The sequence below is a fragment of the Nocardia sp. NPDC056952 genome, from assembly GCF_042674185.1.
Taxonomy (GTDB): Bacteria; Actinomycetota; Actinomycetes; order Mycobacteriales; family Mycobacteriaceae; genus Nocardia.
In genome coordinates, this window is sequence record NZ_JBHURA010000004.1 from 394,042 (window position 1) to 451,712 (window position 57,671).

At 69.4% G+C, this 57,671-nt stretch carries 27 protein-coding genes and 1 pseudogene (2 of these 28 only partly in view); 22 read left to right on the forward strand and 6 right to left on the reverse strand.

Translation table 11 applies throughout. From position 1 onward, the window contains the following. The 6 genes and pseudogenes from ACFTS5_RS18005 to ACFTS5_RS18030 all read left to right on the forward strand — a co-directional run. A protein-coding gene (locus tag ACFTS5_RS18005; RefSeq protein ID WP_378632131.1) for an amino acid adenylation domain-containing protein crosses the window boundary here: on the forward strand, positions 1-7,236 show its 3' portion. Its footprint begins 57 nt before the window's first position; the window shows 7,236 of its 7,293 coding nt (coding positions 58-7,293); the start codon falls outside the window, past its left edge; its stop codon occupies positions 7,234-7,236. Between the two features lie 80 nt (positions 7,237-7,316). After that, a pseudogene (locus ACFTS5_RS18010) lies at positions 7,317-13,148 on the forward strand (amino acid adenylation domain-containing protein); the annotation flags it as partial. A 141-nt stretch (positions 13,149-13,289) separates the two neighbouring features. Further along, the gene (locus ACFTS5_RS18015; RefSeq protein ID WP_378632134.1) at positions 13,290-20,804 is read left to right on the forward strand and encodes an amino acid adenylation domain-containing protein; all 7,515 of its coding nucleotides are present in this window, start codon (positions 13,290-13,292) and stop codon (positions 20,802-20,804) included. A 122-nt stretch (positions 20,805-20,926) separates the two neighbouring features. Beyond that, on the forward strand, positions 20,927-37,879 hold the full coding sequence (locus ACFTS5_RS18020) for an amino acid adenylation domain-containing protein (RefSeq protein ID WP_378632137.1): 16,953 nt from the start codon (positions 20,927-20,929) through the stop codon (positions 37,877-37,879). A gap of 268 nt (positions 37,880-38,147) precedes the next feature. Further along, positions 38,148-39,170: an alpha/beta hydrolase gene (locus tag ACFTS5_RS18025; RefSeq protein WP_378632461.1), complete on the forward strand. Its 1,023-nt coding sequence runs from the start codon at positions 38,148-38,150 to the stop codon at positions 39,168-39,170. A 145-nt stretch (positions 39,171-39,315) separates the two neighbouring features. After that, positions 39,316-40,554, forward strand: coding sequence for a TetR/AcrR family transcriptional regulator (locus ACFTS5_RS18030; protein WP_378632139.1), 1,239 nt, complete (start codon positions 39,316-39,318; stop codon positions 40,552-40,554). A gap of 4 nt (positions 40,555-40,558) precedes the next feature. Here the strand turns inward: ACFTS5_RS18030 and ACFTS5_RS18035 are convergent, their stop codons facing one another. Continuing rightward, the gene (locus ACFTS5_RS18035; RefSeq protein ID WP_378632142.1) at positions 40,559-42,070 is read right to left on the reverse strand and encodes an aldehyde dehydrogenase family protein; all 1,512 of its coding nucleotides are present in this window, start codon (positions 42,068-42,070) and stop codon (positions 40,559-40,561) included. Between the two features lie 311 nt (positions 42,071-42,381). Between ACFTS5_RS18035 and ACFTS5_RS18040 the strand changes: the two genes are divergently transcribed. The 3 genes from ACFTS5_RS18040 to ACFTS5_RS18050 are packed head-to-tail and all read left to right on the forward strand — an operon-like array spanning position 42,382 to position 45,034. Further along, complete coding sequence (locus ACFTS5_RS18040; RefSeq protein ID WP_378632144.1) at positions 42,382-43,383, forward strand: ATP-binding cassette domain-containing protein; 1,002 nt, start codon at positions 42,382-42,384, stop codon at positions 43,381-43,383. Further along, on the forward strand, positions 43,383-44,192 hold the full coding sequence (locus tag ACFTS5_RS18045; protein ID WP_378632147.1) for an ABC transporter permease: 810 nt from the start codon (positions 43,383-43,385) through the stop codon (positions 44,190-44,192). Before ACFTS5_RS18040 ends, ACFTS5_RS18045 begins: the two co-directional genes overlap by 1 nt. Continuing rightward, positions 44,189-45,034, forward strand: coding sequence for an ABC transporter permease (locus tag ACFTS5_RS18050; RefSeq protein ID WP_378632149.1), 846 nt, complete (start codon positions 44,189-44,191; stop codon positions 45,032-45,034). The genes ACFTS5_RS18045 and ACFTS5_RS18050 overlap by 4 nt, the downstream gene beginning before the upstream one ends. A gap of 58 nt (positions 45,035-45,092) precedes the next feature. Here ACFTS5_RS18050 and ACFTS5_RS18055 read toward each other — a convergent pair whose 3' ends face one another. The 4 genes from ACFTS5_RS18055 to ACFTS5_RS18070 form a co-directional block, all read right to left on the reverse strand. Further along, positions 45,093-46,277, reverse strand: coding sequence for a lycopene cyclase family protein (locus ACFTS5_RS18055; RefSeq protein WP_378632151.1), 1,185 nt, complete (start codon positions 46,275-46,277; stop codon positions 45,093-45,095). A gap of 79 nt (positions 46,278-46,356) precedes the next feature. Further along, complete coding sequence (locus ACFTS5_RS18060; protein ID WP_378632153.1) at positions 46,357-47,526, reverse strand: ABC transporter permease; 1,170 nt, start codon at positions 47,524-47,526, stop codon at positions 46,357-46,359. Between the two features lie 70 nt (positions 47,527-47,596). Then, complete coding sequence (locus ACFTS5_RS18065; RefSeq protein WP_378632155.1) at positions 47,597-48,478, reverse strand: ABC transporter ATP-binding protein; 882 nt, start codon at positions 48,476-48,478, stop codon at positions 47,597-47,599. Between the two features lie 65 nt (positions 48,479-48,543). Beyond that, positions 48,544-49,020, reverse strand: coding sequence for a hotdog fold domain-containing protein (locus tag ACFTS5_RS18070; RefSeq protein ID WP_378632157.1), 477 nt, complete (start codon positions 49,018-49,020; stop codon positions 48,544-48,546). Positions 49,021-49,578: 558 nt separating this feature from the next. Here ACFTS5_RS18070 and rpsJ point away from each other — a divergent pair. The 13 genes from rpsJ to ACFTS5_RS18135 all read left to right on the forward strand — a co-directional run bounded on the left by rpsJ (position 49,579) and on the right by ACFTS5_RS18135 (position 55,612). Next, entirely contained in the window at positions 49,579-49,884 is a 306-nt protein-coding gene (rpsJ, locus tag ACFTS5_RS18075) for a 30S ribosomal protein S10 (RefSeq protein WP_040804197.1), read from the forward strand. Positions 49,885-49,898: 14 nt separating this feature from the next. Continuing rightward, a complete protein-coding gene (rplC, locus tag ACFTS5_RS18080) occupies positions 49,899-50,564 on the forward strand; it encodes a 50S ribosomal protein L3 (RefSeq protein ID WP_071926407.1) in 666 nt (221 codons plus the stop codon). After that, a complete protein-coding gene (gene rplD, locus ACFTS5_RS18085) occupies positions 50,561-51,250 on the forward strand; it encodes a 50S ribosomal protein L4 (protein ID WP_378632159.1) in 690 nt (229 codons plus the stop codon). Before rplC ends, rplD begins: the two co-directional genes overlap by 4 nt. Then, on the forward strand, positions 51,247-51,552 hold the full coding sequence (gene rplW, locus ACFTS5_RS18090) for a 50S ribosomal protein L23 (protein ID WP_056818486.1): 306 nt from the start codon (positions 51,247-51,249) through the stop codon (positions 51,550-51,552). The genes rplD and rplW overlap by 4 nt, the downstream gene beginning before the upstream one ends. Positions 51,553-51,584: 32 nt before the next feature. Next, a complete protein-coding gene (gene rplB / locus ACFTS5_RS18095; RefSeq protein ID WP_056818484.1) occupies positions 51,585-52,421 on the forward strand; it encodes a 50S ribosomal protein L2 in 837 nt (278 codons plus the stop codon). 14 nt (positions 52,422-52,435) lie between these two features. Then, a complete protein-coding gene (rpsS, locus tag ACFTS5_RS18100; RefSeq protein ID WP_056818481.1) occupies positions 52,436-52,717 on the forward strand; it encodes a 30S ribosomal protein S19 in 282 nt (93 codons plus the stop codon). Beyond that, the gene (rplV, locus tag ACFTS5_RS18105; RefSeq protein WP_067448312.1) at positions 52,714-53,115 is read left to right on the forward strand and encodes a 50S ribosomal protein L22; all 402 of its coding nucleotides are present in this window, start codon (positions 52,714-52,716) and stop codon (positions 53,113-53,115) included. The genes rpsS and rplV overlap by 4 nt, the downstream gene beginning before the upstream one ends. Then, on the forward strand, positions 53,116-53,910 hold the full coding sequence (rpsC, locus tag ACFTS5_RS18110; protein ID WP_378632162.1) for a 30S ribosomal protein S3: 795 nt from the start codon (positions 53,116-53,118) through the stop codon (positions 53,908-53,910). A gap of 3 nt (positions 53,911-53,913) precedes the next feature. Further along, entirely contained in the window at positions 53,914-54,330 is a 417-nt protein-coding gene (gene rplP / locus ACFTS5_RS18115; RefSeq protein ID WP_056818475.1) for a 50S ribosomal protein L16, read from the forward strand. Next, positions 54,330-54,569 carry a 50S ribosomal protein L29 gene (gene rpmC / locus ACFTS5_RS18120; protein WP_056818473.1) on the forward strand — a complete coding sequence of 80 codons (240 nt, stop codon included), beginning with the start codon at positions 54,330-54,332 and terminating at the stop codon, positions 54,567-54,569. The genes rplP and rpmC overlap by 1 nt, the downstream gene beginning before the upstream one ends. Then, on the forward strand, positions 54,566-54,835 hold the full coding sequence (rpsQ, locus tag ACFTS5_RS18125; protein WP_056818470.1) for a 30S ribosomal protein S17: 270 nt from the start codon (positions 54,566-54,568) through the stop codon (positions 54,833-54,835). Before rpmC ends, rpsQ begins: the two co-directional genes overlap by 4 nt. A gap of 130 nt (positions 54,836-54,965) precedes the next feature. Beyond that, positions 54,966-55,178, forward strand: a complete 213-nt coding sequence (locus tag ACFTS5_RS18130; protein ID WP_378632166.1) for a ribbon-helix-helix protein, CopG family — start codon at positions 54,966-54,968, stop codon at positions 55,176-55,178. Beyond that, complete coding sequence (locus ACFTS5_RS18135) at positions 55,175-55,612, forward strand: PIN domain-containing protein (protein ID WP_378632168.1); 438 nt, start codon at positions 55,175-55,177, stop codon at positions 55,610-55,612. Before ACFTS5_RS18130 ends, ACFTS5_RS18135 begins: the two co-directional genes overlap by 4 nt. A gap of 27 nt (positions 55,613-55,639) precedes the next feature. Here the strand turns inward: ACFTS5_RS18135 and ACFTS5_RS18140 are convergent, their stop codons facing one another. Then, a protein-coding gene (locus tag ACFTS5_RS18140) for a hypothetical protein (RefSeq protein WP_378632170.1) crosses the window boundary here: on the reverse strand, positions 55,640-57,671 show its 3' portion. Its footprint extends 8 nt past the window's final position; 2,032 of the gene's 2,040 nt are visible here — the last part of the coding sequence; its start codon lies off the right edge, out of view — the gene reads right to left on this strand; it ends in the stop codon at positions 55,640-55,642.

Consider the following 57,671-nt stretch of genomic DNA (forward strand, 5'->3'; position numbering starts at 1 on the left):
ACATTCGGGCAGTTGCTGACGGGAGCGGTCGAATCGGCCGCCGATCGGGTCGCGGTCCGGTTCAACCCGTCCGGTGACCCGGCCGACCAGCGTCAGCTCACCTACTCCGAGTTCGATCAGCGGTCCTCGCAGCTGGCTCGCACGCTCATCGCTCGTGGCATCGGCCCCGGCGACGTCGTCGCCATCGGCATCGCCCGGTCGATCGACTCCGTGCTCGCGGTGTGGGCGATCGCCAAGACCGGCGCCGCCTACGTCCCGGTGGACCCCAACTACCCGGCCGACCGCATCGCGCACATCGTGTCCGACTCCGGCGCGGTGCTCGGACTCACCACCGCCGCGCACCGCGACGTCCTCGGTACGGCGCTGACCTGGCTCGAGCTCGACGACGCCGAGACGGCCACCACGATCGCGGCTCAGCCCGCGCACCCGATCTCCTACACCGACCGGATCCGCACCCTCGACGAGCGGCACCCGGCCTACGTGATCTACACCTCGGGCTCCACCGGCAAGCCCAAGGGCGTCGTGGTGACCCACACCGGTCTGGCCGGTCTGGTCGCCGCCGAGCGCGCGCACTACCGCGTCGCCGTCGACTCGCGCGTGCTGCACGTGTGTTCGCCGAACTTCGACGTGTCGGTGCTCGAACTGCTGCTCACCTTCTCCGCGGGCGCCACCCTGGTGATCGCGCCGCCCGGTGTGTTCGGTGGTTTCGAGCTCGCGGAACTGCTGCGTCGCGAACAGGTTTCGCACATGCTCATCACCCCGGGCGCGCTGGAATCGGTGGATTCGGCGGACCTGGACGACCTGCGCGTAGTGGTCGTCGCCGGTGACAAGTTCGGTCCGGAACTGGTCGGCCGCTGGGCCGTGGGCGAGCGTGAGTTCTACAACGGCTACGGCCCCACCGAGGCCACCATCCTGGCCACCAGCACCGCGCCGATGGATCCGGCCGCGCCGGTGACGATCGGTGCCGCGATCGCCGGTGTCGGTGCGTTCGTGCTGGATTCGCGGCTGCGGCCGGTGCCCGCGGGTGTGATCGGCGAGCTGTATCTGTCGGGTCCCGCGCTGGCACAGGGTTACCTGAACCGCCCCGCGCTGACCGCGGAACGTTTCGTCGCCAGCCCGTTCGGCGCCGAATCCGGTGACGCGAACGCCCGCCTGTACCGCACCGGAGACCTGGTGCGGCGCAGCGAATCCGGTGACGGCGTCATCGAATACATGGGGCGCTCGGACTTCCAGGTGAAGATCCGCGGTTTCCGGATCGAGCTCGGTGAGATCGACAACGCGCTTACCGCGCACCCCGACATCGACTTCGCGGCCACGCTCGGCAAGACGCTGCCTTCCGGTGTGACAGCTTTGGTTTCGTATGTGATGCCCCGCTCCGGCGCCACGGTCGAGGTGACCGCGCTCGACGCGTTCCTCGCGGAATCGTTGCCCGGCTACATGATTCCGGCCGCGATCATGGTGCTGGACCGGATCCCGCTGACGCCGGTGGGCAAGCTGGACCGAAAGGCGTTGCCCGAGCCCGTTTTCGCGGTGCGTGAGTTCCGCGCGCCGGTGACTCCGGTGCAGCAGGTGGTGGCCGACATCTTCGCCGAACTGCTCACCGCCGGTGCGCCGGACGAGATCCGGGTCGGTGCCGACGACGACTTCTTCGAGCTTGGCGGCAACTCGCTGCTGGCCGCGCAGGCCGCCACGCGCATCGGCGCCGCGCTCGACACCAGGATTCCGGTGCAGGTGCTGTTCGAGGTCAGCACGGTCTCGGGGCTGGCCGAACGCGTCGAACGTCATATCGGCACCGGTTCCGGCCAGGAGCTGGTCGCGCAGCAGCGCCCCGACTCGATCCCGCTGTCGTTCGCCCAGCAGCGGATGTGGTTCCTCAACCAGTTCGATCCGGCCAGCGCTGTGAACAACATGCCGATCGCGGTGCGCCTGTCGGGCGCGCTCGATGTCGACGCGTTGCGTGTCGCGGTCGCCGACCTGGTGGCCCGCCACGAGGTGCTGCGCACGATGTATCCGCCGGTCGACGGGGTCGGCACGCAGCTGGTGCTGCCGCTGTCGGACCCGCGCGCCGTGCCCGCTCTGGCGGCCGACGAGGCAGGCGAGGACGCGATCGCGGCCCTGGTCACCGAGACCGTCAGCGCGGGATTCGATGTCACCGTGGCTCCGCCGCTGCGCCTGCGGCTGCTGCGACTGAGCGCGACCGAGCACGTACTGGTCTGCGTGATGCACCACATCGCCGGTGACGGTGTGTCGATGGGCCCGCTCACCCGCGACCTGATGACCGCCTACGTTCAGCGCAGCGCGGGTAACGCGCCGGGCTGGCCCGAATTGGCCGTCCAGTACGCCGATTTCACGCTCTGGCAGCGGGCCGTGCTCGGGACCGAGGACGACCCGGAGTCGATCCTGACCCAGCAGATCGACTTCTGGCGCACCCAGCTCGCCGGTGTGCCCGACCAGCTCGAATTGCCCACCGACCGGCCGCGGCCCGCCACCGCCTCCTACCGGGGTGCGAGCCTGGACTTCCGCATCCCGGCCGAGGTCCACGCCGGGCTGGATCAGATTGCGCGCGCACACAATTCGACGTTGTTCATGGTGGTGCACGCCGCGCTGTCGGCGCTGCTGGCCCGGCTGTCGGGCAGCAGCGACATCGCCATCGGCACCCCCGTCGCGGGTCGTGGCGACGCCGCCCTCGACGACCTGATCGGCATGTTCGTCAACACCCTGGTGCTGCGCACCGAGGTCGACCCGGCGGACAGCTTCGAAGAACTGCTCGCCTCGACCCGTGCGGTCGACGTCGCGGCCTTCGGTCACGCCGATGTGCCGTTCGAGCGATTGGTCGAGCTGCTCGACCCGGCTCGTTCGACCGCGCGGCACCCGCTGTTCCAGGTGATGCTCGCCTTCCAGAACATGGCGCGCACGGCACTGGAGCTGCCCGGTCTGACCGTCGCGGGCGTCGAGATGACCATTCCGTTCGCCAAGTTCGACCTGCAGTTCGAGATGGTGGAGGACACCGATCGCCACGGTGCGCCGCACGGCATCGCGGTCGGGCTCACCTACGCCACCGATCTGTTCGACGCCGAGACCGTCGCCGGGTTCGCCGATCGGTTCCAGCGATTGCTGGCCGCGATCGTCGCCGCGCCCGCCGGGCCGCTCGGTGCGATCGAGCTCATGGAGCCCGCCGAGCTGGACCGGATCCTGGTGCAGTGGAACGACACTCGCCATGACCTCGCGCCGGAATTGTTGCTCGACGGCTATCGACGTGCGGTGGCCGCGCACCCCGATGCTGTCGCTGTCGCGTACGAGGGCGCCGAGCTGACCTATCGGGAGTTCGACGAACGGGTCAACCGCCTCGCCCGGCTGCTGGTGACGCACGGTGTCGGTCCCGAATCCCTGGTCGGCCTCGCCGTTCGGCGCTCGCTCGATCTGGTGGTCGGGATGTACGCGATCGTGACCGCCGGCGGTGCGTATGTGCCGATCGACCCGGACCATCCGGCCGATCGCATCGCCCACATTCTCGACACCGCCGCGCCCGCCGCGGTGCTGAGCACCACCGCGGATGCGATCGAGGTGCCCGCGGGTGTGCCGGTGATCCTGGTGGATTCTGTTGCGCTCGAGGAGTTCTCGGCTGCCCCCGTCGAGCTGGCTCGGCCGGTCCGGCCCGAGAACCCGGCCTATGTCATCTTCACCTCCGGTTCCACCGGGCGCCCCAAGGGGGTGGCGGTGTCGCACGCGGCGATCGTCAACCAGATGGTCTACATGGGCGCCGAGTACGGGATCGGCCCGTCGGATGTGTATCTGCAGAAGACGCCCGCCACGTTCGATGTGTCGCTGTGGGGCTACTTCCTGCCGCTGCGGACCGGCGCGAAGATGGTCGTGTCGACCCACGACGGACATCGCGACCCGCTGTATCTCGCCGAAACGATCGCGGCACAGGGCGTGACGCTCACCGACTTCGTGCCGTCGATGCTGTCGGTCTTCGCCGCGCACACCACCGCCGGTGCGATTCCCAGTCTGCGGGCGGTGTTCGCCGCCGGGGAGGCGCTGCCCACCGAGACCGTGGCCGACGTGGCCCGCGTGTCCACGGCGGCGGTGCACAACCTGTACGGGCCCACCGAGGCTGCTGTCACCGTGACGCGATGGCCCGCGAGCGATTCCGACCGCGGTTCGGTGCCGATGGGCGTGCCGGAGTGGAACACCCGTGTCTACGTGCTGGATTCACGCCTGCGCGCGGTGCCTGCCGGAGTGGTCGGCGAGCTGTACCTCGCCGGCGACCAGCTCGCGCGCGGCTATGTCGCCCGTCCCGGTCTGACCGCGGATCGGTTCGTGGCCAACCCCTTCGAGCCCGGCGCGCGGATGTATCGCTCCGGCGACCTCGTCCGCTGGGGTGGATCCTCGGCCGAGCCCGCGCTGGAATACCTGGGCCGCACCGACTTCCAGGTGAAGTTCCGCGGTCAGCGCATCGAGCTCGGTGAGATCGAGACCGCCCTGCTCGCACAGGAGGCGATCAGCCAGGCCGTGGCCCTGGTACTCGACACCGCGTCCGGCCAGCACCTGGTGGCGTATGTGGTGGCGCGGCCCGGCGAGGAGCCCGACCCCGCAGCGCTGCGTACGGCCGTGGCGGACTCGCTGCCTACCTACATGGTTCCGACCGTCGTCACGGTGCTGGACGGCTTCCCGCTGAATCCGAGCGGCAAGCTCGACCGCAAGGCGCTGCCCGCCCCCGCGTTCACCGCGGGCGAATTCCGCGCTCCCACCAGCCCCGCCGAGGAGATCGTCGCCGGGGTCTTCGCGGAACTGCTCGGCATGGCCCGCGTCGGCGCCGACGACGACTACTTCGCGCTCGGCGGCAACTCGCTGCTCGCCACCCGGGCGATCGCCCGCATCAACGAGGCGCTCGACGCCCACCTGGCCATTCGCGACCTGTTCGAGACGCCCACCGTGTCGGCTCTGGCCGCGCGCGTCGGTGGTGCGAGCGGTGCCGCCGCCCGCCCGCCGCTGGTCGCCGCCGAACGGCCGCAGCGCATTCCGCTGTCGCTGGCTCAGCAGCGCATGTGGGTGGTCAACCAGGTCGACCCCGCCTCGGGCTCCTACAACATCCCCTTCGCGATCCGCCTCACCGGCGAGCTCGACATCGCCGCGCTCGGCGCCGCTGTCACCGACGTGCTCGGCAGACACGAATCGCTGCGCACCTTCTTCCCGGTGTCCGACGGCAGTCCCTTCCAGGAGATCCTCTCCGTGGCCGATGTGCTGCCCGAGGGGCTCCAGGTCGAGACGACCACCGATATCCTCACTCGTGCAGGCGAATTGGCCGGCGCCGGCTTCGATGTGACGCGGGAGGTTCCGCTGCGTGCGCGGTTGCTCACCGACGGGACTTCGGCCGAGTGGCTGCTTGTTGTCGTGGTGCACCATATTTCGGCCGACGGCGCGTCCTTGGCCCCGCTCGCTCGCGATCTGATGACCGCTTACGTGGCGCGTGCCGCGCACCAGAGCCCGGCGTGGACGCCGCTGGAAGTGCAGTACGCGGACTTCGCGCTGTGGCAGCGGGCGGTCGTCGGCGACGACGAGCAGCCGGAATCCCTGGCCGCCGCCCAGCTCGACTACTGGCGCACCCAGCTGGCCGACGTGCCACCGCTGCTGGAGCTGCCGCAGGACCGCCCGCGGCCCTCGGTACCGACCCTGCGCGGCGCCACGTCCGAGCTGCGGTTGCCGGCCGAGGTGCACGCCGCCCTCAATCACTTGGCGCGCGAGCACAAGTCGTCGCTGTTCATGGTCGTGCACGCGGCGCTGGCCGTGCTGCTCGGCCGCTTGTCGGGCACCTCCGACATCGCCATCGGCACCGCTGTCGCCGGGCGCGGTGAGCGGGCGCTCGACGAGCTGGTCGGCATGTTCGTCAACACCTTGACCCTGCGCACCGTTCTCGATCCGGCCGGTTCCTTCGACGAGGCCGTGGACGTGGCGCGGGAGACCGACCTCGGCGCGTTCGCCAATGCCGACCTGCCGTTCGAGCGGGTCGCCGAGGTCGTCGCACCGGGCCGGGGCAGTGCGCAGAGCCCGCTGTTCCAGGTGGCGCTCACCTTCAGCAACAACGAGGCGGCCGCGCTCGAACTGCCCGGCCTCACCGTGAACGCGCTGGACACCGCGATCGCCGCCAAGTTCGACCTGCAGGTGGACGTCGAACCGCGCTTCACCGCCGCCGGTGACCCCGACGAGCTGGTCACGCTGTTCAACTACGCCACCGACCTGTTCGACGAGGCCACCGTGCGCAGCATCGGCGCCCGCTTCGCCCGCATCCTGACCGCCGTCGCCGCCGACCCGCAGATCCGTATCGGCGACATCGACATCCTCGACGAGTCCGAACGCACCCGGCTGCTCGCCGGCGCGGCCAAGGCGCCCGCGCCGAGCACCCCGTCGGGCGGCACCACTCTGGCGCAGGCTTTCACCGCCGCCGCCGAGGACGACCCCGACGGCCCCGCGCTGGTCTGGGGCGACGACGCGCTGACCTTCGAGCAGCTCGACGCCCGCTCCGCCCGCCTGGCCCGCCTGCTGATCGGGCGCGGCTTCGGGCCAGGAGACGGTGTGGCCGTTGATCTTCCGCGTGGCGTCGACTGGGCCGTCGCGGTCTGGGCGATCCTCAAGGCAGGCGCGGCCGTGGTCCCGGTGACCGGCACCGAGTCGCCCGCCGAACCCGCCGCGAAACTGAGTATCACCGTCGGCGAACCTCGCGGTGTCGACTGGATCTCGCTCGACGACCCGGCGATCAAGACCGAACTGTCCACTCAGTCGGCGCGTCCGGTCACATACGCCGACCGGACCCGAGCCCTGCGCGGCGGTGACCCGGCCTTCGTCGGCGCCGACGGCACCCGCAGTTACGACGAACTCGCCACGGCGGGTGCGCAGGTACGCGCCGGCACCGACCTGACCTTCGAAGCCCGCACCTTCGGCTACGGCTCGGCCGACAGCTTCACTGCTCTGGTCGAGCCGGTGGCCGCGGGCGTTGCGGGCGCATCGATGGTGCTGGTGCCCGGCGTCGCGGACACCGGGGTAGCCAACGGATTGTCGGCGTCACTGGCCGAGGAGTGGGTGACCCACTTGTTCGGTGACCGGGTGGGGATCGAGGCGCTCGATACCGCCGAGCTCGGTGATCTGCGGGCGCTGATCGCCGACGATGCCGCACCCGGCAATCCGGGAGCGGCCGAGGCAGTGCTGGTACTCGGAGATCTGCGCGCCCCGGTGGCGTGAGCGGCGCTCGCGGCGCGGGGCTCCGCTGCGGGACAACAAGTTTCGGTGATGGGTGAGGTGGAACAGCTATGACACGACCGGCAAGAACCCGACCGGTTCGTACGCGTCGCCCGCGCGTCACCGCGTTGGCACAGCTGCTGGCCACCGCGGTCGAGACCAACCCCGACGGTCTCGCGGTCGTCCTCGCCGACGCCGCCCGCACCCTCGGCAGCCTCACCTACGCCGAACTCGACGAGCGTTCGAACCGCATCGCCCGCTTTCTGATCGGTCGTGGCATCGGCGCGGGCGACTTGGTCGCCATCGGAATCCCGCGCTCCATCGAATCGGTCCTCGCCGTGTGGGCCGTCACCAAGACCGGAGCGGGCTTCGTCCCCGTCGACCCGAACTACCCACCGGACCGGGTGGCGCACATGGTCACCGACTCCGGCGCGGTCTTCGGGCTGACCGTCGCGGCTGTGGCTGCCGGACTTCCCGCGCAGGTGCAATGGCTCCCACTCGACGGCGGCGACCAGGCGAACCCCTTCGACGACCTCTCCGGCGAGGCGATCACCTCCGCCGACCGGCTTCGTCCGGTGCGGGCCGAGGATCTCGCGTACCTCATCTACACCTCCGGCTCCACCGGCCTGCCGAAGGGCGTCGCGGTGACGCAGGCCGGGCTCGCGGGGTTCAGCGAGGAGCAGCGTCGCCATTACGGTGTCGAATCCACCTCGCGCACGCTGCATTTCGCGTCGCCGTCCTTCGATGCCTCGCTGCTGGAGCTGCTGCTGGCGATCGGCGCGGGCGCCACGATGGTGATCGTCGACCCGAGTGTGTACGGCGGCGACGATCTGGCCGCGCTGCTGCGGCGGGAACGGGCGAGCCACGCGTTCATCACTCCGGCCGCGCTGGCCTCGATCGACCCGGACGGGCTCGACGACTTCCGGGTGGTGGCGGTGGGTGGCGAGGCTGTTGCACCGGATCTGCTGCGGCGCTGGGCGATTCCGCTCGCCGACGGCACCCTGCGCGAATTCCACAACGTGTACGGGCCCACCGAGACGACCATCGTCACCAACATCAGTGTGCCGCTGAAACCGGGCGACCCGATGACCATCGGCGGCCCGATCAACGGGGTCGCCGAATACGTCCTCGACGACCGGCTCGGCCCCGTTCCGCCCGGCGTCACCGGCGAGCTCTACATCACCGGCGCCCAGCTGACCCGCGGCTACCACGCCCGCCCGGGCCTGACCGCCTCGCGCTATGTCGCGAATCCGTTCGACCCGGCCGGTTCTCGCCTCTACCGCACCGGTGATCTGGTCCGCTGGACCGCCGATGGCGCGTTGGATTATGTGGGCCGCAACGACTTCCAGGTCAAGATCCGTGGTTTCCGCATCGAGCTCGGTGAGATCGACGCGGTGCTCTCGGCCCACGAGAGCCTCGACTTCGCCGCCACCATCGGTCACGAACTCGACAGCGGCGCCACCATTCTGGTGTCCTACGTGCACGCGGCTCCGGGTGCGACCGTCGACACCGCCGCGCTCACCGCCTTCGCCGAGCGCAGTCTGCCCGCGCACATGGTGCCGACCGTGCTGATGGAGCTCGACACCATCCCGCTCACCCCGGTCGGCAAACTCGATCGAAGGGCGCTGCCCGCACCGATCCTCGAACACGCCGAATTCCGTGCTCCCACCACGGCGGTCGAGGAGATCGTGGCAGGCACCTTCGTTCAGGTGCTCGATCTCGGCGACACGCAGCTCGGCCTCGACGACGACTTCTTCGCCCTCGGCGGCAACTCACTGATGGCCACCCAGGTCGCCGCCCGCCTCGGCGCCGCGCTGGACACCGCGTTTCCGGTCCGGCTGCTGTTCGAGGCGTCGACGGTGGAAACGCTGGCCCGGCGACTCGCCGAATCCGCCGGTGCGGGTGCACGTCCCGCGCTGACCGCGGGGGAGCGGCCCGCACGGATTCCGCTGTCGCTGGCCCAGCAGCGGATGTGGTTCCTCAATCAGTTCGACCCGGGATCGGTCGCCTACAACATTCCGATGGCGGTGCGGCTGCACGGGGCCATCGATGTCGAAGCCCTGCGCGCCGCCGTCGCCGACCTCGTCGCCCGGCACGAGACCTTGCGCACGATCTACCCCGAGACCGACGACGGGCCGATCCAGCAGATCCTGACCGGGACCGAGGCGACGCCGAGGCTCGAGGTGCGCTCGATCGCGCCCGAGCAGCTCACCGCCGCCATGCGCGAGTTCGGTTCGTCGGGGTTCGATGTGCGCGGCCAGGTGCCGTTGCGGGTCGCGTTGTTCGAGCTCGGCGGCGACGAAGCGGTGCTCGCGGTGGTCGTGCACCACATCGCCGGCGACGGGTCCTCACTCGCCCCGCTCACCAGGGATCTCATGCTCGCCTACGCGGCCCGCTCGGCGGGTGACGCGCCGGAGTGGGCGCCGCTGGCCGTGCAGTACGCCGACTACGCCTTGTGGCAGCGGGCCCTGCTCGGCAGTGAGGACGACCCGCGGTCGCTGGCCTCGGCCCAGCTCGCCTACTGGCGTGACGCGCTGGCCGGGCTGCCCGACCAGCTCGACCTGCCCGCCGACCGGCCGCGTCCCGCCGTGCAGTCCTTCGCCGGTGGTCGCGTCCCGATCGAGGTCGACGCCGAAACCCATCGTGCCCTGCTGGCTGTGGCGCGCGATCAGGGCGCGACGCTGTTCATGGTCGTGCACACCGCCCTCGCGGTGACGCTGGCCAGGCTCGCGGGCACCGACGATCTGGCGGTCGGTACCCCCGTCGCGGGTCGTGGCGAGGCCGCGCTCGACGACCTGATCGGCATGTTCGTCAACACCTTGGTCTTTCGCACCACGCTGCGAACCGGTGAGTCGTTCACCGAACTGCTCGCCCGCCAGCGCGATACCGACCTCCAGGTCTTCGCGAACGCGGACCTGCCGTTCGAGCGGCTGGTCGAGGCGATCAACCCCGCCCGCTCCACTGCCCGCCACCCGCTGTTCCAGGTCGGCCTGTCCTTCCAGAACCTCAGCCGCTCCGGCCTGGAACTCGGCGAGACCGCGGTCGAGGGCGTCGACGTGGACCTCGCGGTGTCCCAGTTCGATCTGCACGCCATCGTCGCCGACGGCTACGACAGTGACGGCGTGGCGCAGGGGATCAGCGGCGTGTTCACCTACGCCACGGACCTTTTCGACGAGTCGACCGCACAGTCCTACGCGGATCGCTTCGCGCGAGTGCTCACCGCGATCGCCGCCGCGCCGGGCAGCGCCGTCGACGAGATCGACCTGCTCTCCGATGCCGAGCGTGCGCGAATCCTGCACGACTGGAACGCGACCGGCCACACCACCCCGGCCACGACGCTCGCCGCCCTGTTCGCCGACACCGCGGCCGCGAACCCGGACGGTGTGGCGCTCGTCGACGCCGACGGCGCCACGCTCACCTATCGCGGCTTCGCGGCGCGCGTGAATCAGCTGGCGCGACACCTCATCGCGCAGGGTGTCGGCGTCGAGGACCGGGTCGCCTTGGCGATGCGACGCTCGACCGAGCTGGTCGTCGCCATGTACGCGGTGACGCAGGCGGGCGCCGCCTACGTTCCCGTCGATCCCGGCCAGCCCGCCGATCGGGTATCGCATGTGCTCGCGACCGCTGCCCCGACCTGCGTACTGAGCACCACGCGCGACGGTTTCACCGCCGGCGTCGACGCGACACGGGGTGCGCCGGTGATCGCCGTCGACACCCTGGACCTGTCGGCGGTATCAGCCGACCCGATCGCGGCGAGCGAGCGCATCGGTGTGTTGCGGTCCGGGAACACCGCCTACGTCATCTTCACCTCCGGCTCGACCGGCAAGCCGAAGGGCGTCGCCGTCTCGCACGCCGCCATCGTCAACCAGCTGCGGTGGAAGACAGAAGCGTTCGGCCTCGGCCGCGACGACTCGGTCCTGTTGAAGACCGCCGCCACCTTCGACCTGTCGGTCTGGGAATTCTGGTCGGCCGCGATCTGCGGTGGGCGCCTGGTGATCACCGCTCCAGAAGGCTATCGCGACCCCGCCTACCTGCTCCGCGTGCTCGCCGCGCACTCGGTGACCACCCTGCACGCGGTGCCGTCGATGCTCGATGCGCTGCTCACCGAATCCGCCGGTGCCCTGCCGAAGTCGCTGCGGCGCGTGCTCGCCATCGGCGAGGCGCTGCCCGCCGCCACCGCCCAGCGGTTCCTGGCGACGAACCCGGCGGCGCTGCACAACCTGTACGGCCCGACCGAGGCCGCGGTCTCCATCACCGACCACCGCGTCACCACCGCCGATCGCACCACGGTCCCGATCGGCCGGCCCGAACGGAACAGCCGGGTCTACGTCCTCGACGCCCGTCTGCGTCCGGTCCCGGTAGGTGTCGCGGGAGAGCTGTATCTGGCGGGCGCGCAGCTCGCCCGCGGGTATTTCGGCCGACCCGACCTCACCGCGGACCGCTTCGTCGCCGACCCGTTCTCCGAGCTCGGCGCCCGCATGTATCGCACCGGTGATCTCGTCGCCTGGACCGCTGACGGCGAACTCGACTACCGCGGTCGCACCGACTTCCAGGTCAAGATCCGCGGATTCCGCATCGAACTCGGTGAGATCGAAGCAGCCCTGCTCGCCGCACCGCGGATCGCCCAGGCAGCGGTCGTCGCCACGACCGACCCCCAACTCGGTGACCGGCTGGTTGCCTATGTCGTCCCCGCGCCCGGCGGGGCGCTCACCACCGCGCAGGCCAAAGCCGCGGTGGCGCAGGTACTCCCGTCCTACATGGTCCCCTCGGCCTTCGTCGTGCTCGACCGCCTCCCGCTGAACGCGAACGGCAAGCTCGACCGGCCCGCCCTTCCGGCGCCGGTGCTCGAACCCCGCCGCTACCGCGCCCCCGGGACCGAGCACGAGATCGCCGTAGCCGCCGTCTTCACCGAGGTCCTCGGCGCGCGGAACCCCGGCCTCGACGACGACTTCTTCGCTCTCGGCGGCAACTCACTGCTGGCCACCCGCGTCGTGCACCACCTGCGCGAACACACCGGCGTGGAGCTCACCGTCGCCGCGTTCTTCGCCGACCCGACCGTCGCCGGCCTCGCTACCAGAATCAGCGACGGCCCCGCGGACGCGGCCGACCTCGAAGCAGCACTCGCGGTCGTGCTGCCGATCGCCCGCCGTGGCACCCGCCCGCCGCTGATCTGTGTGCACCCCGTCTCGGGTCTGGCCTGGGCCTACGCGAGCCTGGTGCCGCACCTGCCCGAGGATCAGCCCGTGGTCGGCATCCAGTCGCCGGCACTGAGCGATCCGGAATTCCGGCCCGCCTCAGCCGAGGAGCTGGTCGACCGCTACCTGGCCGAAATCCGCGGCGTCCAGCCCCATGGCCCCTATCAGCTGCTCGGCTGGTCCCTCGGCGGCGTGCTGGCGCAGGCCGTGGCGACCCGCTTGCAAGCCGAGGGCGAGACGGTGGCGTCGTTGACGATGCTCGACAGCCTCCCCGGCGCCGCACTCGCCGACTTCGCCACCGAATTGCGGCACGTGCTCACCGAACTCGGCATACCCGAGCGGCAACTGCCCAGCCAACTCACCGAACTCGGCGACGAGGCACTGGAATCACTGCACACAACACTCGCCGCGGACACGCCGATCTCGCGCGCGCAGTTCGTGGGCATGTACCGCGGCGCACTGCGCTCGGTGGCGCTTCTCACCGAACTCGAACCCGCACGATTCGACGGAGATCTGACCTATTTCACCGCCCTGCGGACCCCCCCAAAGTTGGGGGACGGGGCCTCGCGATGGCGCCCGTACGTCAGCGGGATCATTGCTGACCACCCGGTCGAGGCCACCCACCAGGAGATGCTCTCCGCTGTGGCGGTAGCCACGTCCGGACCGGCAATTGCGCAGGTCGTCGCGGGTGCGGACAGATCCGGCGATACACGTCCGTAACGGACTACATGGGCATTACGATTCCGTTGCGATAGAGTTGGTGTGTCGTGGCGCACACCTCGGCGACGGTCGGCAGCGGCTATGTAGGTGTGGCTATGCTGTGTCCGACTCGGCCGCCGGACGCGAGAGGTGTATTGGTCTGTGGAAACCCCCCGCCGCACGGGCCGTGCCGGTCGCCGACGTGCTACCGGCGCACCGTTGTTCGGTCAGCTGCTCACGGCCGCCGTTGAATCCGCGGCCGATTCGATCGCGCTGCGCTACAACCCCACCGGGATGCCCGGCGCGGAACAGCACCTCACATATCGTGAGCTGGACGAGCGATCCTCGCGCCTGGCGCGCGAACTCGTCGACCGGGGGATGGGCGCGGGCGATGTCGTCGCCATCGCGATCGCCCGCTCGATCGAGTCCGTGCTCGCGGTGTGGGCCATCGCCAAGACCGGCGCCGCGTACGTGCCGGTCGACCCGGCCTACCCGGCCGATCGGATCGCCCACATCGTCGCCGACTCCGGCGCGACCATCGGCCTGACCACCGCGGCCCATCGCGCCTGCCTCGGCACCACCGCGTACTGGATCGAACTCGATGACCCGGTGGTCGCCGAGCGCATCGCCGTGCGGCCGGGCCACGCGGTGAGTTACGCCGACCGGGTCCGCCCGATCGACGAAGGCCACCCCGCCTACGTCATCTACACCTCCGGCTCCACCGGTAAGCCGAAGGGCGTCGTGGTGACGCACACCGGGCTCGCCACCCTGGTCGCCGCCGAGCGCGAACACTTCGGCGTACAACCGGATTCGCGGGTGCTGCATGTTTGCTCGCCGAACTTCGACGTGTCGGTACTCGAGTTGCTGCTTGCCTTCAGCACCGGTGCGACCCTGGTGGTTTCGCCGCCGCGGGTGTTCGGCGGTTTCGAACTGTCGGACCTGCTGCGCCGCGAACGCATCACCCACCTGCTGATCACCCCCGGCGCGCTCGAGTCCGTCGACCCGGCCGGGCTGCCGGACCTGTCGACCGTGATCGTCGCGGGCGACCGGTTCGGCCCGGAACTGGTCGGCCGCTGGGCAACCGGTGGGCGCGCGTTCTACAACGGGTACGGCCCCACCGAGGCGACCATCCTCGCCACCAGCACCGCGCCACTGCGGGCGCACGCGCCGATCACCATCGGCCACGCGGTGCCCGGCATGGGCTTGTACGTGCTCGACGCGCGGCTGCGGCCGGTGCCCGCCGGAGTCGTCGGCGAGCTGTACCTCTCCGGCCCCGCGCTCGCGCAGGGGTATCTGGGCAGGCCGGGGCTCACCGCGGAACGTTTCGTCGCCTCGCCGTTCGGGCCGGGCAGGCTGTACCGCACCGGTGATCTGGTGCGCCGGTTCGAACACGACGGCACGCTGGAATACCTGGGCCGCACCGACTTCCAGGTGAAGGTGCGCGGCTTCCGGATCGAACTCGGCGAGATCGACAACGCGCTCACCGCGCACCCCGACCTCGACTACGCCGTGACGCTGGGTAAGACGATGCCCTCGGGCGCGACCGCGCTGGTCGCCTACGTGCTGCCGCGCGCCGGGTGCACGGTCGACACCGGGGCGCTGGCGGAATTCCTCGCGGAATCGTTGCCCGCGTACATGATTCCGTCGGTCATCATGGTCCTCGACGAGCTGCCGCTGACCTCGGTCGGCAAGCTCGACCGCGCCGCGCTGCCGACGCCGGTGTTCACCGCGCGCGGCTTCCGCGCGCCCGCCACCCCGGCCGAACAGGTGGTGGCCGACGTATTCGCCGCGCTGTTGCTGCGAGACGGCGCGGGCCGGGTCGGCGCCGACGACGACTTCTTCGAACTGGGTGGCGACTCGCTGCTCGCCGCGCAGGCGGTGGCCCGCATCGGCGCCGCGCTGGACGTGCGGGTGCCGGTGCAGGCGGTGTTCGAGGCTCCGACCGTCGCCGCCCTCGCCAATCGAGCCGAGCAGCACCGTGTTACGGCACACGCGCTTCCGCTCACGCCGCGTCCGCGCCCCGAGCGGGTCCCGCTGTCCTACGCCCAGCAGCGGATGTGGTTCCTCAACCGCTTCGACCCCGCGTCGGCCGTGGACAACATCCCGGTCGCGGTCCGCCTTTCCGGCCGCCTCGACCTGCCCGCCCTGCGCGCCGCCATCGCCGACCTGATCGCGCGCCACGAAGTTCTGCGCACGGTCTACCCGGTGTCCGACGGTATCGGCGCCGAGGGCCACGGCGCGGTCCTCGACGGCGAAGGTCACCAGCTGGTGCTGGCGGCGGGCGACCCTGCCGCGGTGCCCGAGTTCGAGATCGTCGAGGTGGCGGAGGAAGACCTGACCGAGGCGATCGGCGCTGCCGCGCTGACCGGCTTCGACGTCACCGCCGGGCCGCCGGTGCGGGTGCGGGTGCTCGCGATCTCGGACAACGAGCACGTCGTCGTCTGCGTGGTGCACCACATCGCCGCCGACGGCTTCTCGTTCGCGCCGCTGACCAGGGATCTGCTCACCGCCTACGCCGAACGGCGCGGTGGCGGCGCGCCGCAATGGCCGCCGCTGCCGGTGCAGTACGTCGACTACACGCTGTGGCAGCGTGAACTGCTCGGCGCCGAGCACGACCCGGATTCGCTGCTCGCCGCGCAACTGGCCTTCTGGCGAAAGACACTGTCCGGCTTGCCCGAACAGCTCGAACTGCCCACCGACCGGCCGCGTCCCGCCGTGTCGAGCCGGGCGGGCGGGTCGCTGAGCGTCCAGGTCCCCGCCTCGGTGCACGCCGGCCTGTCCGCGCTGGCCCGCGAGCACAACGCCACGCTGTTCATGGTGGTGCACACCGCGCTGGCCATGCTGCTGGCCCGGCTCTCCGGCACCCGCGACATCGCGATCGGCACCCCGGTGGCCGGTCGTGGCGAGCAGGCGCTCGACGAGCTGATCGGCATGTTCGTCAACACCCTGGTCCTGCGCACCGAGGTGAATCCGGCGACGGACTTCGGCGGGCTGCTCGCCGAGGTCAGAGCACGCGATCTGGCCGCCTTCGGGCATGCCGACGTGCCGTTCGAGCGGCTCGTCGAGCTGCTGGAGCCGGTGCGTTCGACCGCGCGGCACCCGCTGTTCCAGGTGATGCTGACCTTCCAGAACCTGGCGCGCACCGACCTCGCGCTGCCCGGCCTCGCCGTCTCCGCCGCCGACTTCACGGTGCCGCTGGCGAAGTTCGATCTGCAGGTGGAGCTCGCCGAACACATCGGCGTCGACGGCGCGCCGCAGGGCATGGCGGCCACCTTCGTCTATGCCACCGACCTCTTCGACCGCGCCACGGTCGCCGACTTCGCCGACCGCTGGACGCGGGTGCTCGCCGCGGTGGTGGCCGACCCGGCCAAGCCGGTCGGCGATATCGACGTGCTCGCCCCTGGTGAGCGTGAACTCGTCCTGCGCGAAGGCTATTCGCCCGGCATCACCGTTCCCGAGGTCACTCTCACCGACCTGATCACCGCCCAGGCGCAACAGCGTCCCGAGGCGATCGCGATCAGGGCGGGGGAGCGGTCCCTCACCTTCGACGGCCTCCTCGGTAGGGCATCGGCGCTCGCGCGCGCGCTCATCGTGCAGGGCGCGGGCCCGGAAACCCTGGTGGCCGTGGCCGTTCCGCGCACCGAGGAGCTGCCGATCGCCCTGCTCGCGGTGCTGCTGTCGGGCGCGGGTTACCTGCCGATCGACTCCGGATACCCCGCGCAGCGGCTGGCCTACATCGTCGGCGACGCGAAACCCGCTGTCCTGCTGACCACCTCGGCCGAGCGCGGACTGCTGACGGCGCTCGCGGATCTGCCCGTGGTGTTGCTCGACGAGCCGCCCGTCTACAGCGACGCTCCCCTGCATCCCGATGAACGCCGTGCCCCGCTGCGCCCGGATCATCTCGCGTACGTCATCTACACCTCGGGTTCCACCGGCCTGCCCAAGGGCGTCGGTGTCACCCACCGCAATGTGCTCGAGCTGTTCGCCAACACCCAGCTGCTGTTCGCCTTCGACGAGGACGACGTGTGGACGGTGTTCCACTCCTTCGCCTTCGACTTCTCCGTGTGGGAACTGTGGTGCGCGCTGGCAGGCGGCTCGTCGGTGGTCGTCGTCGACCACCTGACCTCCCGGTCGCCGATCGAATTCCGCGAACTGCTGGCCCGTGAACACGTGACGGTGCTGAGCCAGACGCCCACCGCCTTCGCCCAGCTCGACGAAGCCGACCGGGCCGCGCAGGCCGCGGGCGCCATCGCGCTGCCGTTGCGGTACGTGGTCTTCGGTGGTGAGGCGTTGGATCCCCGCAAGCTCAGCCGCTGGTACGACCGCTACGGAAACGGGCCGGGCGCACCGGAACTCGTCAACATGTACGGCATCACCGAGACCACCGTCCATGTCTCGCACCAGGTCCTGACCGCGCGGACCGCGGACATCGTTGCCGACCGGGCGCCGGCCGACGCCGACCACATCGGCGGATCCGCCGTCGACCTGCCCGGCAGCCTCATCGGCCGTGCGCTGCCCGGACTGTCGGTGGTCGTCCTCGACGACCGTCTGCGCCCGGTGCCGTTCGGTGTGGCGGGCGAGCTCTACATCGCGGGCCACCAGCTCTCGCGCGGCTACCTCGGCAAGCCGGGTCTCACCGCCACCCGCTTCGTCGCCGACCCGTTCGGTGAACCGGGCGCCCGGCGCTACCGCTCCGGTGACCTCGGCCGCTGGATCGGATTCCGTGGCACCCCCACCCTCGAATACGGCGGCCGCGGCGACCAGCAGGTGCAGTTGCGTGGTTTCCGTATCGAACCGGGCGAGATCGAGGCAGCCCTGCTGCGGGTGCCCGGTGTCGGGCAGTCCGCGGTCATCGTGCGCGCCGACGAGCACGCCGGAGACCGGCTGATCGCCTACGTCGTCCCGGCGACAGATGTCCTCGATCCGAACGACGCGCCCACGACCGTACTTCCGAAGCCGCCGGTGGGCGCGCGCTTCGGACGTGGCGACAGCGGCGCGGGGCCCGACGACTACGCCGATCCCGGCGTGGTCGCGGGTCTCGACCCGGTGGAAGTGCGGGCCGCCGTAGCCGACTTCCTCACCGGATACATGGTGCCCGACGCTGTCGTGGTGGTCGCGGAACTGCCGATGACCACCAACGGCAAACTCGACCGGGCGGCACTGCCCGCACCGGAGTTCACCGCCGCCACCACCTTCCGCGCGCCGACCACTCCGATCGAACTCAGCGTCGCCGAGGTATTCGCGACCCTGCTCGGCGTGCCCGAGATCGGCCTGGACGACAACTTCTTCGACCGCGGTGGCAACTCGCTGCTGGCCACCAGGGCCATCGCCCGCATCGACCAGGCACTGAGCACCGACCTGGTGGTGCGTGACCTGTTCGAGGCGCCGACCGTCGGCTCGCTCGCGGCCCGCGTGCGTCCCGGTTCGGTGGCCGCGCCACGACCACCGCTGATTCCGGCGCAGGACCGTGGCGTCGTTCCGCTCTCGCCCGCGCAGCAGCGGATGTGGTTGCTCAACCGCATCGACCCCGACTCCCCGGCGTACAACATCCCGCTGGTCCTGCGGTTGCGCGGGGCGCTCGATACCTCCGCGCTGCGCTACGCCGTCGCCGATGTACTCGAACGGCACGAGGCGTTGCGCACCCGTTTCCCGGCCGATGACGCCGACGCTGTTCCGTATCAGGAGATCCTGCCCGTCAGCGCGGTTCTGCCGACCGGCCTCGCGCTGGAGGAATGCGACGATCCACGTGACCGGGTGATGCGTTTGCTCGCGAGCGGTTTCGATGTCGCCGAGCGAGTTCCGCTGCGCGCCGGGCTGTTCACCTCGCCCGCCGACGACCCGCTGGCGGAGGAAGAGTACGTGCTCGCCGTGGTGGTGCAGCACATCATCGCCGACGGTGCCTCGCTCGCGCCGCTGGCCCGTGACCTCGTGATCGCCTATCGGGCCCGCGTCGAGGGACGCTCACCCGCCTGGTCGCCACTGCCCGTGCAGTACGCCGACTACGCGCTGTGGCAGCGCGAGGTGCTCGGCTCGGAATCCGACGAGAATTCCACCGCCGCGCGGCAGCTGGAGTTCTGGCGGCGCACACTGTCGGGGCAGGCGGGCACGGTCGAGCTGCCGCACGACCATCCGCGCCCCTCGCACGCCTCGCTGCGCGGCGCCGATGTGAGCACCACCCTGACCGCCGACGTTCATGTCCGCCTCGCCGAGATCGCCCGCAGGCACAACGCGTCGCTGTTCATGGTCGTGCACGCGGCACTGGCCGTGCTGCTCGCCCGGATCTCCGGCAGCACCGATATCGCGATCGGCACCCCGATCGCCGGCCGGGGTGAACCCGAGCTCGACGACCTGGTCGGCATGTTCGTCAACACCCTCACCCTGCGCACCGAGGTCGACCCGAGCCGCGGGTTCGACGAATTGGTGAGCACCGCACGCGAAGTCGGTCTCGCCGCCTTCGCCAACGCCGACCTGCCGTTCGAGCGCGTGGTCGAGGAGGTGGCCCCGACCGGCACCGTGTCGCACAACCCGCTGTTCCAGGTGGTGCTCTCCTTCCACAACAACGAGACCCCCGTGCTGCGCCTGCCCGGCCTCACCATCGAGGCGATGGACCTCGCGGCCCGGCCCGCCAAGTTCGACCTGCAGGTCAACATCGAACCGCGCCTGTCGGCGACCGGCGAACCCGATGAGATCGGCGTCGTCTTCACCTATGCCACCGACCTTTTCGACGAACACACCGTCGCCGCCTTCGCACGCGGGCTCACCGAGATCGTCACCGCGGTCGCCGCCGATCCCACGGTGCGAGTCGGCGACATCGACCTGCGTGACGCCGGCGAACGCGAACGCGAACTGACGGCCGCGGCCTATGCCCCCGTGCCGTCGGCCAACGGTGCCGCGCTGGCGCAGGAACTGGCCTCGGCCGTGGAGGAAGACCCGGACGCGCCTGCGCTCGAACTGGGCGAAGCGGCGATCGCCTACGCCGAATTCGATGCCCGCTCATCCCAATTGGCGCGTTCGCTGATCGCCCGCGGCGCCGGTCCGGGTACGGGAGTCGCGGTGCGGCTCGACCGAGGGGTGGACGCGGCGATCGCGACCTGGGCGGTGCTCAAGGCAGGTGCGGCGGTGGTGCCGCTGATGACGATGGACGCGCGCCCGCCGGGCAGCAACCTCGAGGTGAAACTCGGCCTGACCATCGACATCCTCGACGCCCCCGACGGGCTGGACTGGTACGACCTGGCCGACCCCGCGCTGCGCGCCGAACTGGCCGCGGAATCACCTCGCCCGATCGGCTACGCGCACCGCACCCGCGCCCTGCGCGGCGACGACGTGGCCTTCGTCGGCGGCGGTCGCACGCTGAGCTACGACGAGCTGGCGACCGCGGCCGAGCAGGTGGCCGAGCGCGCCGGGCTCAACTTCGAATCACGCACGCGAGCGGCGGGCCGACCTGATTCGGTGGCGGGCGTGCTCGAGATCGTCGCGGCCGCGATCGCGGGCGCGACGCTGGTGATGGGGGCAGACCAGGGGGGTGCGGACGAGGTGAGCCATGTGTTCACCGAGTCCGCGGTGGCCGTTGCCGAACCCGGCGACGGGACAGGTGCGAGGATTGTCGCGCTCAGTGAGATGATCGGCAACACCGGGCAGCCGCACGAGCGGCGCGCGGTGGTCGGGATGGATGGATAGGTGGAACGAACACTGGCTGGTCCGCTCGCGGTGCGGATGAGTGGCAGTGCGCGTCTGTATCGGTACGAGGTGTGCATGACCGGGCAACGGCAAGTCGACTCCGTCGATCGGACGGAACTGTCGTGACCCGGGCGAACCGGGCGTCCGGCGCCCGCGCCCGGCAGCGCGGGAAGTCGCTGCCGCAACTGCTGTCCGTGGCGGTGGAATCCAACCCCGGTGGGCTCGCGCTGTCGTGGGACGACGGCGTGTCCGCGCCGGTGCGCTGGACCTACGCCGAGCTCGACGAACGGTCCAACCGGCTGGCCCGGCTGCTGATCGCCCGCGGCGTCGGCCCCGAGGACGTGGTGGCCGTCGGTATTCCGCGTTCACCGGAATCGGTGCTGGCGATGTGGGCGGTGACCAAGACGGGCGCGTCGTTCCTGCCCGTCGACCCGAACTATCCACCTGCTCGGGTGAGTCACATGCTGGGCGATTCCGGTGCGGTGCTCGGGGTCGCGGTCGGCACGGCGATGGACCGGCTGCCCGGTGCGCTCGAGTGGTTGTGCCTCGATGACCAGGCCGTCCGGCGCGCTACCGACGACCAGCCCGGTGATCCGGTGACCTTCGCCGACCGGGTCCGTCCGCTGCGGCTCCAGCACCCCGCCTACATCGTGTACACCTCCGGTTCCACGGGTCTGCCCAAGGGCGTGGTGGTGACGCACGCCGGGCTGGCCGGGTACTGCGCCGAACAGCGCGCGCACTACGCGATCGAGCCGACCTCGCGCACGCTGCACTTCGCGTCGCCCTCGTTCGACGCGGCCGTGCTCGAACTGCTGATGGCGGTGGGCGCCGGAGCCGCCATGGTGCTCGTGCCCGCGGGCATTCTCGGCGGCGCCGAGCTGGCCGACGTGCTGCGTCGCGAAGCCGTCACGCACATGTTCATCACCACCGCCGCGCTGGCATCGCTGGATCCCGCCGGGCTCGACGCGCTGGCCGTGGTCACCACCGGTGGCGAGGCGTGCCCGCCGGACCTGATCCGGCGCTGGGCCACCGATACCCGCCGGTTCCACGACTGTTACGGGCCGACCGAGACCACCATCGTGACCAATATCAGCGCGCCGCTGGTGGTCGGCGACACGATGAACATCGGGGCGCCGCTGCGTGGGGTGACCGAGTACGTGCTCGACGAGCGCCTGGTCCGGGTGCCCGACGGGATGATCGGCGAGCTCTACATCGCCGGTCACGGGTTGGCGCGTGGCTATCACCGTCAGCCGGGTCTCACGGCGTCGCGCTTCGTCGCCGATCCCTTCGCCGGGGCCGAGGATCGGATGTACCGCACCGGCGACCTGGTGCGCCGCCGGGTGGACGGTGCGATCGAGTTCGTGGGACGCAACGACTTCCAGGTGAAGGTGCGTGGGTTCCGGATCGAACTGGGTGAGATCGACACCGTGCTCACCGCGCACGACACCGTCGACTTCGCGGTGACCGTGGGTCATGAACTCGACAACGGCACCACGATTCTCGCCGCGTACGTCCACGCCGCGCCCGGCGCGCGCATCGAGACCGACCAGCTGTTCGAGCACGCCAAGGCCGGGCTGCCCGCGCACATGGTGCCGACCGCGCTGACCGTGCTCGACACCATTCCCCTGACTCCGGTCGGCAAACTCGATCGCACCGCCCTGCCCGCGCCCACCCTGCGTGCCGAGGAGTTCCGGGCGCCCTCGGGTGCGATGGAAGAGCTGGTGGCGCATGTCTTCACCGAATTGCTCGCACCCGAGAACCCGGTGGGCGCCGATGACGACTTCTTCGCCCTCGGCGGCAATTCGCTGCTCGCCACGCGAGCCGCCGCGCGCCTCGGCGCGGAGCTCTCGGCTCGGGTGCCCGCCGGTCACGTCTTCGACAGTCCCACTGTCGCCGGTCTCGCCGCGCTGCTCGAACCGCTGAAGGGTGCGGGCGGCCACGCGCCCCTGGCACCGCGCGAACGCCCCGAGCTGATCCCGCTCTCGCCCGCGCAACAGCGGATGTGGTTCCTCAACCAGTTCGATCCGGGTTCGACCGCCGAGACGATCCCGTTCGCGCTGCGCCTGTCCGGACCGTTCGACGCGCGCGCCCTGCACGCGGCGCTGTCGGACCTGGTCGCCCGGCACGAATCCCTGCGCACCCTGTACCCGGTCCACACCGCCGAGGGGTACGAGCGAGGTGCCGACGGTGCGGTGGTGGACGGCGTCGGCCACCAGGTGGTGTTGCCGATGGCAGAAGCCGTACCCGATGTGCTGGTCGACTCGCTCACCGAGGACGAATTGCCGCTGTGGCTGGGCGAATTCGCCGCCACCGGGTTCGATGTCGCCGCCGGTGTGCCGTTCCGGGTGGCGCTGGCCGAACTCGGGCCGCACGATCACGTGCTCGCCGTGGCCTTGCACCACATCACCGCCGACGGCGCCTCGGTCGCACCGCTGCTGCGTGACCTGCTCGGCGCCTACCTCGCCCGCCGCAACCGATCGCGACCCCGATGGCAGCCGCTGCCGGTGCAGTACGTCGATTACACGCTGTGGCACCGCGAGCTCCTCGGCGCCGAAGACGACCCGGATTCGGTTGCCGCCGCCCAGATCTCGCACTGGCGCACGGCGCTGGCGGGACTGCCCGACCGACTCGACCTGCCGACCGATCGCCCACGCCCGCCCGTCTTCACCGGTCGCGGCGCCGAATTCGGGTTCCAGATCCCGGCGTCGGTGCACACGGCACTCGCCGCGCTCGCCCAGCGCAGCGGTGCCTCCGAATTCATGGTCGTTCACGCGGCCTTCGCGGTGCTGCTGGGCCGGCTCGCGCACACCGACGACATCGCCATCGGTACCCCGGTGGCCGGTCGCGGCGCCAGGGAACTCGACGACCTGATCGGCATGTTCGTCAACACGCTCGTCCTGCGCACGCACCTCGACCCGCGCGCGAGCTTCGCGGAGCTGCTGCGCGCGACCAAGCGCGCCGACCTCGCCGCTTTCGCCCATGCCGACCTGCCGTTCGAGCGCCTGGTAGAACTGCTCGATCCAGTTCGCTCGCAAGCCCATCACCCGCTGTTCCAGGTTGCCCTGTTCTTCCAGAATCTGGACCTGCCGAACCTGCGCCTGCCCGGCCTCGACGCCACCCCCGTCGAATTCGGCGGTGCGGTAGCGCGTTTCGACCTACAGCTCACGATCGTGCCGGGTGCGGATCCGACCGAGCCGATGGCCGCGTCGTTCAACTACGCCACCGATCTGTTCGATGCGGCCACCATCGAAATCCTGGCGGCCCGGTTCACCCGCCTGCTCGACGCGGTCGCCACCGACGCTGATCTCGCGATCGCCGAGATCGACCTGCTCACCGAGGTCGAGCGGGAGCAGAGCCTGGTGAGCTGGAACGAAACCCGGCATCCGGTGCCGCCGGAGCCGATGCTCGACGCGTATCGCCGTGCGGTGCAGACGCATCCGGACGCCACCGCGCTGGTCTACGAGGACACCGAGCTGACCTACCGGCAGTTCGACGAGCGCGTGAATGCCCTCGCCCGGCTGCTGATCGACCAGGGCGTCGGTCCCGAAAGCCTGGTCGGCCTGGCCATCCGGCGATCGCCCGACCTGGTGATCGGGATGTACGCGGTGCTCACCGCGGGTGGCGCCTACGTGCCGCTGGATCCCGGCCATCCGGCCGATCGCATCGCCTACATCCTCGACACCGCCCGCCCGGCCTGCGTGCTGAGCACCCGTGCCGACGCCGTCGAAGTCCCGCCCGGCACCTCGCTGCTGTTGCTCGACGAGCTCGATGTCGCCGGCGTACCGGGTGATCCCGTCCTTCCGCCGGAGTTGCGCGCACCGCTGCACCCCGACCACCCGGCCTACGTCATCTTCACCTCGGGTTCCACGGGCAAGCCCAAGGGTGTCGCGATCTCGCACGCCGCCATCCACAACCAGCTCGTCTGGATGCTGGCGAAATACCCACTCGCACTGGGCGATGTGTACCTGCAGAAGACCGCGACCACCTTCGACGTGTCGCTGTGGGGCTACTTCATGCCGCTGCGGGTCGGCGCGAAACTGGTGCTGGCCACCCCGGACGGCCACCGCGACCCTGCCTATCTGATCGACCTGATCGGCAAGCACAAGGTCACCGTCACCGACTTCGTCCCGTCGATGCTCACGATGTTTGCCACCCAGGCGGCAGCTGTCGGTACGGACTCCGCGCCCGAAGGCAATGCCGACCTGGAGTCGCTGCGCGAGATCTTCGTCATCGGTGAGGCGCTGCCCGCGGAGACCGTCGACGCCATGGCCGCGGTCAGCTCGGCCAGGTTGCACAATCTGTACGGGCCGACCGAAGCCGCTGTTTCGGTGACGTACTGGCCGGCCCGCCCGGGTGAGCGCTCGGTGCCGATCGGCTTGCCGCAGTGGAACTCCCGCGTGTACGTCCTCGACGATCGGTTGCGGCCGGTGCCACCCGGTATCGCGGGCGAGCTCTATCTCGCCGGCGATCAGCTCGCGCGCGGGTATGTCGCGCGACCCGGTCTCACCGCCGATCGATTCGTCGCCGACCCCTTCGCCCCGGCATCCGGCATCGCCGCGGCGGGCGCTCGCATGTACCGCACCGGTGACCTGGTGGTGTGGCGTCGGCCCACGGCGAATGCCCCGCACCGGCTGGACTACCTGGGGCGCATCGACTTCCAGGTGAAATTCCGCGGACAGCGGATCGAACTCGGCGAGATCGAGACCGCGCTGCTCGCGCACGACTCCGTCAGCCAGGCAGTGGCATTGGTCGCGGCGACCGAGCTCGGTGACCAGTTGGTCGCCTACGTGGTGCCCGCGCCCGGCCACGCCGCCGAGCCCGACCGGCTCCAAGCCGCTGTCTCGAAGTCCTTGCCGGTCTACATGGTTCCGGCGTCGATCACCGTGCTCGACGAACTGCCGCTCAATCCCAGCGGCAAGCTCGACCGCAAGGCGCTGCCCGCGCCGAGCTTCACCGCCCGGGCGTTCCGCGCGCCGAGCACCACGCAGGAGCGGCTCGTCGCCGATCTGTTCGGGGAAGTGCTCGGCCGCACCGACATCGGCGCCGACGACGACTTCTTCGCACTCGGTGGCAACTCGCTGATCGCCACCCGGCTGGTCGCCCGCCTCGGCGCCGCCACCGGTGGCCGCATCGCGGTGCGCACCCTCTTCGAAACCCCGACCGTCGCCGGGCTCGCGGCGGTGCTCGACCCCGGCGCGGCGGCGGAGCCGACCAGTGGCCTCGGCACCCTGCCCCGCCCCGCCGAGCTGCCGCTGTCGCCCGCCCAGCGCCGGATGTGGTTCCTCAACCGCTTCGACCAGGGCGTCGACGACGGAGCCGCCGCCTACAACCTGCCCTTCGCACTACGGCTGACCGGCGCCCTCGACGTCGCGGCTCTCACCACCGCGCTGCGCGACGTACTGGCCCGCCACGAGGTCCTGCGCACGGTCTACCCCGACACCGCCGACGGCCCGATTCAGCTGGTTCTCCCCGCTGACCAGGTCGACCTCGACGTCACTGCGCACCGGATCGGCGCCGGGCAGCCGACGGCAGGTGCGGCCGGATCCCCTGACTCCGCGAGCGCGCTGATCGCCGAGGTGACCGCGCTCGCGTCGACCGCGTTCGACGTGACCACCGAGGTTCCGTTGCGGGTCCGGCTGCTCGACATCACGGGGAGCGAACCCGACGCGCCCACGGAGTACGTGCTGGCCGTGGTGGTGCACCACATCGCCGCCGACGCCTCCTCGATGGCGCCGCTGGTGCGCGATGTGACCACCGCCTACCTCGCACGGGCCGCCGGGCATGCCCCGGAGTGGGCAGCGCTGCCGGTGCAGTACGCCGACTATGCGCTGTGGCAGCTGGATCGGCTGGGTGCCGAGGACGAGACGGATTCGGCGGCTGCCCGGCAGCTCTCGTTCTGGCGCTCCGAACTCGCCGACCTGCCGGATCTGCTCGAACTGCCCGCCGACTACCCGCGTCCCGCCGTCGCCTCCCTCGCGGGTGGACGGGTGCCGGTGCGCATCGACGCCGAGACGCACGCCGCCCTCGCGGCGCTCGCGCGCGACAGCGGCGCCACGGTGTTCATGGTGTTGCACACCGCTTTCGCCGTCCTGCTAGCCCGGCTGTCCGGTGCCGCGGACGTGGCGGTGGGCACTCCCGTCGCCGGACGCGGAGAGCGCGAACTCGACGATCTGATCGGCATGTTCGTCAACACGGTCGTTCTGCGCACCCGCTACGACGGTGGCGCCACGTTCACCGAGCTGCTCGCCGCCCAGCGCACGAGCGATCTGGCCGCCTTCGCCGCGGCTGATGTTCCGTTCGAGCGACTGGTCGAGGTGCTCGATCCGCCGCGTTCCACCGCACGTCATCCGCTGTTCCAGGTCGGTCTGTCCTTCCAGAACATCGACCGTGCCGCACTGGAACTGCCCGGCCTGCGGATCGCGCCGGTGTCGGCGGAACTCGCTGTGTCGCAATTCGATCTGCATCTGATCGTCGGCGACGGTTACGACGCGAACGGGGCGCCCGCCGGCATCGAGGGTTTCTTCACCTACGCCACCGATCTCTTCGACGCCGCGACGGTGGCGGCCTTCGCCGACCGGCTGATGTTGCTGCTCGACGCGGTGGTGCGCGAGCCCGCCGTGGTGGTCGGTGATGTCGATCTGCGTACCGCCGAGGAACGCGCGACCGAAATCGTCAGTGGTGCCGCCGATCTCGCTGTGCCCGGCGGCACGCTCGCCGATCTGCCGTCGGTCGCCAGGCCCGAAGCTGTCGCACTCGTGGCCGATCTGCCCGAGGGTCGACTCGAACTCACCTACGCCGAGTTCGAATCACGGGTGAACAGGCTCGCGCGGCATCTGATCTCGATCGGGGTCGGCCCGGAGTCGCTGGTCGCGCTCGCGCTGCCACGGTCGATCGATCTCGTCGTCGCCATGTACGCGGTGACCAGGTCGGGCGGCGCCTACGTGCCGATCGACCCCGATCAGCCCGCCGACCGCACCGACTACATCCTGCACACCGCCGCGCCGATCTGCGTGCTCACCAACGGTTTCCGTACCGACGCCGCGCCGGTGGTGCGGGTAGACCACCCGGTGATCGCCTCCGCTGATCCCAGCCCGGTCACCGACGCCGACCGCCGCGCGCCGCTGCGGCCGGACAACACCGCCTACGTCATCTTCACCTCCGGCTCCACCGGCCGCCCCAAGGGCGTGGCGGTGCCACACGCGGCGGTGATCAACCAGTTGCAGTGGCTACGCGGTGAATTCGGCACGGACGCCGCCGATGTGTTCCTGCTGAAGACTCCCGCCACGTTCGACCTGTCCGTCTGGGAATTCTGGTCCGCCGCCGTCTGCGGTGGCCGCCTGGTGATTGCCGCCCCCGACGGGCACCGCGACCCCGCCTACCTGGACGCCCTGATCACCGACGCGGGCGTCACCACCCTGACGGCGGTGCCGTCGCTGCTCGACGCGCTGTCCGGGTACTGGGAGTCGACCGCGCACGACGAGAACGACGGGCCGAGCAGGGTCGTGCCGTTGACCCGCATCCTCGCGATCGGCGAATCCCTGCCCGCCGCGCTGGCCCAGCGTCTGCTGAAGACGTTGCCCGACACCAGGATCGACAACCTGTACGGACCCACCGAGGCCGCCGTGTCGATCACCGACCACCGTGTCGGCCCCGCCGACGTGCTGACCGTGCCGATCGGCGCGCCCGAATGGAACAGCCGCGTCTACGTTCTCGACGAGCGCTTGCGGCCCGTCGCCCCCGGCATCAGAGGCGAGCTGTACCTCGGCGGCGTCCAGCTGGCTCGCGGTTATCTGCGCAAAGCGGCCCAGACCGCTGATCGCTTCGTCGCCGATCCTTTCGAGCCCGGCGCTCGCATGTACCGCACCGGTGACCTGGTCGCGCGCACCCCGCTGACCGAGGTACCGGACAGCCTGATCCCAGCCGGTCGCGCCACTGCGGGACGCGGTGCGGGCGGTGACCTGATCTACCTGGGCCGCAGCGACTTCCAGGTGAAGATCCGCGGATTCCGGGTGGAGCCCGGCGAGGTGGAGGCTGTGCTGCTCGGGCTGCCCGCGGTGACCCAGGCCGCGGTGCTCGCCCGGACCGACGCCCATTTCGGTGATCGACTGGTCGCCTATGTGGTCGGCGCGGATATCGATGTCGCACAGCTGAAGTCCGCGCTGGGGGACAAGCTGCCGATCTATCTGGTGCCCGACGCTTTCGTCGTCCTCGGGGAACTGCCGTACACCGTCAACGGCAAGCTGGATCGAAAGGCGTTGCCCGCGCCGGTCTTCGAAGCCGCCACCTTCCGCGCCCCGGCGACCCCGACCGAACAGGTGGTCGCGGAGGTCTACGGCGAGATCCTCGGCGTCGCCTCCGTCGGCGCCGACGACGACTTCTTCGCCCTCGGCGGCAACTCGCTGCTCGCCACCAGGGCGGCGGCCCGGATCGGGACGGCGCTCGATCGCGCGGTCGGCGTCCGATTGCTGTTCGAAGCGCCGACGGTGGCCGATCTCGCCCTGCGCGTGCACCGGTCGGACGAGGCCACCGCACCACGGCTGCTCGCCGGACCGCGCCCGCAGCGGGTGCCGCTGTCGCTGGCACAGCAGCGGATGTGGCTGCTCAACCGGCTCGACCCCGACGCGACCGTCTACAACATCCCGGCCGCGATCCGACTCACCGGCGCCCTCGACCTGGCGGCCCTCGGCCTTGCCGTCGCCGATCTGTTCGCCCGGCACGAGGTGCTGCGCACCCGCTACCCGGCGCGCGGGGACGCGGCGGTCCAGGATGTGCTCGCGCCCGACGCGGTGCGCGTCGACCTGACCCCGGTCGAGGTCGCCCCCGACCATCTCACCGACGAGGTGCGCCGGATCGTCGCCACCGGGTTCGACGTCACCGCCGAGCCGCCGGTCCGCGTGCGGCTGCTGCGCCTCGGCGCCGACGATCACGTCCTGGTGTTCGTCGCCCACCACATCAGCGCCGACGGTTTCTCGATGGGGCCGCTCACCCGCGACCTGGTCCTCGCCTATACCGCGCGCACGGCAGGCTCGCCGCCCGCGTGGTCGCCGCTGCCCCTGCAATACGCCGATTACGCGGTGTGGCAACGCGACTCACTCGGCGACGAAGCCGACCCCACCTCCACGGCCGCCGCCCAGCTGGCCTACTGGCACGACGAGCTCGCCGGCCTGCCCGAGGAGATCGCGCTCCCCGCCGACCGTCCGCGCCCGGCGGTGCAGTCCTTCGCGGGCGCCACCAGCACCTTCGAGATCGACGCCGCACTGCACGCCGAGCTCGCCGGACTGGCCCGCGCGCAGGGCGTCACGGTGTTCATGGTCGTGCAGGCCGCGCTCGCGGTGCTGCTCGCCCGGCTCAGCGGCACCGGCGACGTCGCCATCGGGACCCCGATCGCGGGCCGTGGCGCACGTGAGCTCGACGATCTGGTCGGCATGTTCGTCAACACCCTGGTGCTGCGCAGCCGGATCACCGAGAGCGATCCGTTCACCGCGCTGCTCGCGCGGACTCGCGACACCGACCTGCGCGCCTTCGCCCACGCCGACGTCCCGTTCGAGCGGGTGGTCGATGCGCTCCAACCCGCGCGGTCGGCGGGCAGACACCCGATGTTCCAGGTGGCGCTGTCGTTCGAGAACCTCGCCCCGGTCGCCTTCGAACTGCCGGGAATCACGGTGGGCGCGCTCGACGCCCGCACCGCCGAGGCCAAGTTCGACCTGTTGCTCACCGTGCGTGAGCAGCAGGACAACGGCGGCATGCACGCCGAATTCGCCTACGCGACAGACCTGTTCGATGCCGAGACCGTGCGGAGCTTCGGTGCGCGCTTCGTCCGTCTGCTCGCCGCCGTGGCCGCCGACCCCGATCTCGCCGTCGGTGATATCGACCTGCTCGACCCCGCCGAATTCCTCGCGAACATCACCTTCGCCGGCCCGGCGGCCGAGCCGGAACGCACCCTCGCCCAGCTGATGGACGAGGCGGTGCGCGCCGATCCGACCGGCATCGCCCTGCGCGGTGACGGGCGCGGATTCACCTACACCGAGCTCGATGCCGCCGCCAACCAGCTGGCGCGTGGTCTGATCGCCCGTGGCGCCGGACCGGAAGTCGCTGTCGCCGTGGCGATTCGGCGCTCGGTCGAATCTGTGCTCGCGGTCTGGGCGATCGCGCGCACCGGTGCGGTGATCGTGCCGATCGACCCCGGCTACCCGGCCGAGCGGATCAGGCACATGGTCACCGACTCGGGCGCGGTCTTCGGCATCACCCTCGCCGCCGAACTCGCCGGGTTGCCCACGCTGCCCGGCGACGGCGGCTGGGTGGCGCTCGACGATCGGGCGTTCACCGCCGAGATCGCCGGCTGTGCCACCGTGGGCCTGCGCGAGATCGAACTGCTCACCCCGCCGAGCACCGGCAACGCCGCGTACATGATCTACACCTCCGGTTCGACCGGACTGCCCAAGGGCGTCGTTGTCACCCATGCCGGACTCGCCAACTTCTGCGCCGAGCAGAGACAGCGCTACCGCCTCGACTCCGGCACGCGCGCACTGGCTTTCGCCTCCCCGTCGTTCGACGCGTCGGTGCTGGAGCTGCTGCTCGCCATCGGCGGCGCGGGCACCCTGGTGGTCGCTCCCGCCGGATCCGTCGGCGGCACCGAACTCGCCGAGCTGATCCGCACGGAGGGCGTCACCCACACCTTCCTGACCCCCTCGGTGCTGGCCACCCTCGACCCCGACGGCGTTCCCGGTCTGCGCGTCCTGATCGTCGGTGGCGAGCACGTACCCGCCGACCTGGCAGCCCGCTGGAACACGCTGCCCCAGCGGCACTTCCACAACGGGTACGGTCCCACCGAGGCCACCGTCATGACCGCCATCAGCGACCCGCTGCAGCCGGGCGAACCCGTTCACATGGGCGGCCCGATCCGCGGCATCCGCGCCCAGGTCCTCGACGAACGCCTTCGTCCGGTCCCCGAAGGCGTCACCGGCGAGCTCTACCTCGGCGGCATCCAACTCGCCCGCGGCTACCACCAGCGCCCCGCTCTCACGGCAGCGCGCTTCATCGCCGACCCGTTCGGCCCCGAGGGCGCCCGCCTCTACCGCACCGGCGACCTCGTTCGTCGACGTGGCGATGTCCTGGAGTTCCAGGGCCGCAACGACTTCCAGGTCAAGATCCGCGGACTGCGCATCGAGCTCGGCGAGATCGACGCCGTGCTGGCCGCCGCACCCGGAGTCTCCTGGGTCGCCACGCTCGGCCGCGACAACGGCGCCGGCTCGACGATGCTGGTGTCCTACGTCCTGGCCGACGAGGGCCGAGCGCTCGATACCGCCGAACTCACCGCGCTCGCCGCGCAGGTGCTGCCCGACTACATGGTGCCCGCCGCGATCATCGTCCTCGACGAGATTCCGCTGACCCCCGTGGGCAAGCTGGATCGGCGCGCGCTGCCGGACCCGCTCGCCGCTCGCGGCGAATACCGCCCGCCCCGTACCGCCGCCGAGAAGACCATCGCCCGGGTCGTCGCCGATGTCCTCGGCCACGACCGGGTCGGTCTCGACGACGACTTCTTCGCTCTCGGCGGCGACAGCATCACCGCCATCCAGGTCGTGTCGCGGGCCTCGGCCGCCGGAGTGGTCCTGCGCCCGCGCGACCTGTTCGACGCGCGCACCGTCGCCGCGCTCGCCGGACGCGCCGACGTCGCCGTCGCACCGAGTGCACCGTCGGCCACGCTCCCGCTCACCGCCACCGCCGCCCAGCTCACCGAAGCGGGCGAGGCCGCGGTCGAACCCCGCGCGGTACTGCTCGAAGTACCGGCGGACTGCCCGGACGAGGCCGTCGCGGCCGCCGCGGCCGCGGTGATGAACCAGCACCCGATGCTGTGGGCGCTGCTCGACCGCACCGGCGACACCCCGGTGCTGCGCATCCCGCCGCCCGACGAACGCATCGGCGGCGCCTTCCGCAGGCTCGACAACGAAGACGGTGAGTCCTCGCTGCCCGTCGACGACATCGTGGCCGCGGCCTCGGCAGCGCTCGATCCGGACGAGGGTCGCAATATCCACTTCGTCCTCACCGGCGACGCCGGTAGCTCGGCCACCCTGGTCGTTGTCGCCAATGCCCTCGTGCTGGACGAGAATTCGTGGCGCGCGGTGGTCGACCAGCTGACCACGGCCTGGAGCCGCGGCCGCCACGCCGCACCCGCCGCACCCGATGCCGGACTCGGCGACCTGGTACGCCATCTCGCGGAATACCCCTCCACCGCCGCCGCGCGGGCCGAACGCGCCTACTGGCATCGCGCGATCCGGTCCAGGGCAGGCGAATCCGCCGATCTGCACCTGCGCAACCGGGTCTCGCTGAGCATCACCGGCGAGGGCACCACCGCGGTGCGCACCGTCGCCGACGCCTACCGCGCCACCGTCGACGAGGTGCTGCTCACCGCCGTCGCGCTGGCCCTGCACACGGCCGCCGACACCGCCGCGGCACGGGCGATCGGCACGGTGGTGCGGCTGCGCGCCGACCAGCGCCTGCTCGGCCGGCCCGATGCGGAGAACGTCGTCGGCGGGTTCACCACCGACTACCCGCTCGCGCTGCGCCTGGACGGCATCGACGTCGCCGACGCGCTCGTCGGCGGTCCCGCCGCGGGAACGGCCCTGGCCCAGATCAAGGAACTGCGCCGCGCGGTTCCGGCCCACGGTGCCGGTTTCGGCCTGCTCCGCTACCTCGACACCGAGACCGCCGACAGCGTCCGCACACTGGATCGCGGCCGATTCGCCGTCCGTCTGCGCGACCTGCGCCCCGCGCGCGTGCACACCGATGTGGCCGCCGACGACCTCGCCCTGGTGCTCACGGTCGACGCGACCGACGACGGTTTGGTCGCCCGATTCGACTACGCCACCGCCGTACTCACCGCGGACGCGGTCAAGACCTTCGCCGAACACTGGATCCGCGCGCTCGGCGGACTCGCCGAACACGGGTTGCAGCCCGGCGCGGGCGGATTCACGCCGTCGGACTTCCCGCTGGTGCGACTCGGCCAAACCGAGCTGACGCGTCTGGTCCGCCGCTATCCGCTGCTCAGCGACGTGTGGCCGGTGACGCCGCTGCAATCGGGCATGCTGTTCCACGCGCTGCTCGCCGAGAACTCGGTCGACCCCTACATCACCCAGTTCGTTCTCGACCTCGATCTGTCCGTGGACGACGAGAAACTGCACGAGGCGGCACAGGCCGTGCTCGACCGGCACGACAACCTGCGCGTCGCGTTCGCCACCGATGCCGCGGGCACCCCGCTACAGGTGGTGCTCGACGACATCGACGTGCCGTGGCAGGTCATCGACACCGTGCTCGATGGCGCCCCTCCCGAGGGCCCTGCGCGCTCCGGTGCCGCCTCCGGGCTCGCCGGTCGGGGCGCGGAAGACGCCGTCTACCAGCGCATTCGCGCCGCCGATCTGGCCGCGCACTTCGACATGACCACCGCGCCGCTGCTGCGGTTCACGCTGGTGCGCACCGCCGAGACCGCACACCTGCTCGTCACCAGCCACCACATCCTGATCGACGGCTGGTCGACCCCGCTGCTGCTACAGGAACTGCTCACCGCGTATGTGGTCGGCGGTCGGAGCAGGCGCCTGCCCAAGGTCGCGCCCTACCGCGACTACCTGGCCTGGCTCGTCGACCAGGATCTCGAGGCCGCCAGGACGGCATGGCGTACCGCGCTCACCGGCCTGGCCGAGCCCACTCCGCTCGCACCCGTCGATCAGGGCCGCGAGATCGCCACGGGCACAGGAGAAACCGGGTTCGCGCTCTCCCCGGCGGACACCGCCGCGCTGAGCGAGCTGGCCGCGAGCCTGGGCGTCACGGTGAACACCGTGGTCCAGGCGGCGTGGGGCCTGCTCATCGCACGGCTGGTGGATCGCGACGACGTGGTGTTCGGTGCCACCGTCTCGGGCAGGCCGGCCGAGCTCGACGGCGTGGAGCGGATGGTCGGGCTGTTCCTCAATGCGATTCCCGTTCGCGTGCGGTTGCGTCCCGGCGATACCGTCGCCGAGCTGCTGCGCACACTGCAGGACGAGCAAGCCGCGCTGCTCGATCACCACTATCTGGGACTCGGTGAGATCCAGGAGATCGCGGGCATCGACGCGCTGTTCGACTCGCTCGTCGTCTTCGAGTCTTTCCCGGTCGACCGAGAAGGGCTGGCACAGGCCGCGTCCGGATCGGCCGCTGTCACCGGGATGGACGCCGCCAACGGCACCCACTACCCGCTCACCGTGCAGGTGGTCGCCGACGGGCAGCTCCGGGTCTCGGTGAAGTACCTGCGCGATGTGTTCGGCGAGGACACCGCCAACGCGCTGGCGCAACGCTTTTCGATGCTGCTGGCGAGGTTCGTCGCGAGCCCGCAGGCCAGGATCGCCGAGATCGATGTGCTGCTCGCGGAGGAACGCGCGACCCTGGCGGCCGTCAACGCCACCGACGCGCCCGAACTGCTCGACGAGGCGACCCTGCTGTCGCTGTTCGACGCGCAGGTCAGGCGCACGCCGCAGGCCACCGCACTGATCGACGGTGAAACCACCTACACCTACGCGGAATTCGACGAACGCGTGCGCGAGCTCGCCGGTTCCCTTCGTGCACGGGGCGCCCGGCCGGAGACGCTCGTCGCGGTCGCGATGCGGCGCGGCATCGACCTGGTGACCGCGATCTACGCGGTGCTGCGGACCGGTGCGGCGTACGTACCGGTCGACCCGGACCACCCGGCCGAACGGACCGAACGGGTGCTGGCTTCGGCCGCGCCGATCTGCGTGCTCGCCACGGCCGGTTTCACCACCGCCTCCGACATTCCCGTCATCGAGCTGGGCACTGTCAGTGGCGAAGCGGCGGAGCTCGAGCTGCCGAAGGCCGACAATCTCGCCTACGTCATCCACACCTCCGGGTCCACCGGCACGCCCAAGGGCGTCATGCTGACGCACCGGCAGCTGGTCAACCAGTTCCGCTGGGCGCAGCGCACCTACCCGCACGGCCCCGGCGACGTGGTCCTGCACAAGACCCCGGTCACCTTCGACATCTCCACCTGGGAGTTGCTGTGGCCGTTGCAGACCGGCGCCACGGTGGTGATCGCCGCCCCCGACGGTCACCGCGACCCGGCCTACCTGGCCGAGGTGATCACCGAACGCGCCGTCACCACCGTGCATTTCGTGCCGTCGATGCTGGATGCCTTCCTCGCCGACCGTGACACGGGTGAATTCCCCTCGCTGCGACGGGTGTTCGCGGCGGGCGAGGCGCTGACGTCCTCGACCGCCCGCCGGTGCGCCCAGGTGCTGCCCGCGGCGACACTGGTCAACTGGTACGGCCCCGCCGAAGCCGCCGTGGTGACCGCGGCGCAGGTAGAAGCTGGTCCCGCCGTGGGTATCTCGATCGGCATACCGGTCGCCAACACGCGCGTCCACGTGCTCGATCGGCAACTGCGACCCGTCCCGCTCGGTACCGCGGGGGAGCTGTACCTGGAAGGGGTGCAGCTGGCCCGCGGCTACCTCGGCGCGCCCACCCTCACGGCCGAACGCTTCGTCGCCCATCCCGGCGGCGGCAGGCTCTACCGCACCGGCGACGTCGTGCGCTGGACCACCGACGAGAGCCTGGAATACCTGGGCCGCAGCGACTTCCAGGTGAAGCTGCGCGGGCAGCGCATCGAGCTCGGTGAGGTCGAGGCGGTCCTGCGCGATCATCACAGTGTCCGGCATGCCGCCGTCGCGCTCGTCCACGGTCCGACGGGAGACCGCCTGGTCGGCTACGTGGTGCCGGTCGAACCGCCGGTCGAGGAAGCTCCCGCGTCGGCTCGACCGGAGGGCTATTCGATCGAAAGCGGCACCATTACCGCCGGTTTCGATCAAGTCGCCTTGCTCACCCACGCCAGGGCGGCGCTCCCGTCGTACATGGTTCCGGCGACCGTGGTGATCCTGAGTTCGCTACCGCTCAACGCCAGCGGCAAGCTCGACCGCAAGGCCCTGCCCGTCCCCGCCTTCACCACTCGCGCCTACCGCCCGCCGACCACGCCGTTGCAGCGTGCCGTCGCCGAGGTCTACGCGGAGGTGCTCGGCGCGGGCAAGGTCGGTCTCGACGACGACTTCTTCGAACTCGGCGGCAACTCCCTGATCGCCACCAAGGCGATCAGCCGCCTGCGCACCAGGGTGGGCGCCGAGGTGCGGGTGCAGTGGTTCTTCACCGACGCCACTGTCGCCGCGCTGGCCGAACGGATCGACGCCACCCAGTCCGCCGGCGGCGATCGCGACCTCACCTCCGACCTCGAATCCGACGACGCCCTCGGCGTCCTGCTGGCCATCCGCAACCGGGTGCCGCACGGCACGGAGGCGGGCGGCGCGCTGTTCTGCATCCACCCGATGTATGGGCTGTCCTGGTGCTACGCCGGGCTGGCGCAGTACATTCCGGCGCGGCGGCCGATCTTCGGGCTCCAGTCGCCCGCGCTGAGCGAGGCGGGCTACCTGCCGGGCACGCTCGCCGAGATGGCGCGCCGCTACGCCGCCGAGATCAGGACCCAGCAGCCGCACGGCCCGTACCGGCTGATGGGCTGGTCGCTGGGCGGTGTGCTCGCCCACGCCGTCGCCACCGAACTCCAGGCGGCGGGGGAGCAGGTGTCGCTGCTGGCGATGCTGGATTCGCATCCCGACATCGATGTCCCCGATTTCCACACGGCCGTCCGCGACGCGCTCGCCGAACTCGGCGTCGACATCAGCACGGCGCTGCCCGCCGCGGGGGTGCGCGAACTCAGCGAGGACGCACTGGCCGCGCTGCACGCGATCATTCCCGCCAACATGGCCGTACTCACCCCCGAACGGGTGCGCCGGATCTATCGCAGCGCGGTGCGCTCGGCCGAGCTCATCGCCGAACACCGTCCCGCGGTGTTCCGCGGCAGGCTCGAGTACTTCAGCGCGCTCGGACACGAGGCGGCGGCGGCCAATTGGGCCCCGTATGTCGACGGCGCGGTGCGCGATCGGCCGGTCGCGGTGGTGCATGATCAGATGACCTCGCCGCAGGCACTGGCGGAGATCGGTCCGCGATTGGCGGAGCTGCTCGACGCCGGCGACCGCGCGGCCGGGGCGCGGTGACACAAACGCTGGTGCGTGGTGACACAAACGCTGGTGCGTGGCGACATGAACGCTGGGGCGCAATGACATCAGCGGTGCCGGTGAGGCATGATGTGACCGCGCTGCTGTAACGATTACCCCTGTTGTAACCACCGGATAACCCGTAGGGTCTGGCTGGTTGCAACTTCGTGCCCTGTCGGAGCACGGACCGAATCGGAATTCGAGACGAAGCGAAGGTGCGAAATTGATGCGTCGGCACACCCGGCGTCGTGGCTCCCGGGCCGCGGCGATGATCGCGGCAACGGCAGTGGCGGCGGGACTGATGTCCGGCATCGGTACGAGCCCGGCATCAGCTGACCCGATCATCGATTCCAAGAGCCTGCTCGCCAACCCGGTCTCCGAGGACGGCTCCAAGATCGTCAAGGCCGAAGTGAAGGACTCGCGCAGTCTGCGACTGCACGTGTACTCCGCGGCCATGGACCAGAACATCATCGTCGACGTGCAGCGCCCCGCCGACGCCTCGGTCCCGCGCCCCACCCTGTACCTGCTCAACGGTGCGGGCGGCGGCGAGGATTCGGCGTCGTGGGTGGCCAAGACCGACGCGCTCGAATTCCTCAGCGACAAGAACGTCAACGTCATCCAGCCGATCGGTGGCGCCTGGAGCTACTACACCGACTGGATCCACGACGACCCGGTCGTGGGCCGCAACAAGTGGAAGACCTTCTTCACCGAGGAACTGCCCCCGCTGGTCGACGGCGCGCTGGGCACCAACGGTGTGAACGCCATCGCGGGTCTGTCCACCTCCGGCACCACCGTGCTCGCGCTGCCGATCGCCAAGCCCGGCCTGTACAAGGCGGCCGCGGCGTACAGCGGTTGCGCGCAGACCTCCGATCCGGTCGGTTCGGAGTTCGTGAAGGTCACGGTCGAGACCTGGGGCGGCGGTGACACCATGAACATGTGGGGTCCGCAGGGCTCGGAGGAATGGGTCAAGAACGACCCGTACGTGAATGCCGAAGGGTTGCGCGGCGTCGATCTCTACATCTCCACCGGCAACGGCCTGCCCGGCCCGTACGACACCCTCGACGGTCCGTACGCGCTGCCCGGCGCCTACGGTCTGGCCAACCAGATCGTCATCGGTGGCGTGATCGAGGCGGGCACCAACTACTGCACGCACAACCTGGCCAACCGGCTCAACGAGCTGGGTATCCCGGCGACCTTCAACTTCCGCCCCAACGGCACCCACTCGTGGGGCTACTGGAAGGACGAGCTGAAGCTGTCGTGGCCGACCCTGGCCCGCGGGCTCGGCCTGTAGACACCGGTTTCTCCCGAACCGCCCCGATAGCGAGCGCATCGCTGCCGGGGCGGTCCCATTTCCTCGACCTGCCCTCGACGTTTGCGAATTGTGGTTAACTTAGGTTGACTGGACCAACCCGGTCCGCGCAACGGAAAGTGAGTGCATGGTCGCCGATCGCAGTGAGGCCGAACAGGCCCGCGAGCCGACGACCGCACCTGCCCGTGTCGTGCGCCGCAGGCCGAAGGACCGCAAGATGCAGATCATGCGGGCCGCCGCCCGTGCGTTCAGCGCGCGCGGCTACTACCCGGTCGGCGTGGACGAGATCGCCGCCGAGGTCGGCATCTCCGGACCCGCGCTGTACCGCCACTTCGCCAACAAGTACGCGCTGCTCGTCGCCGCCGCCGAGGAGGGTGCTCGGGGTTTGCGCGATGTCGCGGCAGCGGCCGACGACCCGTCGCTGAGCCCGGAAGCCAGGCTCGACGCGGTGCTCACCGCCGTCGCCGAACGCAATATCGACATCCGGCGCGAGGCCGGCCTCTACCGCTGGGAACGCCGCTACCTCGAACCCGACGACCGGGTGCGCATCCGCGCGTTCTATCGCGAACTCGAGGCGAACGTCGCCGCGCGGATCGCCGACGTCCGGCCGGAGGCGAGCGCCGACGACCGCATCCTGCTCGCCGTCGGCGCGCTGAGTTCGCTGGCCAGCATCGCCGCGCACCGCACCACCCTCTCGCACAGCCGCATGCTCGCGGTACAGCTCGAGATGGCCTGGGCGATCGTGCGCGCCGAGCTGCCGCCGACCCCCGCCGCGGCCGAGCCCGACAAGCAGCCCCGTGGCCTGCCGGTCACCTCGAAACGCGAACAGCTGCTCACCGAAGCGATCCGGATCTTCGGCCGCAACGGGTATCACGAATCCGGCATCGAGGAGATCGGCGCCGCCGTCGGCATCAACGCCTCCAGCGTGTACCGCCACTTCGACAGCAAGGCCGACCTGCTCGCGGCCGCTTTTCATCGCACCGCCGACCGGCTCGCGGTCGCGATCGGCGAGGCGCTGGCCGAGAGCGAGAACCGGGCCGACGCCGCCCGCCGCATCGCCGACCAGCACGCGCGCCTCACCTTCGCGACGCCCGAGATCGCGCCCGTCTACTACGCGGAGTTCAGCAACCTCCCGCAGGCCGAACAGCACCGTCTGCGTGCCATCCAGCGGCAGAACATCCTGGAATGGGCCAACCTGCTCGACGGCGACCCGATCGAAGCCCGCTTCCGGGTGCACGCCGCGGTCGGCCAGATCATCGATGTCGGCCGGCTGCTGCGCTTCGACTCGCGCCCCGAACAGCTCGCCCGCCTCGCCGCGCTGACCGGCGCGGTGCTGCTCGGCAGCGGCTCGGCGGACGGGAACTAGCCGCTCAGCCGCGGCCGTGACGTAAACGGAACAGGGCTTTCGCCGTCTGCAAGTGCCCTGGCCTGCGGTCGAAGGTCGACAGCCGGACCGGGGCCCGATAGCGCCTGCGCGCGATCGACATCGTGCGGCTGTACTCGTACAGACCGTGCTGACCGTGGCTGTGTCCCTGGCCGTATTCGCCGACACCGCCGAACGGCAGGGCCGGGATGCCGGTGAACGCGGTCGACGAATTCACTGTCACCACACCTACTTTCAGCTGTTCGGCGATGAGCTCCGCGCTGGGGATATCGAGGGTGAAGATGGTGACGGCGATGCCGTTGCCCGCCGCGTTCACCCGGGTGACCGCGTCGGCCAGGTCGGCGACCCGATTCACCACGAGCACCGGGCCGATTCCCTCGCCGGTGATCGCGATGCTCTCCTCGGGAACCTCGGCCAGCACGATCGGCTCCACGTACGGGTCGCGGAACGAATCGAGCCCGCCGAGCACCGCGTGCCCGCCGTGAGCGAGCGCGTCACGGACCTGTCTGCGCACCACGTCGACCTGGGTGGCATTGATCATCGGCCCGTAGGAGGCGCGGTTGTCGGCGCCGGGACGCAGCTTCGCCGCTCGCTCGGCCACCCTGGCCAGGAAGTCGTCGAACACCGAATCGGCGACATAACAGCGCTGGATGCCCGAGGAGTTCTGCCCGGCATTGGCCATCGCCCCGAACACCGCGGCCTCCGCGGCCGCGTCGAGCACCGCGTCGACGTGCACGATCATGCTGCCCTTGCCGCTGTTCTCCACCACCACCGGCGTCAGCGTCTGGGCGCACAGCGCGATCACCTCGCGTCCGCGCGCTTCGGGCCCGGCGTAGGCGATCTTGTCCACCTCGGCCTTGCACAGGGCGGTAGCCGTCCGCGAATTTCCGGTAACCGCTTGCAGTACGGGTTGTTCGGGCGAGACCGCGGCCCAGCTGTCGGCCAGCCAGGTGCCGACACCGGTACTGAGTTCGTGCGGGTTGAACACCACCGTGTTGCCCGCGGCCATGGCGTAGGCGATCGAACCCATCGGCGTGAACACCGGGTTGTTCCACGCGCCGAGCACGCCGATCACCCCCAGCGGCAGGTAGCCGACGGAGGCGTGCTGATTGCGGGTGAACCAGCCGGTGGACAGGCGCTTTCGGCCCAGTGTGCGCTCGGCGTTGCGGGCGGCCCAGTCCAGATTCTCCACCGCCAGCATCACTTCCAGAGTGGCGTCGGCCTCCGGTTTGCCGGTCTCGCTGCGCAGGAGTTCCACCAACTCGCCTGCGTTCCTGGCGATCTCGCGACGCCAGTCGAGGAGCAGGTGCTTGCGCTCACTGAACTCCAGTTCCCCCCACCAGTTCTGGGTGGCGCGTGCGGTGCGCACGACACGGGTGACCTCGGCCGTGCCCTGCACGGGATACTGCGCGAGCTGTTCACCGGTGCGCGGATCGAATGCCGTGAGCACATCGGATCGACCGGCGGGCGCGGCGGCGGTAGAAGCCGACTCGACCATGGTCACCTCCCCAAGATCGAACACGCCCGCACGCGGGCCGGTGAGACGAGTGTTTCCCCGCTGTCAGCGTATGGGCGCGCGGCCCGGCCGACAAGGTTCCCGCACTGCCCTTGCACTGCCCAGGTGAGCAACACCACAGCGCGCCGCAGGCAGCGCCCGGCAAACCGGGCGCATCAACGCAGACGGGGCCCGGAAAACCGCCGGACCGGTAACATCGCGCCGAACGGTATGGATCACTTACCGGGAAGAATTTATTCCGCGTGCGCTCGTCTCTTCCAGGGCCGTGCGCACCGGCCGATGGTGGAGAGTTGATGCCGAGTTCGATCTCAGGGGATTCGCCCGCAGGTGGCGTCGCGTCGAGCGACAGTGAACCCGCGGTGCTGGTGTCCGACGTGCGCAAGTCGTTCGGCGATGTGCACGCTTTGCAGGGCATCAGTTTCCAGGCCGACAAGGCCAGTGTGCTGGGCATTCTCGGACCCAACGGCGCGGGCAAGACCACCATGGTCAAGGTCCTGTCGACCCTGCTCCGTCCCGACTCCGGCACCGCCGTCGTCGCGGGGCACGACGTGCTCACCGATGCCGCGGGCGTGCGCCGCTCGATCATGATGACCGGCCAGTACGCCGCGCTCGACGAGAACCTGACCGGCCGGGAGAACCTCGAGCTGTTCGGTCGCCTGATGGGCCTGACCAAGTCGGCCGCCCGCAAGCGCGCCGAAGTGCTGCTCGAGGAATTCGACTTGGTGAGCGCGGGCAAGCGGGCCGTGCGCAACTACTCCGGCGGCATGCGCCGTCGCGTCGACATCGCCTGCGGGCTGGTGGTGCGGCCCGAGGTGGTGTTCCTCGACGAGCCGACCACCGGCCTCGACCCGCGCAGCCGCCAGGGCGTGTGGGATCTGGTGACCGCGCTCAAGAACCAGGGCATCACGGTGCTGCTGACCACGCAGTACCTCGAAGAGGCCGACGTGCTCAGCGACAACATCATCGTCATCGACAAGGGCACCGTCATCGCCGAGGGCACCGCCGACGAACTCAAAGCCAAGACCGGCGGCAGCTTCTGCGAGATCGTGCCGCTCGACCCGAGCCGCGTCCCGCAGACCGTCAAGGCCCTCGGTGACCTGGTACCGGCCGCTGTCGCCGCCGAGACCGACGGTGCCGACAAGGTGTCCATCCCGGCCCCGGACGGCGCCGCCACCCTGGCCGAGGCACTACGCAGGCTCGACGCCGCGGGCATCGACCTGGCCGACATCGCGCTGCGCAGGCCCTCGCTCGACGACGTGTTCCTGTCGATCACCGGCCACTCGGGCGGCCACTAGTGAGCGTGTCCACCCCCGCGGCGAGCAGCCTGTTCGCCGAGCTTCCCGCTGTGCGCCCGAGCAGTTTCGCGCAGTGGCGCGCGCTGACCGGGCGCATCGTGCACACCATGGCCACCAAGGGCGAGCTGATCGTCGCGGTGCTCACCCCGCTGGTGGTGACCGTGGCCTTCTACCTGCCGTTGCGGTACGTGATGAAGGTCCAGGGCATCGATTACGCCCAGTACGTGATGCCGATCGTCGTGCTGCAGACGATGGCCATGACGATGATGTCGAACGCCCAGCTCGCGGCGTTCGAAGCACTCACCGGATTGAGTACCCGTCTGCAAACCATGCCGATCGGTTCGCTGGTTCCGCTGATGTCGCGTATCTGCGCGGGTCTGGTGCGATCGGTCGTCTCTCTGATCGCGACCGTCGGGTACGGCTATGTGATCGGGTTCCGGTTCACCGGCGGCTGGTTGCAGGCGCTCGCGTTCTGCGGATTCGCGCTGACCGTCGGCGTGGTACTCACGCTCGGCGCCGACGCGCTCGGCAGCCTCACCAAGAACCCGGAGGCGCTCAGCCAGGCCCTCACGCTGCCGATTCTGATCTTCGGCATGATGTCGACCGGTTTCGTGCCCGAGGCCAGCTTCCCGTCGTGGGTGCGGCCGTTCGCGCGCAACCAGCCGATCTCCCAGTTCGCCCAGACGCTCAGCGATATGGCCGCGGGTCATCTGAGCTGGGCAGGCACATGGGTCTCGCTGGCGTGGCTCGGCGGACTGGCTGTTTTCTTCCTCCCACTGGCTGTGTGGGCGAGTGTGAGGCGATCATGACGACAATCGAGAAAGCCTCTGTCGAGGAGGCCGCGGCCGACCTCCCGGTGGTGCACACCAAGCCGGAGGGTTCGGTGTCGGTGTGGTTCACCCACAGCCTGATCCAGACCAAGCGTCTGCTGATGGTGTGGTTGCGCGACCCGTCGACGACCATCCAGACCATCGCCTACCCGGCGGTGACCCTGCTGATGTTCCGGATCGTGCTCGGTGACTCGATCACCGCGGCCACCGGCGCCCCCAGCATCTACGGCCAAGCCGCGCTGCTCACCCTGGTCGCGGCCATGACCGGCGCGGTGGTGAGTGCCCTCGGGTTCAAGCGCGAGAAGGCTTCGGGGCTGCTCAGCCGGTTCTACACGATGCCGCTCAACAAGGCCTCGCTGCTGACCGGCCGGCTGCTGGCCGAGATGCTGCGCATCCTGCTCACCACGCTGATCGTACTGCTCGTCGCGGTGCCGCTCGGGTTCCTGTTCATGGAGGACCCGTTCGCCAATATCGCGCTGGTCCTGGTTCCGGTGCTCTTCGGCATCGGGTTCGCGGTGATGGTGACCGCACTGGCCACGATCACCGAGGGCGTGATGCTGATCAGCCTCATCGGCATCCTCAACACGCTGCTGATGTTCTTCAACACCGGCTTCGTCCCGGTCTTCGCCTACCCGACCTGGTTGCAGGACGTGGTCGCCAATCAGCCGATGAGCTGCGCCATCGATGCGATGAAGGGCCTGTCCTACGGTGGGCCGGTCGCTGAACCGCTGCTGAAGACCGTCGCCTGGACGGTCGGCATGGTCGCGGTCTTCGCCTACCCGGCGATCGTCGGCTACAAGAAGGCCGCCGAGTCGTCCTGAGACCCGGACCACCTCGCTTCTGATCGCCGCCACGAACGTCGTGGCGGCGATCAGTGCGTTACCGGCTGGGGGAGTCGGCGTCGGCGGGAGTGAAAGGGTAGTCGAGCCAGCGGTCGCGGTTGGTCCAGCCGACGAGGTCGTAGCGCCAGCGGAACGGCCAGGTGTGGGCCACGGTGTTGAACAGCACGGCGCCGAGGGCGGTGTAGTCGTCGTGGGCCGAGAGCAGGGCCCGCTGACCGCGTTCGGATTCGGTGAAGAAGGCGTCGAACATGGCGATCGACTGATCGGTGGTGAGCCGGCCCAGACCCCACAGACCGCGCATGCGCATCCAGTAGACGGCCCTGGCCTGCCACGGCCAGAGGGCTCCGATCGGGTCCTCACCTCGCTGCACCGCGGCGACGGCGGTGTCGGCCAGCGCGAGAGAGTCGGCCACGCTGTAGCCGGTGCACGGGTGCATCATCCCGCCGCGCGAGCCGAACGGCACCGCGATCGCCGTGCCCTTCTTCGGGGGCCGCTGATCCAGGGGATAGTGGGCAGCTTCGTGCGGTTCGTCGCCGGTGAGCTGGATACCGTGTGCCGCGAGTCTGTTCAGCGTGCGCTTGCGTAACTCGTGCTGCGGCATCCCGCCACGTAACCCGAGGCTCGTCTCCTCGAAGATCACCGTCCCGTCCCCGAGCGGTACCGCGTAGAGGAACGACGGCGGCTCGTCCGGGCCCGCCCCGTTCTCCGGCCGCCAATCCAGCAGCAGCCCCTCACCTTCGGCGACCATCGGTGCCGCGGTCTCCGCGTCCACGAAGATCCCGTGCGCCGAGGCGGCCCTGCGCTTGCCCAACGTCGGCAGTCCCCGGGTATCGAACACCGCCCCCGCCGAGATCACCGTCCCGTCCGCGAGTTCCACCTCGTGCGCGTCCACCCGGCGCGCCCGATCCGCGAAGACGGTCGCGTCGTCCAAGGCCAACGCGGCGTGCAGCCCAGCCTTGGAGAGCACGCAATACGGCCGCTCGATCCGATGCTTGCCCTTGGTCCACACTGTCGGCGCCGCGATGCGCTGCGCGATCGCACTCGCGGGCAGCCACTGCGGCAGCTCGTCGATCCAGCAGGAGAAGGTCGGCGGGAACAGCCGCTCCGGCCGCGGATCCACCGCGGCCACCCGCAACCCGGCCACCGCGGCCCGATGCGCCAGCCCCCGCCCGGCCGGCCCCAGCCCGACCACACAGATATCGAATTCCCGCACAACACTCACGTCCGCATTCAATCGGCCCCACCCATCGCCACGCAAGCATCAGTGACCCGGTCGTCACACCGCCTCGACGCCGCGATTCCTAGTCCTCCAAGGCCAGGGCCTGGCGCATGGTCAGGCGAGCTTGGGTCTGCATCAGCGAGCGGCGGTAGATCTTCTCGGCGACGACGACGATCCCATAGGTGGCGATCTCCATCAGGGCGAGGGCGATGAAGGGTTCCCACCAGGCGGCGGTGCCGTCGGCCAGGCGGGCGGGCATGGCGACGATGGACATGATCGGGATATAGGAGCCGATGACACGGGCGGTGCCGGTGAGGAAGATGCCCGCGAACAGCACGATCATGATGAGCAACCCGAGCGGAGTCGAGGTGGACTGGAGGTCTTCGCTGCGAGTGGCGAGCGCGCCCGCGACGGCCCACAGGCTCGCCAAGGCGAGGAAGCCGACGAGGAAGAAGACGATGAACCAGCCCGCGGCCCCGGCGATCTGGCCCAGCTGAGCACCCTTGCCGGTCGCCGCCAACCCGACCAACCCCGCCCCGACGAACAGAGCCAACTGCGCGAACGCCAGTGCCGCGTTGCCCACGACCTTGCCGATCAGCAACTGCCGCAACGGCATCGCACTGGCCAGGATCTCCACGATGCGGTTCTGCTTCTCCTCGACCACACTCTGCGCGATGGACATGCCGAACAGCACCGACGCCAGATAGAAGAGGAACGCGAAGACGAACGAGACGATCTTGGCCAGGCCCGGGTCGATCGAGCCCTTCTCGAGCAGGTCGTAGCTCACGGTCGCACCGCGGGCCAGCTCGTCGAGCGAGACGCCGGCGGCGGCGGCATTGCGCTGCAACGCGATCTGCTGTGCGGCGGCGGTGATGTAGGTGGTGGCGTTGTCGTCCTCGGCGGTCTTGCCGATCAGCTGCCATCCGCTGGGTTCGGCGGGGACCAGGCCCACGTCGACCTCGTCCTCGCGGACCAACTGCTCGACCGCGGCCCGGTCGGCGACGGGTCGCGCGATGAAGCTGGTGTCGGTTCCCGCGTTCGAGGCCAGGGTGTTCGCCGTGTCGAGCACGACCGAGGTGTCCGAACCGGCGATCGCCACGTCGATCTTGTCGGGCCTGCTGCTGAGGAACCCGGTGAGAACCAGCGACGCGACGATCACCACGAGCGTCACCACCGTCGAGATGACGAAGTTGCGGTCACGCAGCTTCACCGCGATCTCCCTCGCGGCAACGATCCGCCACACGCCGCTCATGCTGCATCTTCTCGGCATGAGCGGGCGCCTTCCGTGGCCACGCGAGCTACCGCCTCCAGGCGCTGACCTCTCATGCCGTCACCTCCCGGTAGATTTCGGCGACCGTCGGCCGGACCGCGGTGAACTCCCGCACCGACCCTCGCGACAACGCCTCCTTCAGCACCCCATCGGTGCCGCCGTCGGCGACCTCGAACAACACGCCCGGCCCGGCACTCTCGACCACGCGAACCCCTGGATACTCCCGCAGCCATCCCGCGTCACCGTCGACCACCAGCCGATACCGCGAGCCGTTGCCGCTGGACCGCAACTCGTCGACCGAGCCCTGCCCGACCACCCGGCCCGATGCGAGCACGACCAGCTGATCGCACAGCCGCTCCACCAGATCCAGCTGATGCGAGGAGAACAGCACCGGCACGCCCTGATCGGCGTACTCGCGCAGCAACTCCACCATCGAATCCACGGCGAGGGGGTCGAGGCCGGAGAACGGTTCGTCCAGGATCAGCGCCGTCGGCTGCGCGATCACCGCCGCCGCGATCTGGACGCGTTGCTGATTGCCCAGCGACAACGATTCGAGCTTGTCCTTGCCGCGCGCGCCCAGATCGAACCGCTCCAGCAGGCTTTCGGTACGCGCCTTGGCCTTGTCGGCGGGCAGTCCACGCAAGCGCGCCAGGTACACGAGCTGGTCGAGCACCGGCTGCTTGGGATAGAGCCCCCGCTCCTCGGGCATATAGCCGAACGAACGCCGGTCCAGCTCGGTCACCGGCCGTCCGTCCCACCGGATCTCGCCGGACTGAACGGCCAAGACGCCCATGATCATTCGCATCGTGGTGGTCTTGCCCGCCCCGTTACCCCCGACGAACCCGGTCAGCGCACCGGGCAGGACGGCGAACGACACGTCGTCGACCGCCACGTTCTCCCCGAACCGCCGCGTCACATGGGCGACTTCCAACATCGAACTCCCCGTCCTTTGTTGCCTGGCCCACAACCGTACCGGCGCCGCGGTTCACGTGGCCGCGATCAGAGTGGCGACACCCAGGTGGTGATGTCGGCGTGCACGACCTCGATGCCGTCCTTGTCGTAGATCGAGACGGGGACCGTCAGTTCCTGGCCCTTGGTGATCGCGGTGAAGTCGGGGATCTCGTCGAGCTTCGCCACCGCGCGCAGGCCGGATTCCGCCTTGGCCAGGTACTGGACGTTCATCGACTTGGGGATCCAGCGGTGGGTGGTGGGCACGGTGGCCTCGCTCAGCATGCCCATCGCCACTTCGGCCAGATTGCAGGCCGCGATCGCGTGGAAGGTGCCGAGGTGGTTGTGGATGCCGAACCACTTCGGGGAGGTCACCTCGCAGACACCGGGCTCGAGACGGACCACCTGGGGGAGCACGGTGCCGAAGTAGGGGACCCGGGCGACCATGCCGAGTGAGAACAGCGCGTGCCCGATGCGATTGTCGGGCAGCTTCTTCCAGCCGCGGTAGGTCGCGGTTTCCTGTGTCATGGGCACTATCTTACTCAAAAGTAAGTTATGTCGTAACCCTCCGGTGGCCGGGCGGGGCGACGAGCCAGCTACCATTCATCGGTACAGCCCAGCCGGCGGTGCGGTCGAGGTGGAAGCCCCTGTGGGGGCGTGATCGATACCTCATGACCCCCGATTTGAAGGACGTCGTCGGCATGGTGCATACTGTTCGGGTTGCCTTGCGCAGGATTGTTCGACTCTCCGGAGCGGATACCTGAACAAGGGGAGCAGTAGTTTGTATCTCGCCGGTTCGCCGGTGTGGATACGTTCGGAACCACGCACTTCCGGCCCATGGTGAGCAATCGACCGGGGTCGGAGATTAAGAGTTAGGGCGACACGCCCGACCGCGTGGACCGGAGAACCATGACAGATGAACAGCGGCGAGGACTAGGTAGTGCCTTTGTGGCGCCCTGGTTGCGGGTCTTTCAGTGGGAAACCACGCTGAGGCGTCTTCTTTGTGGTTCGGGCTGTGCAAATTGAGGGTGGTGCGGGAGCTAGCTCCTGTGACCACGAAGGAAAGCGGAGAAAAGGACACTTAGCGTGGCGGGACAAAAGATCCGCATCAGGCTCAAGGCCTATGACCACGAGGCGATCGACGCGTCAGCGCGCAAGATCGTGGAAACGGTGACCCGCACCGGCGCCCGTGTGGTCGGGCCTGTGCCGTTGCCGACCGAGAAGAACATCTACTGCGTCATCCGTTCGCCGCACAAGTACAAGGACTCGCGCGAACACTTCGAGATGCGCACGCACAAACGCCTCATCGACATCCTCGACCCGACGCCGAAGACGGTTGACGCGCTCATGCGCATCGACCTCCCGGCCAGCGTCGACGTCAACATTCAGTGACGGGGACTCGAGACATGACTGACAACAAGAACCGGCCCGCAGCCGGCATCCTGGGCACCAAGCTCGGCATGACCCAGGTCTTCGACGAGAAGAACCGCGTAGTCCCGGTCACCGTCATCAAGGCGGGCCCGAACGTGGTCACCCAGATTCGTACCGTGGAGCGCGACGGCTATTCGGCCGTGCAGATCGCTTTCGGCGCCATCGACCCGCGCAAGGTGAACAAGCCGACTTCCGGCCAGTTCGCCAAGGCCGGTGTCACCCCGCGCCGCCACGTCACCGAGATCCGCGTCGCGGATGCCTCCACCTTCGAGATCGGCCAGGAACTCTCGGCTGATGTCTTCGAAGAGGGCACCTACGTCGACGTGACCGGAATCAGCAAGGGCAAGGGCTTCGCCGGCACCATGAAGCGTCACGGCTTCAAGGGCCAGGGCGCCTCGCACGGTGCGCAGGCTGTGCACCGCCGCCCGGGTTCCATCGGTGGCTGTGCCACTCCCGGCCGCGTGTTCAAGGGCATGCGCATGTCGGGTCGTATGGGTAACGACCGCGTCACCACGCAGAACCTCTCGGTTCACAAGGTCGACGCCGAGAACGGCCTGCTCCTGGTCAAGGGTGCTATCCCTGGCCGCAAGGGCAACGTCGTGATCGTCAAGAGCGCCGTGAAGGGTGGTGCGCACGCATGACCAGCTCCCCTGTCAAGACTGACAAGAAGGCTGCAAACCTCACGCTGACCGTTAAGGCCGCAGGCGGCAAGACCGAAGGCACCGTCGAACTCCCCTCGGAGATCTTCGACGTGACCGCCAACGTCGCGCTGATGCACCAGGTCGTCATCGCTCAGCTGGCCGCCGCTCGCCAGGGCACCCACTCCACGAAGACTCGTGGCGAGGTCTCCGGTGGTGGCAAGAAGCCGTACCGCCAGAAGGGCACCGGCCGCGCCCGTCAGGGCTCGACCCGTGCGCCGCAGTTCGCCGGCGGTGGCACCGTCCACGGCCCGCAGCCGCGTGACTACAGCCAGCGGACCCCCAAGAAGATGAAGGCCGCCGCCCTGCGCGGTGCCCTCTCCGACCGGGCCCGCAACGAGCGCATCCACGTGATCACCGAACTGGTCTCGGGTCAGAACCCGTCGACCAAGATTGCCAAGGACTTCCTGGCCGAGCTCTCGGGCCGCAAGAAGTTCCTGGTCGTCGTCGGCCGCGAGGACGTCGCCGCGTGGAAGAGCGTGGCGAACCTGCAGAACGTGCTGCCGATCGCCCCGGATCAGCTCAACACCTACGACGTGCTCAACAGCGACGACGTGGTGTTCAGCGTCGAGGCCCTGAACGCATTCGTTCACGGTCCCGCCGAGGCGGCCCAGGAGGAGAGCAAGTGAGCACCATCGCCGACCCCCGCGACATCCTGCTCGCACCGGTCATCTCGGAGAAGTCCTACGGGCTGATCGAGGAAGGCACCTACACCTTCCTGGTGCACCCGGACTCGAACAAGACGCAGATCAAGATCGCCGTCGAGAAGGTTTTCGGCGTCACGGTCACCAGCGTCAATACCGCCAACCGTCAGGGCAAGCGCAAGCGGACCAAATTCGGTTACGGAAAGCGCAAGGACACCAAGCGCGCACTCGTGACCCTCTCGGCCGATAGCAAGCCCATCGAGATCTTCGGAGGACCGGTCGCGTAAGCGCCTGGGACTCCAGAAAGCGAGAAGAACTCATGGCAATCCGTAAATACAAGCCGACTACGCCGGGCCGTCGTGGCTCCAGCGTCTCGGACTTCGCCGAGATCACCCGGTCGACGCCGGAGAAGTCGCTGCTGCGCCCGCTCACCAAGTCCGGTGGTCGTAACGCGCACGGTCGCATCACCACTCGTCACCGCGGTGGCGGTCACAAGCGTGCCTACCGTCTGATCGACTTCCGTCGGCTGGACAAGGACGGCATCCCGGCCAAGGTCGCTCACATCGAGTACGACCCCAACCGCACCGCCAACATCGCACTGCTGCACTTTGCCGACGGCGAGAAGCGCTACATCATCGCGCCGAAGGGCATCAAGCAGGGCAGCCCGATCGAGTCCGGCCCTACGGCCGACATCAAGCCGGGTAACAACCTGCCGCTGCGCAACATCCCGACCGGTACCACGATTCACAACGTGGAGCTGCGTCCGGGCGGTGGCGCCAAGATGGCTCGTTCCGCTGGAATGAGCATTCAGCTGCTGGGCAAGGAAGGGCCGTACGCGACCCTTCGTATGCCTTCGGGTGAAATCCGCCGTGTCGACGTGCGCTGCCGCGCCACCGTCGGCGAGGTCGGCAACGCCGAGCAGTCGAACATCAACTGGGGCAAGGCCGGCCGTATGCGCTGGAAGGGCCGTCGCCCTACCGTCCGTGGTGTCGTCATGAACCCGGTCGACCACCCGCACGGTGGTGGTGAGGGTAAGACCTCCGGTGGTCGCCACCCGGTCTCCCCGTGGGGTCAGCCTGAGGGCCGCACCCGCAAGCCCAACCGCCCGAGTGACAAGCTCATCGTTCGCCGTCGTAAGACCGGCAAGAAGCGCTAAGGAGGAGGTAAGAAATGCCACGCAGCCTCAAGAAGGGCCCGTTCGTCGACGACCACCTCCTCGCGAAGGTGGACGTGCAGAACGAAAAGGGCACGAAGCAGGTCATCAAGACCTGGTCGCGTCGCTCGACCATCATCCCCGATTTCATCGGGCACACTTTCGCCGTCCACGACGGTCGCAAGCATGTCCCGGTGTTCATCTCGGACAACATGGTCGGCCACAAGCTCGGTGAGTTCGCGCCGACCAGGACGTTCAAGAGCCACGTCAAGGACGACCGGAAGAGCAAGCGGCGATGACTGAAACCATTCAGAACCCGACTGCACGCGCAACCGCCAAGCACGTTCGGGTCACCCCGATGAAGGCCCGTCGAGTCGTGGACCTGGTCCGCGGCAAGAGCGTCGAGGACGCGCTGGCGATCCTGCGGTTCGCACCGCAGGCTGCCAGCGAGCCCGTGGCCAAGGTCGTGGCTTCGGCCGCGGCGAACGCCGAGAACAACCTCGGCCTCAACCCGGCCACCCTGGTCATCTCGACTGCTTTTGTCGACGAGGGCGCCACCATGAAGCGTTTCCAGCCGCGGGCCCAGGGCCGTGCGTTCCGGATTCGTAAGCGCACCAGCCACATCACCATCGAGGTCGAGAGCGTGCCCACCACCGGCGCTGCCACTCGTAGCCGCCGGAAGGGAGGGGCAAAGTAAATGGGACAGAAAATTAACCCCCATGGCTTCCGCCTCGGTATCACCACCGACTGGAAGTCGCGTTGGTACGCGGACAAGCAGTACGCGGAATACGTGAAGGAAGACGTTCAGATCCGTAAGCTCCTCGCCACTGGCATGGAGCGGGCCGGCATCTCGAAGGTCGAGATCGAGCGCACCCGTGATCGCGTCCGTGTGGATATCCACACCGCGCGTCCCGGCATCGTGATCGGTCGCCGTGGCGCGGAAGCCGACCGCATCCGCGCCGAGCTGGAGAAGCTCACCAAGAAGCAGGTTCAGCTGAACATCCTCGAGGTCAAGAACCCCGAGTCGGATGCGCAGCTGGTTGCTCAGGGTGTTGCCGAGCAGCTGTCCAACCGTGTGGCGTTCCGTCGTGCGATGCGTAAGGCCATTCAGTCGGCCATGCGTTCGCCGAACGTCAAGGGCATCCGTGTGCAGTGCTCGGGCCGCCTCGGTGGCGCCGAAATGTCGCGCTCGGAGTTCTACCGTGAAGGTCGTGTTCCGCTGCACACGCTGCGTGCGGACATCGACTACGGCCTCTACGAGGCCAAGACCACTTTCGGTCGCATCGGTGTGAAGGTCTGGATCTACAAGGGTGACATCGTCGGTGGTCGTCGTGAACTGACCGCCGCCGCCACCGCTCCGGAACGCCCGCGTCGCGAGCGTCCGAGCCGCCCTCGTCGGTCCGGCGCCACTGGCACCACCGCGACCAGCACCGAGGTCGGTCGCGCCGCCACTGCAGTGGCGGAGGCTCCGGCAGAGAACAAGGAGGGCTGACGCATGCTGATGCCCCGTAGGGTCAAGCACCGCAAGCAGCACCACCCCGGTCGCTCCGGCATGGCCAAGGGCGGCACCGCGGTGGCCTTCGGTGAGTACGGCATCCAGGCTCTCGAGCCCGCCTACGTCACCAACCGTCAGATCGAGTCGGCGCGTATCGCAATGACCCGCCACATCAAGCGTGGCGGCAAGATCTGGATCAACATCTACCCCGACCGTCCGCTCACGAAGAAGCCGGCCGAAACCCGCATGGGTTCCGGTAAGGGTTCGCCGGAGTGGTGGGTCGCGAACGTGAAGCCCGGTCGGGTCATGTTCGAGATGTCTTACCCCAACGAGGAGACCGCTCGTGAGGCCCTGCGCCGCGCGATGCACAAGCTCCCGATGAAATGCAGGATCGTGACCAGGGAGGAGCAGTTCTGATGGCTACCGAAACACCGGCCGCAGAGCTCCGTGAGCTCAACGAAGAAGAGCTCGTGGCACGCCTGCGCGAGTCGAAGGAAGAGCTGTTCAACCTGCGCTTCCAGATGGCGACGGGTCAGCTCGACAACAACCGTCGACTGCGCGTCGTCCGCCACGAGATCGCGCGCATTTACACGGTCATGCGTGAGCGCGAGCTCGGCTTGGCCACGGCGCCCGCTGGCAAGGGAGATGCGGCATGAGCGAGAACACCGAAGAGCGCAACAGCCGCAAGGTTCGCAGCGGCTACGTTGTGTCCGACAAGATGAACAAGACGATCGTCGTCGAGCTGGAAGACCGTCACCGGCACAAGCTCTACGGCAAGATCATTCGCACCACCTCCAAGGTGAAGGCGCATGACGAGAACGAGATCGCCCACGTCGGCGACCACGTTCAGCTGATGGAGACCCGTCCGCTGTCGGCCACCAAGCGCTGGCGTCTGGTCGAGGTCCTGGAGAAGGCCAAGTAAGGTCCCTCCTCGATCCATCGAGATCGTTGTAGGACGAAGGCCCGCTTCTTTTGGAAGCGGGCCTTCGTTGTTTCATCGATTCTCCTGATGTGGTGTCATCCTTGATACCATTGGTTCCATGGCGTGGACTATGCGATTGACCGGTGAGGATGAGGCTGCGCTGGCGACACAGGCCAGCGACGAAGGTCGCTCGAAGAACGAGATCATGCGCGATGCGCTGCGCGCTTACCTGTTGCGGAATCGACGGTGGGACCAGCCGCTGATCAACGATGACGAGACGTTCGACCTAGGTGGCCCGATCGGTAAGGACGAGATTCGTGATGCGATGAATCGCACCGCATGATCGTCATCGCGGACACATCCGGTTTGCTCGCGATGTTCAACCGCTCTGATCCTGAGCACTTCGCGGTGCGCCGCGCCGCCGATTCCGCCAGCGCGGTGGTGGTCAGCCCGTTAGCGCTGACTGAAGTGCATCATGTCGCGAGCGTTCGTGGCGGACGCAAGATCGCTGACCGGATTCTCGGTTCACTCGCGGAACGCATCGCGCAGACCCGCATCGTCCTTGCCGAGGTCGCCGCCGAACAGTTGAACGCGGCGATCACAGTCCGTGCCACTTATGACAGCTTGGATCTTGATCTGGTCGATGCGGTGTGTGTCGTAGTGGCAGCTCAGTACGACACGGATGCGATCCTTACCCTCGACCGTCGAGATTTCCGAGTGCTACGCCCGCTCAACAACTACCCGGCATTCCGCTTGTTCCCCGACGATTTCGAATGAACCGATTCGCTCCGTACAGCTGGGCTGTCAGCCGGTGAAGGCGTAGGGCTGGCGGATCTTGTGGGCGAACTCGACGATGTTGGTGACCGTGCTGCTTGGAACGCCGACTTCGCTGCCGATGCTGCGGGCCGACCAGGACTGGTCGGTGAGCTCGAGGATCTCTTCGATCTGGCCGACGGTCAGGCGCAGGGGGCTGCGGTGGGCGACCTGGCGGGCCAAGGCGCGGACCTCGGTGTCTTCGTCGAAGTCGAGGTCTTCGAGAGCCGGGAGATCGCCGTCGTCTTCGTCGGGGAACCCCGGGTCGGCTATCGGTGCGGCTTCGTCTGAGGCGGCAGCGGGGACTGGGTCGAGGGTTGTCGTCGGATGCGCGGTAGCTGAGGTCGGCTCAGGCGCCGACGCTGCAACGGTGGAATCAATCCGCTCGGGGGCTGCGGCGTCGGCCTGCTCGGGGAACGAGGCGGTGGCGTCGACTCGCTCGGGGGTGGGTTCTGTGTGCTGTGCCGGTTCCGGTTGCAGGACCAGTTGCTCTGCGGGTTCGGCGGTGAGGGTCAGTTGTTCCGGTTCCGCGGCGGGAGGCTGTGGATCGTTGTGCACCGCTACCGGATCGGTGATCGGTGGAGTGTCGCCATCAGGGTCACGGGCGACGGTGCCGGCGTGCATCGTCGCCTCGGGAACCGGGTCGGTACCGGTTGCTTCGCCCGCAGGGGAGTGCGCGGCGGTGGTGACCGGTATTCGACGCAAGGTCGAGGCAGCGCCGTTGATCCGGGTGGCGTGCTCGGTGCTGTTGCGGCGATGATCGGCTGCCGCCTTGTGGATGAGTTCGAGAGTGCCGGGGGCGCTCGGCTTGTCGGTGGAGGGGCGGCGCAGGCCGTGCGGGTAGGTACGTTCGGCCGCGATGGTTGCGGCCTCGGCGACGGCAGGTTCAGCGCTCGGTACCGGGGTATCGCGGACCACCGGCTCCGGGACGGACGGCTGGGCGGGTGAATCGACAGCGTCGTCGCCGGAGACCGAATCCGCTGTCGTGGCGAGGCGTGCTGCCACGTCAGGGCCGTTGGTTCCGGCAGCCGCGACGGGCTCGGGCTTCGCGGAGGTCTGAGTGTCCTGCGCCTCGGCGGCATAGACAGCGGTCGAGCCGACTACAGCCAGATGGTTGAGCGGCGATCGGAGTTCGGGCGCAACGCCGTTCATCACTCTCTGGCCGAGGGCCTGCCTGTCGTCACCGAGCGAGTCGGCCTGCTTCAGTGGCAGTGCGGTGATCCGTTCGGCGGCGGAATAGGCGGTATCGCCGGGTAATTCGACGGAGGCGCTCTCGATCAACGTCGCGTACCGGGCCGAGACCCACGCGTGCAACCAGATCACTACACCCACCATCACCGGGGCGATGGCGAATTCGGCTGCGCGACCGAAGGATCCGGCGGCCACGTGGGGGCCCGCGTTCAAGGCGATGGTGGTGCCGAGCAGGGCGAGTTCGAACACGATCACCTTGCCGCGCTCCAGCTCACGTCCCCAGCGGGCCGCGGTAGTCGCGGTGACCATGATGACGATGATCGGGATCGAGATCATCGCCTCGATGCCGTAGCTGAGCCAGTACAGCGGGTCGCTCATGTCGCCGCTGGGCACGAGATTGCGTTGCACGTTGACCCCGGCCCACACCATGCCGAGAACGACGACCCCGATCAACGCGCGCGATGACCATTCCGACCGCCGGTACAACTGGGCCAGGCGCGCGTCGGCGCTCGACACCCGTCGTCGTGCGGCCAGCGCCTTGCGATGCCAGCGCGCGTCGGCTTCGTCGGTGCGGCGGATGAGGGCGCTGGTGCGGCGGTCGCGTTGTTCGGCGGCGAGCTCGTCGCCCACGGCGCGCCGCCGCTGTTTGCGCCGCTGCGTGCGAATCCATTCGGCCAGTTCCCGTTCGGCGCGGATCTCGTCGTCGGAGAGCGCGTCGTAGAGGGCCGTGTCGTGTTGGAGGGGGAGCTTGTCGCGGGCCGTGGCGACCTGCTGGGCGAGCGCCGTGATCTCGGTGTTCGGCGCGATCGCGGCATTCTCGCTCAACCGATCG

Coding starts and splice junctions, on each gene's coding strand:
- rplD (WP_378632159.1), top strand. CDS start 50,561: ATGACCAGCTCCCCTGTCAAGACTGACAAGAAGGCTGCAAACCTCACG.
- ACFTS5_RS18035 (WP_378632142.1), bottom strand. CDS start 42,070: ATGGTCGAGTCGGCTTCTACCGCCGCCGCGCCCGCCGGTCGATCCGAT.
- ACFTS5_RS18040 (WP_378632144.1), top strand. CDS start 42,382: ATGCCGAGTTCGATCTCAGGGGATTCGCCCGCAGGTGGCGTCGCGTCG.
- rplC (WP_071926407.1), top strand. CDS start 49,899: ATGACTGACAACAAGAACCGGCCCGCAGCCGGCATCCTGGGCACCAAG.
- rpmC (WP_056818473.1), top strand. CDS start 54,330: ATGGCTACCGAAACACCGGCCGCAGAGCTCCGTGAGCTCAACGAAGAA.
- ACFTS5_RS18070 (WP_378632157.1), bottom strand. CDS start 49,020: ATGACACAGGAAACCGCGACCTACCGCGGCTGGAAGAAGCTGCCCGAC.
- ACFTS5_RS18050 (WP_378632149.1), top strand. CDS start 44,189: ATGACGACAATCGAGAAAGCCTCTGTCGAGGAGGCCGCGGCCGACCTC.
- rplB (WP_056818484.1), top strand. CDS start 51,585: ATGGCAATCCGTAAATACAAGCCGACTACGCCGGGCCGTCGTGGCTCC.
- rpsQ (WP_056818470.1), top strand. CDS start 54,566: ATGAGCGAGAACACCGAAGAGCGCAACAGCCGCAAGGTTCGCAGCGGC.
- ACFTS5_RS18030 (WP_378632139.1), top strand. CDS start 39,316: ATGGTCGCCGATCGCAGTGAGGCCGAACAGGCCCGCGAGCCGACGACC.
- ACFTS5_RS18025 (WP_378632461.1), top strand. CDS start 38,148: ATGATCGCGGCAACGGCAGTGGCGGCGGGACTGATGTCCGGCATCGGT.
- ACFTS5_RS18130 (WP_378632166.1), top strand. CDS start 54,966: ATGCGATTGACCGGTGAGGATGAGGCTGCGCTGGCGACACAGGCCAGC.
- rpsS (WP_056818481.1), top strand. CDS start 52,436: ATGCCACGCAGCCTCAAGAAGGGCCCGTTCGTCGACGACCACCTCCTC.
- rpsC (WP_378632162.1), top strand. CDS start 53,116: ATGGGACAGAAAATTAACCCCCATGGCTTCCGCCTCGGTATCACCACC.
- rplP (WP_056818475.1), top strand. CDS start 53,914: ATGCTGATGCCCCGTAGGGTCAAGCACCGCAAGCAGCACCACCCCGGT.
- rplV (WP_067448312.1), top strand. CDS start 52,714: ATGACTGAAACCATTCAGAACCCGACTGCACGCGCAACCGCCAAGCAC.
- ACFTS5_RS18065 (WP_378632155.1), bottom strand. CDS start 48,478: ATGTTGGAAGTCGCCCATGTGACGCGGCGGTTCGGGGAGAACGTGGCG.
- ACFTS5_RS18135 (WP_378632168.1), top strand. CDS start 55,175: ATGATCGTCATCGCGGACACATCCGGTTTGCTCGCGATGTTCAACCGC.
- ACFTS5_RS18060 (WP_378632153.1), bottom strand. CDS start 47,526: ATGAGCGGCGTGTGGCGGATCGTTGCCGCGAGGGAGATCGCGGTGAAG.